This window comes from Microcoleus sp. B4-D4 (assembly GCF_036705185.1).
Lineage (GTDB): Bacteria > Cyanobacteriota > Cyanobacteriia > Cyanobacteriales > Microcoleaceae > Microcoleus.
Map to the genome: position 1 here is coordinate 1 of NZ_JAUBTX010000049.1, position 48,461 is coordinate 48,461.

Here is a 48,461-nt window from a genome sequence, read left to right on the forward strand (position 1 = left end):
TCTTTTTTTACACTATTATTGTATGAAATACTTTACCATAAAAACGAACAAAGTACACAGCCTAGGCAGAGCCTCCGGATCTGCATTACCAGGCAGAGCCTGGTAACGAGAAAACAGTTAACAGTTAACATCATTCCGGTTCAACCGGAATTGATGTCAGTAAGATTGCGTGTCCGTCAGGATCTTTGACGAGGCAACTTTGGCGGGAAAAACTGGAATTATTTCCAAATTGCACGATCTGCGGCGAGATTAACTCAACTTTATTTTGTCGCAACTTTTCCAATAGTCGATCTAGATCGTTAACAATTAGTTGGACTTGCATATGAGCAATATCGCAACTTTTCCAATTCCTCGGTATGGGGCGGCCTTTTGGAGTAACTAAATAGTCTAACAGTTCAATTCCTAAACCGCCTTGAATCGGCCGAAGTGCGGTGATTTTGACTTTAGCTTCTGGCAAATTATCGAGGCGAACTTGGGTTTCGCCTTGGTTGAGGCTGCCTCCCTTAATTTGCATTCCCAGTAAGTCGCGGTAAAAGTGGAGACTTTGTTCTGTGTTGCTAATCGCGATCGCGCTGTGATCGATTCCTAAAAAGCAGCGATCGCTCTTTTGATGCCATTTTTCTTGTCCTTTGTCCTCCGGGAACCAAATTAGCTCTAAATTGTGGCCGTCAATGTCTTTAAATTTAAAAGCTCGCACGCCAGCAGCTTCTTGATTTTCCGGCGGTATTGTTTGGGGTGCAGTGGAGATGGGGACAATGGGAAAAGAGCGCAGGTGTGCAAAGGCGCGATCGATGTCACTGACTGCAATTGCCAAATGTTGAAACCACAAGTCATTACTTTGGGAATCTTTGGGAATGGGTTTTCCCTCAACATTCAGATATTCCATCAACTCAATTTGTTCATCTCCAAGCTGCAAAGTAACAATGCGGATTTTTGCCCCCTCAACACCTTCGAGCTCGCTGTAATTTTGCCCTTCAACCGTAATATCCGAAACAAATTCAAAGGAGAGTGCTTTGGTATAAAACTCCTGGGAGCGATCGGCATTTGTGACGGTCAATCCAATGGCTCGAATTTTCTGCACTTGTAGAAGAGAAGGGTTATTCATAAACTAGGGAGTGCTTTATCTAAATTCTCAGCAGCGCCGAAGATTGCAGCCCGATGCGAAAAAAATTGGGGAAATTTTCCTCATACCTCGCCGCTCGACTCCGCTTGTTTTGCCTGAACTTTTAATTATTTGAGACAGCCTAGCATTTTAAACATAACAATAGCAGTACGTCCTTGGAAAGATGCGATCGCCCTGCCGCCTTCCTAGGATTGTAAAAGTTAAAAGCTTGCAGTCCACAGATTGTCTGGTAGAGAGTGAGTTCTAGTATTTAAAAAAAAGGAGAGATTTGTGGGTATTAGCAGACGCGAATTGTTGAAGGTAACTTCTGCTTCGAGTTTAGTTGCAGCAGGAATGGCAGCTTCAGAAGGTTTTTTTAAACCCCTATACGCTCAAGATGAACCGCCCCAAGTATACGCTCGAAGTGAAGCGGCCCGAGCTCAAAGTTTGAGCGGCGAGATGAGTTACAGGACACTGGGAGGCACAGGAGAGCGAGTGTCTGCAATTGGCTTAGGCGGACACCATATCGGACGGCTTCGAGAGGAGCAAGAAAGTATTAAGCTGATTCGCAGTGCGATCGATCGCGGCATCAATTTCATGGACAACTCCTGGGACTATCACAACGGACGCAGCCATCGATGGATGGGGCAAGCGCTCAAGGACGGCTACCGGCAAAAAGTTTTTCTGATGACCAAGATCGACGGCCGCACCAAGGGCGCTGCTATGATGCAAATTGACGACTCGCTGAAGGCATTGCAGACCGATTACATCGACCTGATGCAGCATCACGAAGTTATTCGCATGGAAGACCCGGATCGCATCTTTGCCCCCGGTGGAGCAATGGAGGCTGTGGTGGAAGCGCAGAAAGCTGGCAAGATTCGATACATCGGGTTTACCGGACACAAAGATCCTTTGGTTCACCTGCGAATGCTGGAACTTGCCGCTCAACACAATTTCCGTTTCGACACGGTACAGATGCCGCTCAACGTGATGGACGGCCATTTCAGAAGTTTTGAGAAACAAGTTTTGCCCGTGCTGGTGCAGAACAAAATCGGCGTATTGGGGATGAAATCGATGGGCGACTCCTACGTTCTTAGAAGCAACACTGTTACGCCGATCGAATGTCTGCACTATGCGATGAATCTGCCGACTTCTGTGGTGATTACTGGGATCGATACCATGCAGCTTCTCGATCAAGCATTTGAGGCAGCCCGCACGTTTAAGCCGATGGATGCAGCACAAGTGGCGGCGATGCTCGATCGCACTCGCTCTGCGGCGGCAAAAGGTCAATACGAACTGTATAAAACCAGCAGTCAATTTGACAGTACCGCCATGAATCCATCCTGGCTGGGATAAGCGCTTTTGTATCGATCTGCAGAGGAAGTATCCAGCGCATCTGCATTTTGCTTTGTACCGTGCGAGCTCTTGACGTTCTCGCACGGTACAAAATACTGGCTCTTCGGGGACGCTAGCCCTGTAAAAAAAATGCTTTTTGCATAGAGTGTCAATAAAATTGAGACTCGGCTATATGTCGGGCGAGCAATGCACAGCTTATACCAAATCCGGGTAACATACCCCCTTTACGCTTGAACCGGGAAGATGCTTATAGCGCGAAGAGAAGAGGAAAGAGAAGAGTCAGAAGATAAAGGGGATGGCAAACTCGGATTTGGTATTATTGTGTACACTCAATAGACGAATTCTCAAAAGCCAGTAAGCTAGCCGGCAAAATGCCCGATTCACAATTAATGGAACAAGTCTAATGAATAAATTGCAAGTCAGTAGGAAATCTTTCTTCTTCCGGTTCTGGATCGTAAATGTAGTCGCAGTCAAACTGGAAAGCTTGAGAGTGGCGGCTGATCGAAAATCCGCATTGAGTCACCATTTCTGTAGTAAAACTGGCCATGACTAACTCAATGAGTTTTCTGTAAGAAATGTTGGGCTGTTGAACGTAATATGTGCGTCTGGCAAAAAATATTCTCTCATCTTTCGGTACAATTATGCCATTAATTCTGTGGGCGTGTTGAATCGGCTTGATGTAACTTTCAATAAACTGCGACTGACTTTTTTGCAGTCTGGCTAATCTTTCATGTTGCAACCAGCTCATTTGAAACACAATTTTAATAAACTCAAAACCCAAAATGTAGTTAAAAACATTATTGCGTTCTTCTGTGCTCAAGACAAAGCGGAGCGCGGATTCTAAATATTGATCGGTTTCTCGGCGCGCTTGTTGAGCTGAGTGGATGTAAAATTGTTTGATGTAGCTTCTCAAATCAGATTCGTTCAATTCTTTTTTGACTTGGAATCTGATTAAATACTCTTTGACTCGGTGGAGAGTATCGACATCTTCAAACATTTTTGAGACTAAGCCGTCGGCTGTATAGTCATCTAAAAATTCTGCTTGCAAGTCTGGAGTAGTGGCGCACAAGATGTAGGAAAGGGACAAAACGTAGCGCCGCTGGTTCCAAGGTAAACTTTCGGCCCAAGCTTTAACTTCTACAGGGAGTTTTTCCAGCACGGTATTTGTGTGGGGGCGTTGAAAAAGGTCGGCATTTTTATCATTTTGTTGAATCATTGCCTGAAACCTTCTGTTAGTAAATTGAGCAGGTAATGTTTCGCAGGCAAATAGTAGGGTAAGGCAGATGCAGGGAGTTAGAAAATATCATAATTTTTTTGCTCTATGTGATGCTACACGGCTTAAAGAGTGCACCCAGTGATCTGTCTCACATTTTTGCGGACTTAGAATCACGACTATGAACTTAATATATCACATTTTAGGGCGTTTGGTATCACACGAAAAACTTATTCACGTCACTGTCGTAACGGCGGGTTTGATTGATGATTGAAAAGAGTGATTCAGAGCTTTTTGTTGGTAATAACTACTGAGGTCAATCATGAATTCGACTACAAGTATTTTTCCTAAAAATCGGTGTCAATACTTAAGTTTTGGCAAGTTTCTCGTCCAACCAGCGCGACGGTGGCTGGATGGCATTGCAGTGGGCGATCGGCAAGTAGCTCGGTGGTTGTGCCAACTTATACCCTCACAGTGTCCTTTTGAGAGAGATATCAAGCTATGGGGACACCATCTTTTCCACATACCCCCGATGTGCAAACTCAATCCGGTATATGAAGAATTAGTGGGGTTGCGTTTTCGCTCTCTCTCGTTTTTGGCTGACGTATGCGGGGAAGATGTAACGCGGTACTGCTGATTGAGGGTTGTTATACCTCGATCGCCCGTCGAGATCGATTGTTTACTGGGTGCATCGCTCTGCTAGTTGCGAGATTCCAAATTTAAGTCATTATATTTGATAATATGAGTGAATGCCTCTAGATAGGAGCGGGCATTCATTGTGGCAGATAAGTAAAAAATCAGACAAATTTTTAATTATGCCACAGTAGTTCTAGGGTGCGTCACACGCTCAAAAAATCTTGAAATGCGATCGGCTGTTTCGAGGGTGCCGCGCACCTGATACACAGGGTGGAAAACAAAAATTATTGTGTAGCATTAATTTTGACAAATACTAAAATATCAAACGGTAGCATCAAAAAAAATAAGTAAAGAAATAATTTAACAAGCTATTTTGCTCAAGCAAGTGAATATGTTTAACGCAACTGAACTGCTGATTAATACTTTTGTAAATCGGCTAATTGAAGGCTACCGCCACACCTACGGCGGGTTTAAATCTGACTATGGCGAGATTATTGGTTGGGTAGCCGATATGGCTTTACAAAATATTGCGAATAGCGATGCTCTTTACCACAATGTAGAACACACTATTTTAGTGACATTGGTAGGACAAGAAATTTTGCGAGGCAAGCACATCCGTGAGGGTGGTGTTTGCTGCGAATATTGGCTGCATTTCCACATTGCTTTGCTGTGCCACGATATCGGATACGTCAAGGGCGTTTGCCAGCAAGATAGAACAGATATGGGACTTTATGCGACGGGCATAGGCGACTTTAAATTAACACTACCTCGGGGGGCGACGGATGCGAGTTTGACCCCTTATCATGTCGATCGCGCAAAAATGTTTATTGAAGAGCGTTTTGGAGGTCACAGACTGATTGATGCCGAGGAAGTTAAGCGGAATATTGAGTTAACTCGTTTCCCGGTTCCAGCAGGGGAAGATCATCAAAATACTGCGAATTATCCGGGTTTGCTGCGGGCGGCGGATTTAATCGGTCAGTTGAGCGATCCGCGATATTTGCAAAAGGTTGCTGCGCTGTTTTACGAGTTTGAGGAGACTGGTCAAAATCAGGTGTTGGGATATCGCAATCCGGGGGATTTGCGGGACGGGTATCCTAAGTTTTATTGGAATGTGGTGTATAGGTATGTCAAAGATGCGATCGGCTATTTGGAACTGACGCAGCAGGGGAAACAAATTGTCGCTAATCTTAATGCAAATGTGTTTCGGGTGGAGCATTCTGAAGTGGAAGTTGAGGAAGTGGCTGTAGTTCGTTGATTCCCGATAGTTGCGAGAAAGCAATCTCAATAAAAATGTATAATTCGCGATCGAATTCAGCAATCCTGTTGATATTGCAGCGCCAAATTTGCGATGAGTTCGACCATTGCGCGAACCCTCGGCATTTCCGCGAGAATTTCCGCGAGAATTTCGCTCCATTACCACTGTCCGTTAGGATTGAGTTCGATCAAATAAACCGTGTCGTCCTCGTCGCAAATGATGTCGAACGCACCAAAATTTAAACCAAATTCGTCAAGCATTTGATGGAGTTTGTTGAAAAAGTCGATCGGCATTTAAATCGAATATAGAGGCGGGATCTTCGGCCCACCCCACAAAAATCTCAAAAAAGAAGATATCCAAAATTTGCGGAAGGGATAAAAAAAGGGGGAAAAGTCCGTAAAGCGCAGCTATCGGCCAGGAAATTGCACAACTACCATCAAACTTTGAGGACTGAAGTCCTCAATACAAACCTATAGACGACTCCACCATCTGTCTTTAGACAGATTTTATTCAACCAGTAAATTCCGTATGATGCAGTAAAAGTTAGTCAGATGAGAAGGCTATCTCCGACTCTAGCTCCGAATAACTGACCAATCTTACTAAATCAAAAAATATTTCTCATGACACCAGTCACTCCCACTCAAACTTCCTCTCAATACGAAACTACCAAACCCGAAGAAAAAATTGAGTCTCTGGTAGCAGAAGTTCAACCAGAAAGCGAACTCGATTTAGAATTCCTCTACACCAGAGACATTGAATTTCGCCAAGAAACAATTTATTTCATTGTAGTCGATCGCTTTCATGACGGCGATCCAGAAAATAACGAAGGCCCAAATCCCGAACTGTACGATCCCGAAGGTAAAGACTGGGGAAAATATTGGGGCGGCGATTTGCAGGGAATTATCGACAAACTCGATTACTTAAAAGACATGGGTGTTACCGCACTGTGGTTGACTCCTTTATTTGAGCAAGTAGAAGCATTATTTATCGAACAAGCGGCGATTCACGGCTACTGGATTAAAGATTTTAAACGCCTTAATCCCCGGTTTATTGGTAAAGATGAAAATCCATCTCTCAACCAAACTCAAGAAAATCAGGATACCCTATTTGATAAGTTAATTGCTGAATTGCACAAGCGCAAAATGAAGTTTATACTGGATATTGTCTGCAACCACAGCAACCCAGATTTTAGCGGAAAAAAAGGCGAACTTTACGACGATGGTGTAAAAATAGCTGATTTTAATAATGATAAAAATAACTGGTATCACCACTACGGCGAAGTCAAAAATTGGGAAGATGAATGGCAAGTACAAAACTGCGAACTTTCCGGTTTAGCTACTTTTAATGAAAACAATCCCGAATACCGCAACTATATCAAATCAGCAATCAAACAATGGATAGATCGGGGTGTTGATGCTCTGCGAGTCGATACTGTTAAGCATATGCCCATCTGGTTTTGGCAGGAATTTAACGCTGATATTACAACGCACAGACCGGATGTTTTCATCTTTGGCGAGTGGATTTATAGCGATCCGAGAAACGATTTATCTATCGAATTTGCTAACGAGTCGGGAATGAGTATTTTAGATTTCGGTTTGTGCGTGGCAATTCGGGAGGCGCTGGCCCAGGGTGCTGAAAGTGGATTTCATTTAATCCAAGATGTGCTCGATTTAGATAGCCGCTACTACGGGGCTACTGAGTTGATTACTTTTATTGACAACCACGATATGCCCCGGTTTCAATCGCTGAATCCCGATCCAGAAATGCTGAAGTTGGCTGTTAATTTAATTATGACAACTCGCGGGATTCCCTGCATTTATTACGGTACAGAACAGTACCTGCACGACGATACAAATGGTGGCAACGATCCTTACAACCGCCCGATGATGGACAAGTGGGATACTGATTCGCCGATTTACCGAGACATGAGGTTGCTGTCAGGATTGCGGCGGTTGAATCCTGCTATTTCGATGGGCAGTCAGTGGCAAAAATATTTAACTCCTGATGTCTATTGTTACGTGCGGCGCTATCGGGATTCATTAGTATTTGTAGCGATGAATCGAGGTGATTCTGTCACCCTCGAATCTGTTGATACTGAATTGCCTGATGGAGAACATACGGATGTTTTGTCGCGCCGCAAGTTTGAAGTGAAAGATGGGATGTTGCAGGATTTAGAGTTGGGTGCGCGGGAAGTAATTATTTTCAGTCATGTGGGAGAGCGGATAAAGGCAAAAACCATTGTGCGGGCGCAGCTTAACAGCGTTGAAACTCAGCCTGGGGAAAAGGTGGCGGTGATAGGAGATTGTCCTGAATTGGGGAATTGGGATATTAGCAAAGCTTACCCGCTGGAATACATTAATACTAATACTTGGTTTGGGGAGATTCCGTTTGATGAAAGTGCGGGGAAGTTGATTACTTACAAGTATATTTTGCTGCGGGAAGGAGAGTCGCCGCTGCGAGAAAATCTGGTTTGTCGCCGCTGGGTTTTGGCTAGCGAGGGCACTGTGAAATGGCGGGACAAGTGGGTTAGCGGACGGGAATCTTAACTGTTGACTGTTGACTGTTGACAGTCAACAATCATGTTTGAGTGTAACCGGAATTGATATGACTCAATAGAAATCACTTTAACCGACGTTGTGTAGGGTGCACCGAAGAGCACCTTACAGTTTGATTAGAACGATCGCAATTTCTCGACTAAAACATCGACATAATGTTCGCTGTTGTGGTGGTTGACAGCCATTTCGTAGCCGCGCTGCGCTTGAGCTTCTGCTTCTTGAGGATTTTTTAGCAACTGGACGATCGCTTCTTGCAAACCCTTAGCATCCTTCGGATTGACTGCCTTCACAATGCCTGGTAGCGCTAGATAATCCACCAGTCCATGAGTGCGGGTAATGACTACTGGTCGCCGACAGGCCATAGCCTCAAGCATAGACGTAAGTCCAGCGCAAAACTGATTGTCTACAAGACTTACTGCAACTACGTCTGCATCGCGGTAGAGTTGCACCAAATCCGGCCATTCGTAAAATCGGTTGGACATATTTTCCGGCATAGTTTCCGGGAAGGCCTTCGCCACTGCCACTGCATCTTTTGAGAAACTACTAATTTTTACGTCAACGTCTAAATTCTTGGTTGCCTCGGCGAGAATTTTGTAGTCCCGCTTTTCTAATCCGGTACTGACAATAGTCTGACGGCGCTTTTGCGGTGAGGTAGAACCGGGTGTAAAAAACTTTATATCCGTCTGTTCCGGGAGCATACAGACGCGAGTTTCAGGTAGTCCCACGTACTCACACAGAAAATTATACTGAAGACGGGCATTAGTTATGCACAGGTCAATCCGGTTGGCTAAGCCAAACAACTTCAATGCCACACGCCCGCGAGGCCGATCGATATTGTGGAAATATACAACAATTTTGGGGCGATCTGGTTTAGCGCCGCACAGCACCGCCACTGGAATGCCAATGTCCTCGCCCGTACAATATATGACGTCGCCGCTGCTGACTTGCTCCGACAATTTGCGCGCGGCTGCCCAATGTTCGGGTTTAGAAGAAATTTTCGATCGCAGTTTGTCGAGGGAGGATATCGCTTCGCCGTCGGGAGCGTGGACTGTGGCATTTAAGCGGTCTCTCAGAGCCCGCAGGACGTGTCTGGGGCATTTTCCGAGTTGGGCATCGCGGTCAATGCCATCGAGGTCTATTTTGCGACCTAACGCTAAATGGTATTTCAAAATATTCTCCTTATAATGCTGGTGCTGGCACGAATTAACTTAACCTCAGAAGATTCTATCCTAGGAGATTGCGAGGAGAATCCTGTCTGGGGCTGGTACAGCAACTGCCCGATCGACCTCGCAAACGGGGTTGCAAGGACACCCGCGATCAAATCCTGTACGAGTCAAAAACAGTGACAAGCGAATTTCAAAGGTGGTACCCGCCACGTACTCGATCCGTGGAATCAATCCGTCGAATCAATCGGGAGCATCTAAAATCTCAAATCCTCAAGCTCCCGAATTTATCCGTGGAATCAATCCAAAATCTAAAATCTAAAATCTCAAATCGAATGACAGAGGTCGATCGATCGATTCAAATGAACTAAGATTTTATCCTGAAAGTTAGCTAAAACATTTATTTTAAACCTCATGTATATTTCTCCAGAACAAGACCAAAAAATTCGCTACACCATGCGCCAGTGCGGTCAGGAAGCTTACAAGCTGGCGGCGCAACCTTTTGAAGTTTGCCAGAAAGGCCCGGACGACTACGTGACGAGTATCGATCGCTACTTAGACGGACAATTATCGGCAGCATTTAACGCTTTGTTTCCTGAAGACGGCACGATCGCAGAGGAAAACATCGCCTCCAGAGCAGCTTACTCGGCCAATTACCAGCGGCTGTGGTGTATCGATCCGATCGACGGGACGGAGGGATTTATTCAGGGAAAACAGCACTACGCCGTGATGGTGGGACTGCTGGTTGAGGCCGAACCAGTGGCCGGTTGGATCTATGCCCCGGCTTTTGACAAAATGTATTTTGGGGGCAAAGATTGGGGATTGTTCCAAAGTGTCGGAGTCGAAGCGCCGCAGCCGATCGCCCCGTGCAAGCCGGAGGCTCCGACACCAGAAAACTGTAAAATTATTCTCGGAGACAAAGACCAAAAAAACTACGGCGGGGCGATCGCCCAAAGCATCCCCGGTGCCGAATTTTACTCGCTCGGCAGTTTTGGCTTAAAAGTGATGGAAGTCATACAAGGTCGAGCCGGTTTGTACCTGTATTTCAACGGCAGAGTTAAAGTGTGGGATACCGCCGGCCCCCTGGCTTTAGCAAAAGCCGCCGGATTGGTTTGTTGCGACTTGCAAGGTCAACCGCTGAGGTGGACTAAAGACGCGATCGATCCGGAGTCCCTGGCTCACACACAGTCGATCGCGATCGGCTGGCCCGACTACATAGAATCTCTGTTGGGCAAAGTTCAAAAGGCACTGACACTTTTGTAAACCTGTTTAAAATTAAAGAATCTGCCAATTTTAAGTGAAGCGGGCCTCTGTACCCTTATCATCAATTAGATAAGCTGCCAGAAGCAAGTTTCACTGTGTCTGAGATGTCGGTCTCGTTCACTTTGTGCCAATCTTATCGTAGCAGCAACAAATTGTTGGTTTTCTCTAACAGCGATCGTTCCCTAGCTGTTCGCTGTGGCTCAATCATATTTCCCACCTCCCGCGAGTTTGCATGAAGACAGAAGCTTTCAGTGAGCTGTTCCCCCTATTTAAGGGTGCTAACCCAGAAACCTTGGGAGGGCTGCTATCCAATGCCGTCAAACATGAGTATCCCCCAGGCCGAGCTGTAGTCATGGAGGATTCTTGGGGCAACGCTATTTACTTTGTCGTGTCCGGCTGGGTAAAAGTCCGGCGACTCTCAAACGATCGAGCTGTATCGATGGCTATTTTAGGACGGGGTGCTTTCTTCGGCGAAATGGCGATTCTTGACGAATCTCCGCGATCGAATGACGTACTTGCTCTATCGCCCGTGCGGCTGATCAGCGTCACGGCCCAGCGATTTATCCAAACCCTGTTTAAAGATCCGCAACTGCACCACCGGATGCTGCAATTGATGGTGCGGCGGCTCCGCCAAACCAATCTGCGCTCTCAACTCCGCAACCGCCAACCAGCGGTTAAACTAGCAAATACTATAGTCGAGCTGGCAGAAAACTACGGTCAAAAAACTGCTGAAGGCAAAGATATCTTTAACATCCCCTATCAAGACTTAGCTGATGTGACAGATATCACCTTAGATGAAACCAGCAAAATTATGGAAAAACTCGATAGTAAAGGCTGGCTCAAAGTCGATCCAGAGCGCCAAACTATCCATTTGATCAACCTCAAGCACTTGATTAATTTGGCAAGTCAATGACTGATGTTACTTCTTTGGATATCTCCTCCGCTGCCGGCAACTCGATCGCGCAGCGAACAGCACCGACAATTCAATATTGGGTGGCGATGCCCAATCCCGAATCCCACCTGTTTGAAGTGACTTTGCGCGTGCAAGGTTGGTCGCAGCCGGTGCTGGATTTAAAAATGCCTGTCTGGACTCCCGGTTCTTACTTGATTCGAGAGTACGCCCGCCACCTGCAAGATTTTCGAGCGCGATCCTCTTCGGAATCTTCGCTAACGGGCGATTCCCTGCGGGATAGCTCTGCTTCACGAAATTTACCTTGGCGCAAGCAAAGCAAAAATCATTGGCAAATCGAGACAAATTCAGTTTCAGATGTCACGGTTTGCTACCGGATTTTTGCCAACGAACTGACAGTGCGAACCAATCATTTAGACTCGACTCACGGTTATTTCAATCCAGCAGCTTTGTGCTTTTTCTTGCCCGGTTTTGAGCGCAACTCCTACATCGTGACCGCTGTACCGCCGCAGCCCCAATGGCGCACAGTGACTACTTTGCCTCCTGTTTCCGGGCAGGATATGACTTTTGCTGCTGCCGATTTTGATACCCTGGCCGACAGTCCTTTTGAGATTGGCTGTCACGAAGCTTACGATTTTGAAGTGATGGGAAAAACCCACCAGCTAGTGGTTTGGGGGAAAGGCAATTTAGAATTGGATCGGGCGATTAAAGATATTAAAAAAGTCATTGAAGTTGAGGCCGAAATGTTTGGCGGTTTGCCTTACGAACGGTATGTGTTTTTGCTGCATTTGTCCGGCTCCGGTTTTGGTGGCTTGGAACACAAGGAAAGCTGCACTCTCAACTATCCGCGTTTTGGTTTTCGGGCTAAGGAAAAGTACGAACGCTTTATTCAATTGGTGGCTCACGAGTTTTTTCACCTCTGGAATGTCAAGCGAATTAGACCGAAAGCTCTCGAAGTATTTGACTATGAACAAGAAAATTATACTCCTTCTTTATGGTTTTCTGAAGGCACGACCAGTTATTACGATTTGGTGATTCCTTTTCGTTCTGGTCTCTACAATGTGAAAGGTTTTTTCCAAAATTTATCGAAGGAAATTACTCGCTTGGAGACGACTCCGGGGCGGAAGGTGCAGCCGGCAAGCGAATCGAGCTGGGATGCTTGGATTAAACTTTATCGCAGAGATGCTAATAGCGACAATTCGCAGATTTCCTATTATTTGAAAGGGGAACTTGTTTCGTTTTTGCTTGATTTGTTGATTCGAGCCAAACACGGTAACGCCCGATCGCTCGATGATGTGATGCGTTTGATGTGGCAGCAGTTTGGTAAGGGTGGTTCTGCTGAAAATGAAGATTTTGACCTGAAGCCGCCAACAGAGGCCGAGCCGGGGCAGATAACATCAAACGGACAGTTAAATTATGATGCGCGACCGACAGAAATCGGCTTTACTCCCGAACAGTTGCAAAGGGCGATCGAGTCCGTCGCCGATCTGGATTTGAACGACTTTTTTGCGCGGTATGTAGACGGCACAGAAGAACTGCCTTACAACAAATATCTCGAACCTTTCGGGCTGCAAATTTCGGTAGATGAAACCAACCAAATTCCTCGCACCGGTTGGACGCTGGGATCGGAAAACGGGCGGGAAATGATTAAATTTGTCGAAGCAGAATCTCCGGCGCAGTTGGCCGGAATTGACGCTGGGGACGAGTTGCTGGCGATCGCGGGTTTTCGGGTAGCAAACGCAGAACAAGCGGGCGAAAGGCTAAAAGATTACCAGCCTGGTGACACCTTAGAGGTGACAGTGTTTCACCAAGACGAACTGCGGACTTGTTCTGTTACTCTCGCCCGGCCGCGCCCCGGTCGTTACTCGATCGTACCGGTGGAAAAGCCCACTGCTATTCAGAAACAAAACTTTACTGGATGGCTGGGAGTTCCTCTATCAAAATTGTGACATCATAGTTAGTAGTCAGTTGTTATTTGGCAGTTGGCAGTTAGCAGTTGGCAGTTGGCAGTTGGGCGTTGCCATTAGCTAATAACAAATAACAAATAACAAATAAAAACTAACAAATAACAACTAACAACTAACAACTAATAACAAATTACCAATTTAAATTATGCAAACCCCACAACCTCCATCAATTACGCCCCGCCAAATGAACCTGCTGAGAATAGTTGCTTCAATGGCCTGGGCTGACGGCGAACTCGCCACAGCAGAAGTTAATTTAATGCTCGATCGCTTTTGCAGTTTGTTTGCCCCAGATACCGACGGACAACAAATGCAACAAGAACTGCGGGATTACATCATGCAAAATATTCCCCTTGACGAGTTGATTTGCCAACTAGAAACTCAAGATGAAAGGGAATTAGTCTTGCAACTCGGCTATGAAGTGATTTCCTCTAGTTCTCGCACTCCCGACGAACCAAAAATTAACGCAGAAGAAGCCGCAGCTTATCAAAAATTACTGCAGTTGCTGAATCTTCCAGAGGATGCGGTGAAGCGTATTGAAGCTGAAGCATCAGCGGCAGATAATTCCGAGGGAATTGTAGAGAAGATGGCTCAGAAATTAGAAGATTTCATCAAAGGCTAGATCGACGAAACCATCGGCGGTTGAAACCGCGCCAGCAGTCAAAATTGCGTGCACTTGCCTGCAGGTTCGCAAAAATAATGGAATTTCAACCGTCCAGTCTTTTTCAACCCGCTATCGCAGGATTTTGTTTGTATAAACCTGGTTTAAATAGGTAGTCTTTTAATCTTTTTATCTCGGTAATTTGTCTCTGTTTTTTGTATTCAGCATGGTGAACTCTAGAATTAGAAACCAATATACTGACAGGAATCAAAAATTATGCTGCCAGCTTTAAGGATTTCTGACTATGACTTGCAAGAACTCATCCATCAAGGAACTAACACGGTTATTTATCGGGCGGTGTCGCTGAAAAACCGACAGCCTGCCATCCTCAAAGTTTTAAATACAGAATATCCTACCCTAGAACAAATAACTCGCTTAAAACACGAATATCAGATCGCCGTAAATCTCGATTGCCAGTATACCGTCAAAGTCGATCGCCTAGAAACTCACCCGAATTGCTTGGTATTAGTCTTAGAAGATTTTGGCGGCATCTCCCTCGAACAGTGGATAGCAAGGGCCCAGAATGCAGCCAGCAGCACAAATGTTACCGCAGCAGCAACCGCACTTTACCAATTGCCGATCGCCCAATTCTTAAACATCGCCATCCAATTAGCAAAAGCTTTAGTATTCCTGCATCAAAATCACATTATTCATAAAGACATCAAGCCAGCTAATATTATTATAAACTCCGCAACAATGCAAGTAAAAATTGCAGATTTTAGCATTGCTTCGCGGTTAAACAAAGAAACGCCAAACTTAACAAATCCCGATCGCCTAGAAGGAACCGTCGCCTATATGTCGCCGGAACAAACCGGGCGGATGAATCGCGCTGTAGACTACCGCAGCGACTTCTACTCTCTAGGTGTCACCTTTTACGAATTGCTGACAGGAAAATTGCCATTTGACAGCAAAGATCCGCTGGAATTAGTCCACTGTCACATTGCCAAACAACCAATTCCCCTTCAACAATTAAATCCGCAAATTCCCCCAGTTTTGACCCAAATTGCGGAAAAACTGATGGCAAAAAATGCCGAAGACAGGTATCAAACAGCAACCGGATTGTTAGCAGATTTAGAACGCTGCCAAAATCAAGTCGAGGATTCAGGGAAAATTTCTAATTTTATTCCCGGACAACTAGATGCCATGAGTCAGTTGTTAATTCCGCAAAAACTTTACGGGCGAGAAAAACAAATAGCACAATTATTGCAAGCCTTCGATCGCGCCAGCAAAGGCAGCGGTGAAATTGTCTTGGTAGGTGGCTATTCCGGGATTGGCAAATCAGCATTAGTCCACGAAATTCTGCGTAATTTAACCAGGCAGCGCGGATACTTGGTTTCGGGCAAATTTGACCAATTCAAGCGCAATGTTCCCTATGCTTGTTTCAATCAAGCCCTGCGGAATTTGGTGCAGCAGATTTTGACTGAAAGCCAAGCTCAAATTGAGTTGTGGCGAGAAAAATTGCTGCGAGTTTTGGATGCGAATGCTCGAATTGCGATCGAAGCCATCCCCGAATTAAAGTTAATTTTAGGCCCGCAACCAGACGTAGCAGAACTCGGGGCGATCGAATCTCAAAACCGCTTCAACCGAGTGATGCAGCAGTTACTTCAAGCAATTGCCACCGCCGAACATCCCTTAGTAATGTTTCTCGACGACTGCCAGTGGATAGATGCTGCAACAGTCAATTTATATCAACAAAATGGCCTCGCAAAAATTCCTTACTTGCTAGTAATTGTGGCTTATCGGGATAACGAAGTCGGTTCGACGCATCCATTTATGCTAGCAAATGAGGCAATTCGAGCCGCTGGCATTCCGATAACAGCTATTACTTTAGAACCGCTAACAATTGACAGCGCCATTCAACTAATTGCTGAAACTTTGAGATGTGCTGCTGAAACAGCGAGTCCGCTGGCGAATTTTCTCGTGCAAAAAACTGACGGAAATCCATTTTTTCTCAAACAATTGGTGAAATATTTGCATCAAAAAGGCTGGTTGAGATTTGACCAGCAGGCTGCCCAGTGGCAGTGGGACATTAAATATATTGAAGGGCAGGATATCTCGGAAAACGTTGTTGATTTGATGGTGAATAAAATTAAAACTTTGTCAACTGCAACCCAGCGAATTTTGCAATTAGCGGCTTGTACAGACAATCAGTTTAGTTTGGATGTGCTGTCGGTGGCTAGCGGACAATCTTGGACTCAAACAGCGCAGGATTTGTGGGAAGCGTTGCAGGTGGGCTTGATTTTACCTGTAGGTAATAGCTATCGGATTCCGCAAGTATTTGAGCCGGAAGAGTTGGAAAAGTTGGGGATAGCGGCTGGAGATGTGTGCTACAAATTTATGCACGATCGCGTTCAACAAGCTGCTTATGCTATGATTCCTGACGCACAGAAAGAACCTGTTCATTTGGCGATCGGGCGTTTGTTGTTGCACAGAAGTACCGCAGCCCAACGGCAAGAACGAATTTTTGATATTGTCAATCATTTGAATTTTGCTGGCGGGTTGATTTGCGAGTTGAGCGAAAAGTATGAATTAGCTGAGTTAAATTGGCAGGCTGGCAAAACTGCGAAAGCTGCTTCTGCGTTTGAAACGGCGCTGAGTTTTTTCCAGTCGGGCTGCAACTGTTTGCCGGCACAAAGCTGGGAAGATAATTATGCGTTAACTTGGGCGCTGTATTTTGAATTGGGCGAAGCTGAATATTTGAATGGGAAAAATGACGAAGCTTTGGCAATTCTAGACTTTATTTTGCCTCATACTCAGACATTGTTAGAACGGTGTCGGATTAATGAGTTGAAAATGACTTGTCTGCGGATGAAAAATGATTTGCCTGCGGCTTATCAGTTAGGTATCGAAACGCTACAATTGTTGGGAATTGAGTTTGAAGCTGACCCGGATGATGGGTATTTGCTGCGGGAGTTGGCAAAGACAAAGGAGATGATTGGGGGTTCGATCGCCAATTTAGCCGATTTACCAACACTCACCGATCCCCTGCAACTCGCCGCCCACCGGATTTTGAAAGAACTTTACCCCATTGCTTACTTTACCAGTCCCAACGCTCAATTTTTGTGCGCGATCGAGTTGGTGCAGGCGACAATCGAACACGGAAATTGCCGGATTTCCGCCTTTGGCTACATTGTGTATGCCTTTACTTTGATTGTTAAATATGGCGAAATTGAGGCTGGTTTGGCAGCAGGAGAACTGGGTTTAACTCTCTACGAACGCTGGGATGCTAAAGAGTTAAGTGCTTATATTTTCTTGCTGTGGGGGGCTTGTTTGCACTACATCAAACATATTGATGAGTCCAAGGTTTTTGTCCTCAAAGCTTTTAATAGCGGTTTAGAGACAGGTGCTTATCAGTGGTCGGGATATGCTGCGATTAATTGTCTTTGGTTCAGCTTTTACGGCAATGAATCGCTGCAAAAAACCACCGCAGTTATTGAGGAATTTTTACCGATTTTGCAAAAAATTGACCGCAATATGCTAGCATTTTTTATGCTCAATAAATCGGCAATTGCTCGGCTTACTCGTGCTGCCGAGAGTGTAGAAAACCCCCTAACTTTCATCGACGAAGAGTCGCTATTAGAATTTGCTGAAGCCTCGGCAGATTTGATGACTTCTTTTATGGTTTATCTCTACAGACTAACCGTGGCGAATTGGTTTGGCGAGGTCGATCGAGCATTAGAATATGCCAATATGGGTGTTAAATTTTTGGCAGGTGCTGCGGGCGTTTTTCTGAGTCCGGTTTTTTGCTTCCACCGGGCTATAGCCCTTGCTGCTGCTTGTACAAATGCCAGCGAGGGCGATCGCCAACTATACCTAGAACAGCTTAACATTTGCCTGGAAGAACTTCTAGAGTTTGCGAAAAACTGCCCTGCAAATTACCAGCACAAATATTTAGCCATCCGGGCGGAAGCGGGGCGGTTGTCGGGACAAAAGTATGAGGCGGCAGAATGCTACGATAGTGCGATCGCCCTCGCAATAGAAAACGGCTTCATTCAAGATGCCGCACTCGTTAATGAATTAGCTGCCCGATTTTATTTATCCCAAAATCGGCTGATTTTCGTCAAAAATTATCTCAGCAATGCCAGAGTTTGCTACATCCAGTGGGGCGCAACAGCGAAAGTCCGCCAACTCGAACAATACTATGGGAATTTATTTCCTGAAACTGTCGAGTCGCGGATCGGTGCAACTGTAACTACGAGTACATCTAGTCATGCTAATCTCTTGGATTTAGCAACGGTAATCAAATCCTCTGGGGCAATTTATAGTGAAATTGTTTTAGAAAAGTTGTTAAAAAAACTGCTGCAAATCATCTTAGAAAATGCTGGCGCACAGAAAGGCTGTATTATTTTAGAAAGAGACGGGCAACTGTTTGTTGAAGTCTCGGATACTAACCTGCATGACTCAGCAACCTTTCAGGAGTCAATGCTGCTTGAAAACAGTTCAGATGTTCCTATTTCTCTAGTCAAGTATGTTGGGATAACTCAGCAACCACTGGTATTGAGCGATGCAAGTCAAGAAACAATTTACCAAGCGGATAGTTACATTCAAAATTGCCAACCAAAATCGATTTTATGCGCGCCTATTTTGTATCAAACCAAGTTGATTGGCGTTGTGTATTTAGAGAATAATCTGGCAACAGGAGCATTTACGCGCGATCGCCTGGAACTGTTGCAGTTATTAACGTCACAAGCGGCGATCGCCATTGAAAACGCCCGCATCTACGCCAGGGAACAACACAAATCCCGCGAGTTGGCTGAATCTCTCGAAAGCCTGCAACAGTCCCAAGTCGAACTTATCCAAAAAGAACAGGAGTACCGCAGCATATTTGAGGCAGTAGTAGACGGACTTTCGCTGATAGATTTGCAGACTGGTAAAGTCATTGCAGCTAACCCCGCACTCAGTCAAATATTTGGCTATTCTGAGCAAGAGTTTTTGCAGTTAAATCCGCCAGATTATATTCTTCCAGAGTATGTGAATTCATTCGTCGAATTCCAACAAACTGTCAGCCGAGGCGAAGAATTTACCTGTCAAGCTATCATACGGAGAAAAGACGGTACGCTGTGCGATATTGAGCTAAAAGGAAACTTTTTAGAATACGGTGGCAAACCCCACGGCTTGGCGATTAATCGGGATATTAGCGATCGCAAGCGCGCCGAAAAAGCTCTGCAAACATCGGAAGATCAATTGAGACAAAAAGCTGAAGATTTAGAAGCAACACTCGTTCAATTGCAACAAGCTCAAGCACAATTAATTCAAACAGAAAAAATCTCGCAACTCGGACAACTCGTGGCTGGAGTGGCGCACGAAGTGAACAATCCCGTCAGCTTTATTTCTGGCAATTTGCATCATGCCAAAGAATATGTTAGCGATTTAATAAATTTACTCCAAATTTATCAAGACAACTTTCCCGAGCCAGGGCCACAAGTTTTAGATGAAATAGAAGCGATTGAATTAGAATATTTAGTAGAAGATTTGCCGAAGATGATTGACTCGATGAGATTGGGAACGGATCGTATTGGCGATATCATGCAATCTTTGCGAAATTATTCGCGTAGCGATGGGATTGAGAAAAAACCGGCCAATCTTCATGAAGGAATTGATACCACATTAATGATTTTAGCACATCGGTTGAAAGCATCTGGCGATCGCCCTGCCATTAAAATCATCAAAAATTACGGGGAATTGCCTCAAATAGAATGCTATCCGGGGCAACTAAATCAGGTATTTATGAATTTGCTAGCCAACGCGATCGATGCTCTGGAAGAATCTAATGTTGGTAAAACCTACAAAGAGATTGAGAGCAACCCGAATACGATTACAATTTCGACCTCTGTTGCCAACTTGAGCGAAAAACAGATCAATTCTACCGTCAACATTCGGATAGCTGACAATGGAATTGGAATGCCAGAAAATATCAAAGAAAAATTGTTTACGCCATTCTTTACAACGAAAGCAGAAGGCAAAGGAACCGGATTTGGACTACCAATTTCTCACGATATAGTCACCCAAAAACACGGCGGAACGTTAGAATGTTGTTCACTACCGGGAATGGGAACAGAATTTGCGATCGCCCTTCCGGTGCACAGCATTCCTATCAAGGAGAATTAGCGACTTAGGAAAAGCCAAGTGCTCCCGGTGTGCGATACGAATTTATGGCAGCGAGTAGGACGATCGCCCTTAAAATTCTCGTAATGTAGGAATTAAATACTGTGTCAATGTAAAGGCATCTACTCCTAATTCTGTCCGTTCTTTGGCTGCCATGATTGCGGCTTGAGCGTGCCACCAAACTGCTGTTGCTGCCACTGCTTGAGCTGGGGATTTGCGGGCGATCCTCTTCGAGGGCTTCGCTAACGCACCTGCTAACAGTCCCCCTAACAAGCCCGTGAGAACGTCGCCGCTGCCCCCTCTAGCTAAGGCTGGGGTGCTTTCGGGATTGAGGTAGGTGATGGTACGTGAAGCGTAGCTATCCCGCAGGGAATCGCCCTCATCCTTCCAACTTATGCAAACCTTGGCTCCTTTGAACAACACGACTGCACCGCAAAGCTTAGCTGCTGCTTGACTTGCGGCAATTCGATCGTCCCCTGCGGAGGCTGCTAGATCGGGAAATAAACGCTTGAATTCGCCCGGGTGAGGCGTGATAATTGTCAGTGCTGAGCGTTCCGACAAAATCGGGATTGTGCCGAGTTGAGCGAGGATATTTAAACCGTCGGCATCTAAAACCAGAGGTCGATCGCTATCCAGTAGAGATTCTACAGCGATCGCGGCTTCCAATGTCAGACCGGGCCCAGCGGCGATCGCATCGTAACTGCTCAAATCTATTGCTACCGGCAACTCGCTAATTGCACCGCTTGAAGTTTCAGGACATCCGATAACTAAAGCCTCTGGCAAATGACTGCTCAACATCGGTTTAATCGACTCAGGAACAGCAATTGACAGCATTCCGACACCGCTTGCTCTTGCTCCCAACGCTGACAAAATTGCGGCTCCGGTGTAGCGGCGGGAACCTGCAATAATTAGCAAGTGACCGTTGGTGTATTTGTACGAAATTGGCGATCGGGGCAAGGGCAAATGCTCGATCGCCAATGTTTTGGCAATGCGTTGGATTGCTGGCGAATCACCCAATATTGCTGCAATATCTTCGACGGGAATATCAAAATCAATTAATTCACAACTGCCGATATATTCTAACGCTTGGTCTTGCAGAAAAGCCATTTTCCACAATCCCAAACACAATGTATGTTTTGCCCTGATTGCAGTCCCCAAAACTGCTCCGGTATCTGTATGAATTCCCGATGGAATATCTATACTAAAAATGGGTATGTTTAAATTATTTATTTGCTCAATAGCTGCGGCTGTGAAATTAGTAATTTCTCGTTCCAATCCAAACCCAAATAAACCATCAATTAGTAAATCGCAGTTGTTCAGCGATTCAACTTTGTCAACAAAGGGAATTTTTAAATAACGGGCATAATCAGCATGACTTTTTGTGAGTTCTTTAAGCTTAGAAAACGGGCAGTAAATAACTACGGGAAATCCTTGAAAGTGCAATTCGCGAGCCACAACCAAAGCATCGCCGCCGTTATGTCCTGGCCCAACTAATACGCCTATCGCTGGGAAGGCCGAATTAACAATCTTTTTCCCTTCTTCCCTTTTCCTGCTATCCGTTAAATCCCGTACATTGCTTGTTACCGAACTTTCCTCTTCCTTCAAGAGCGCCTGAATGCGTTTAGCAATCAATCCGGCGACTTTTTCCATTAAAGCTGCTACTGGCATTCCAGCAGCAAATATTCTGGCTTCTATTTGCCGCATTTGGTCGGCGGTGACAACAAATTTTTGAATAGTCATAAGTAGAGGGAAGAGGGAAGAAGGAAGAAGGAAGAAGGAAGAAGAAAGTTCGGCAACGAGCAATGTACGGGATTTAACGGATGTAACGGATGTAACGGATGTAAGTTTGTCGGAAGAAGGAAGAAGGAAGAGGGAAGAGGGAAGAAGGAAGAGGGAAGAAGGAAGAGATACGCAGTAAGCCTTTGAGCGATCGGTATTTTACGTTTAATTAGGTGGCTTTACTTATTAGTGCTAAAATTTCAGCTAACAGCAGCAGTACCATTTTGTAGTATACTTGTGGTATAATCGATTAGCTCGATCGCACAAAGTAACAGTAAAATAGCAAATTCTCTCCGAATCATGAACAAGATTGTTGTAGGCCTCTCCGGCGGGGTCGATAGTTCCGCAGCAGCCGCAATTTTACACCATCAGGGCTATGAAGTGGTGGGTTTAACGCTGTGGCTGATGAAAGGCAAAGGTCAGTGCTGCTCTGAGGGAATGGTCGATGCCGCTAAACTTTGCGAAGATTTGGGCGTTCCTCACCACATTGTGGACAGCCGCGAGGTCTTTCAAGCAAGTATTGTCGATTATTTGGTGGACGGTTACAGTGCAGGAGTGACGCCTTTGCCTTGTTCGCAGTGCAATAAAACTGTGAAGTTTGGGCCGATGCTCAAGTATGCTCGCGAAGAATTAGGAATTGAAAAGATTGCGACGGGACACTACGCTCGCATTACCTATGATACTGCTACGGGTCGCTATCAGTTGCTACGGGCGATCGACCCTGGCAAAGACCAGTCTTATTTCTTGTACGATTTAACACAAGATTTACTTGCCGGTACGGAGTTTCCCTTGGGGGAAATTACCAAGACAGAAACTCGCAGAATCGCGGCGGAATTTGGCTTGAGCACTGCCGACAAGCCGGAAAGTCAAGATTTGTGCTTGGTGGAAAGCAACGGTTCGATGCGGGCTTTTCTGGACAAGTACATCGCGCCGCATAGGGGTGACATTGTTGACAAGGCGGGCCGGGTACTCGGACAGCACGACGGCGTGCACCACTACACCATCGGCCAGCGGAAAGGCCTCGGCATTGCTGCGGCCCAAGCGCTGTACGTGATTGAACTCGATGCTGCTGGCAATCGGGTAATTGTGGGCGATCGCCAGTTGGCAGTAGAATCTGAATGCAATGTCCAGAAAGTAAATTGGGTTTCTGTAGCCGCACCGACTGCTCCGATTCGGGCTTCTGTACAGATTCGCTATCGATCGCAACCCGTCCCCGCTACAATTATTCCTGTAGAAACCTCCCAAGCCGACGAAAAAGCCTGCGGTACAAGAGTCAAAATAATTTTTGACGAACCGCAGTTGAGCATTACCCCCGGACAAGCCGCTGTTTGGTATGACGGAGACGTGCTGTTGGGCGGCGGCATCATCGAAAGAAATCAACTTCCCAAATAAGACAGCGGTTGAAACCGCCTCTGTACTTGGCTTACACCCGCGACTCGACTGAGCTTAGCCGAACGTTAGGCCAGCGGGTGGAAGAAGACTGGGAAATTGAAATTATCAGTCAACAGTCAACAGTCAACAGTTAACAGTCAACAGTTAACAGTTAACAGTTAACAGTCAACAGTCAACAGTCATGTATGAGTGCAACCGGAATTGATATTATTTCTTTTCCAAGCGCAACATATTTCCCCTAGTATTGGTGCGGTAAACCCAGGTTTTGCCGCCGTCAGAAACTACAACCCGCCAACCTTCCACAATCATTTGACCGCAAATTTCATCAGCCTTCGCCAGCCCCAAACAAGTATTCGGCCAACTTTGCAGTTTCGATTCAGTTACTTTCAACTTGTCAGCAGCAATTCCAGTTTGGCGCGACAAATCTTGGCGAACTGCTGCTGCTACAGTTGCCGGCAATTGGTTCGGAGGATTTGGGCGCGCGTTTTCTGCCAAATTGTCGGGAGAGGAAATTAAACTATTTAGTGCTAATCGGGAAGAGCTAATTTTTTGAGAAACCGCCGTTGACTGCTCTGGGCTTTCCCACCGGGGGAGGGAATCTTTGAGAGCGGCCGCGTTAGCCTCCGCGCTATGTACGAGCGGCGGATAAATTTCCCAAACCATAATTCCTGTCAGGACGACAGCCAATATCAAAGGATTCGGTTGCTTGTGCGTTCGGTTTTGATTTTTTTGAGAGTTATTTTTGGAGATTCGTTTGATCATGGGTCTTCTGCCTCACTTTACACGATGCGCGATCGAGAGCGATCGCTCAAAAGCAAATACAGTCCCGGACGCACCGGTAGTCAGAAATCGGGTTTTTTGGGTCTAGATGCGTCCATAACTGAAATGTTTATTTAGATACTGCTGTTGCTGCCGTTTATTGCTTTGTGCAGAACCAACTTGAGGGCCGGTGCGGCACAAGTATTTTATCCTCGCTGCCGATACTGATGTTTCAAGAAAATTGCACTACCGAGTTATTAATTAATTTTTACTTTTAATCTGCGGGTATCTAGAAAAATTTAGCCCTAAGTAAATATTCTGAAAAGAATCTGATGGTGGTCGAGAATCTCAGTACAAATAACTATCGATTGTCCCAAAACTACTAAAGGTGTTTTAGACTGTGGGAGACGAGCTGAGCCAGCGCTCTCAAACCGATGCAGCACAATCTGTTTCCGCAGAACGGGCAGGCATTACAACTTCAGCCAATTATTTTCATTGTAGCATTTTATTCTTAAAGTGCGATCGAAGCGTCGTTTTTAGATTGTAGATTTTATATTTTATATTTGAGATTGTAGATTTTATATTTTATATTTTAGATGAATTACCGGAGGTTTAAGCAAACAGTGCTAGACGCATCAATGCCACATAAACCGCGTTTTGATCGGGATTCAAGGTCTGGATGCAATATTTTTACCCGTCAAACGCGGTTTATCACCAAAGAGTGCGAAAGTGTTACAAAAGTCTAAGATTTTGAACTTTCCACAGTCCTGCGGCAGCCTGTATCCGTTGTTGGGCGGAGTCAAAAATACTTTAGTAGCGATCGCTACTTTTTTAGTAAGATATTGTTGAAATAAATCGATTATGAACAAAAAATCCCTCGCAATCCCTTTAATGAATCGGCTGAGCTATCCTCAAAAATTTACCTTAATATCTAAGGGACTTTTTCGTGACAATGGAAATTCAGACACAAGATTACCATACCTGCTACGATCCAGCAACGGCAACCGTGAGTTTTGTTGGCTCTCTCAGGCTGAGCAGGCTTGGGGAGTACGCGCCGATAGCACAGTTGCTCGGCGAGGTGCCAGACTCCGAACCGGCGAAAATTACCCTAAATTTGCAGCAGTTAGAATTTTTGAACAGTTCGGGCATAAATATGCTGTCGAAGTTTATAATCGAGCAGCGCAAAAAAGCTCTAGTGCAAATGGCAGCACAAGGCTCTCAACCCATAGCTTGGGAGGGTAAATCGTTGAAGAATTTGCCACGCCTGATGCCTGGTTTGCAGTTGGAATTAGTATAGACACATGGTTACTTTTATGATGCAGGCTGTTGAGCAATTTTCTGTTAGTAGAGGTGCAAATTCTCGGGTTATGCTGGAAGAACAACCATCTAGAGAACAGCTACTTTTAGAGATAGAAAGATTGCGCCAGCAAGTGGCAGACTTGAAGGAGGAAAAAGCAGATCTGAAAATCTTGCTGGAAACTACTGCTCAACATTCTGATACGGTTGAAACCCAGTTGCGCGATCGGGCATTGGAGGCGGTGCGGGAAGGCGAAATTAAGCTGGCTCAATTTCTGGAAGCGATTCCAATAGGCGTAGCCGTGCTCGATTCTGAAGGCAAACCTTACTACGTCAATCACGCCGGACAGCAGTTACTCGGTAAAGGAGTTTTGCCCTTAAATGCAGTTGATAAATTGTCAGATATTTATCAAATTTATATCGCGGGAACTGATACTATTTACCCTTTCGATAATTTGCCGATCGTTCGAGCTTTTAGGGGTGAAAGTTCGACTGCTGACGATATGGAAGTTCATCAACCAGACCGTAAAATTCCTATTGAAGGTTGGGGAACACCAATTTTTGACGAGGCTGGTAAAGTTGCTTTTGCGATCGCAATTTTTCAAGATATCACGAAACGCAAACAAGCTGAAACCGACCGTCACGAATTGATTAAAAAACTATTTGAAGTCAATCAAAATTTAGAAACATCTCTGGATGTTGAATCAGACTCAACCGATGCCTACGGGCGATTTGTGCCGCATCAATTTTTAAATTTATTGGGATATGAAAGTATTCTTGATGTTAATTTAGGCGACCAAGTGCAGGAGGAAATGTCGGTGTTATTTGGCGATATCCGCAACTTCACGACGCTTTCGGAAACTATGACACCGCAAGAAAATTTCAATTTTATCAATGCTTACCTCTCGCGGATGGAGCCGGCTATTACTAGCAATAATGGCTTTATAGATAAATACATCGGCGATGCAATTATGGCTTTATTTAGTGACTGTGCTGATGATGCTGTGAAAGCTGGTATTGCGATGCTACACACCCTGACTGATTACAACCAACACCGTCAAAGTGTCGGCTACATCCCAATTCAAATTGGCATTGGTATCAATTCGGGTTCTTTGATGCTGGGGACAGTCGGCGGCGCAAGCCGAATGGACACCACTGTGATTAGCGATGCTGTTAATTTGGCATCTCGGATTGAAGGATTGACTAAAGATTACGGCGTACCTCTGTTAATTTCTCAGCAGACTTTGGAACGGTTGCGAAATCCTGCTGATTATGCTATTCGGATTGTGGATAAAGTACAGGTTAAAGGAAAATCTCAATATGTTATAGTCTATGAGGTCTTTGATGCAGATCCTGCGGAAATTCTGGGGGCAAAGCTAGCAAATTTGCCTGTATATACTGAAGCGATGTTATTGTGCGATCGCAAGGAGTTCCGAGAAGCGGGAAAATTGTTTGAAGAGTGTTTGCGGACAAATCCGAGCGATCGGGTAGCTCGCATTTACCTCAAACGCTGTCGGGATTGGCGATCGCTCCTCAAGGGACTTTAGTTGTTGGTTATTGGTTGTTGGTTATTGGTTATTGGTTGTTGGTTGTTGGTTGTTGGTTATTGGTTGTTGGTTGTTGGTTAGTTGTTAGTTGTTATTGGTTAGTTGTTATTGGTTAGTTGTTATTGGTTATTTTAGCTGCTCGCAAAGTCGAAGGCTAGTCATTAGTCGTTGATTAACTTGTTCTCCGGCTCTGCGAAATAAACCCATATAGAACCCATTTGACATCTTTGAGTTTTTGGGTGGGGTGACGAGAAATATAGAGAGAAACTGGTTTCTGAGATTTATGCAAGGGGCGAGAAACCGGGTATTCTTGGATTTTTTGGTTGGGTGACCAGAAATATAGAGATCAACCCGGTTTCTGAGATTTACGCAGAATAGATATCAAATGGGTTCTATACAGAGGCTCTGCCTCGTTTGGAAAAAATTCAAAAATACGGTTCGTAGTGTGGACTTTAGTCCGCACGCGCGATCCAATCTTAACTTCTTTCCAGGCTATTCCTGGGAACGAGTAGTAAAACATCTACCAAGAAACCGGATTTCTAGTCTAAAAGTGCGTAAGTCCTGATAATATATTGAGTAATTTGGAGTATCAAGAAAATACGATGGCAATTAACAAGCGACAGCCGAGAATATCTATAAAACCTTCAGTGATTAAAGTTATAGCTCTGTTCTGTCTGTGCTGCTTGTTAACTGCAAGCTGTTCCCAGAGGGCCTCTCGATCGCCCAATTCGCCCCAAAACGATCGCGTTACGATCGGCACAACCTTGAAATTGCGGACGATCGACCCTGCAGACGCTTACGAAATTATATCAGGACAACTGCTACGCAACTTGGGCGACACTCTCTACACCTACAAGTCGGGAACTACTGAGTTAATCCCCAGCTTGGCCACCGCAATGCCAAAAATTAGCAACGACGGATTGACATATACAATTCCCCTGCGTCAAGGCGTGACTTTTCACGACGAAACACCGTTTAACGCCGCAGCAATGGAATTTTCGTTGCAGCGGTTTATCAAAAATGGTGGCCGTCCATCTTTCTTGCTGGGCGATGCAGTAGAATCGGTGAAAGCGACGGGCGAATACGAAATAACTTTTCAACTCAAAAAGCCTTTTGCTGCTTTTCCTTCCATGCTGACATTTGCCGGCCTTTGTCCCATTTCTCCGACAGCTTACGAGATTGGAGACGGTAAATTTAAACCCGATACGTTTGTGGGAACTGGACGCTACAAACTGGCGAAGTACGGCAGCGATTCTCTGAAGTTTGACGCATTTGATAAGTATTGGGGAGAAAAACCTGTCAATCAAGGAATTGATTTGTTGCTACTTTCTAGTTCGTCAAATTTGTTCAATACTTTTCGCACAGGTGCGATCGATGTGGCTTATTTGTCTCTGGATGCAGACCAAGTTCGCAGCTTAGACGAGGGGTCAAAAAAAGGGAAATGGCAGGAAATCGCGGGGGAAAGCAGTACAGTTAGTTATATGACGCTGAATACTAAGTCTAAACCGTTGGACAAGTTAGAAGTGAGACAGGCGATCGCCTCCGTGATGGATCGCCCCCTGATTAACGATCGCGTACTTCGGGGACAAGCCCAGCCACTGTACAGTCTGATTCCCACAACCTTCGACGTTAACAAGCCCGTGTTTAAAGAACTTTACGGCGACGCGAACACAGCCAAAGCCAAGGAATTGTTAACAAAAGCGGGATATTCGGCCGCCAATCCTTTTATTCTGCAAATTTGGTATCCTTCTGCTTCCACAAAGCGATCGTTAGTTGCGAGTACGATCGAGGCGCTAGCCAAGCTAAAAATGGACGGGATAATGCAGGTAGAAGTTAACAGCGTTGAATCTCCGACTTTGTTTCAAAATATAGAGAAGGGGATTTATCCTGCGGTTTTGGTGGATTGGTACGCCGATTTTTTTGACGCTGACAATTACATTCAGCCGTTTTTGGATTGTGACACGGGTTCGGTGGCCACCGGGTGCGAAAAGGGTGCGAGTCAGGGTCAGGGTTCGTTTTATTATAGCGATCGAGTAAATCAACTTATCGACAAGCAACGCAAAGAATTAAACCCCCAAACCCGGAAAGCTTTGTTTGGCGAAATTCAGGACATACTAGGTAGAGATGTACCTTTCATCCCTCTTTGGCAGGATAAGGACTATACTTTTGCTCAGAACAACATCAGCGGCGTCCGTTTAGAACCGACGCAATCCTTTCCCTTTTGGTTCCTGAAAAAGCAATAATTGTTTACAATGATTTTGAGGAATTGAAACGTCAATAATTTTATCATGTTGTGTGCATAATAGGGTGATGATTGTCACAGTTTATCGAAGAGACCGATCACCCAACCCTCTAGAAATATGTGGGATATTATTAAAAGAGAGATATCGCCGAGGGTGAGTATATGAAATTTGGAATTTTAACAACAACAGCGCTACTGATTGCAATGGGTTTTGCTTCTGGAGTCAAAGCAGAAAACGTATTGCAAGTCAAGCAACTATTAGAAACTAAAGAATGTACCAAGTGTGACTTGACAGGAGCGCAGCTTGCTGGTATGGATCTCAGCGGAGCCGACTTGAGCGGAGCGAATTTGAGCGGAGCTAATTTGAACGGTGCTAATCTCAATGAAGCAAAACTGAACGAAGCCAATCTGCAACAAGCTAAATTGCAAGGTGCGAGTTTAATTGCCGCTAGAATGCACGGAGTAAATTTGCAGGGCGCTGATTTAACCAAGGCTAATCTGAGTCTGGCGGGTTTAGTAATTGCCAGCTTGAAAAATACCAACCTCACCAACGCTAATTTAGTGGGCGCTAATTTAGAAGGTGCCGATTTGGCTGGCGCCAATATGAGAAATGCTCGCCAGTCTATAGCGAATTTAGCTAATGTCAGCCTCAGAGGCGGCAGTTTGTCGGGAATCGACGTACAGGGAGTTAACTTGCGGGATGCAAATTTGACCGGTGCTAATTTGACTGGTGCAAATTTGAACGGTTCGGACTTGACTGGTGCTAATTTAATGAATGCAAATATGGCAAATGTAGATTTGAAAAATGCTGCTTTACCGTAGGAATATCGCCAATTGCTAAATCAGATGCTCGTTTTTAACAAGCTTAATATCATCCTGTAGGGGCCATTTCCGAAATGGCCCCTACAGTTATAATTGTAGGATTTATCTCGTTTCCTGTCGCCGCGTGGGTAATTGTTCGGTGCGCGGCGCTTTTCCCTGACATCGTTTCCGGTTGCATAGGAATAATAAAATCGAGTCAACAGTCAACAGTCAACAGTCAACAGTCAACAGTCAACAGTCAACAGTCAACAATCAACAGTCAACAGTCAACAGTCCGTAGGGGCGGTGGATGGTGCGTGCGGGCCCTCTTAACAGTCAACAGTCACCTGACGGTGCAACCGCAATTGATATGACATCTGCGATTGCTTCATATTTTGATGTCGGATCAATCTTCTTCGTCAGCATCTTGGGCGAAACGGATAATGTCATCATCGCCGAGGTACTCGCCATTTTGGATTTCAATCATCACCAGAGGAATCACGCCTGGGTTTTCCACGCGGTGAGCAGTATTCATGGGAACGTAGGTTGACTGTTTCTGCATGAGAATCGTCTCTTTGTCATCGCAGATCACTTTAGCGGTACCGGAGACGACAACCCAGTGCTCGCTGCGGTGATAGTGCATTTGCGTCCTGATGTGGTGTCCCGGCTTGACTTCGATGCGATTGATCTTGTAACGATCGCCCGCGTCTATGACTGTAACTTTACCCCAAAACCGGGTTTGCGTGCGATCGTCCGTTTTTTCGATTGTGTCCGCTGTTTCCACCATGCTGTCGATCTCGCTAACGGTGTATGTAAAAATATCTATAGTTGAAAGTATATCAGAATGTAAGTGCGATCGATTTAAACATTACTGAATTAGCCGCCAGTCGCGAGCATCCACAAATTGCGATAAATGCCCCACATTTGTTGTAGCAATTACCACCTCATTGCCTTCACTTGCCTCCAATATTGCTTGAGCCGCCAAAATCACATCCCCGTCAAGTGCATTGGGTTCTGCGGTTGGTCTTCCTCTGCTTCTCGCGTCAGCCCACAACTGAGCCGCTAAAAGCATTACCTCCGAAGTCAAAGGACGGTATGTAAGGACATTCTTGAATAGGTCAAGTTTTCTGATACCTCTCTCTTTTCCCGCTCGAATCAATTCTCGCCGCACCTCATAGTCAGCAATTTCAGGCAGGATTACCATTTCGCCATTTTGTAGTAAAGAGTCTAGCCAAAGTTGGCATTCCAAATAAGGAGGTTTGGCTTGAGGGTTTGTTACCATTCCTAATGGGCCAGAATCCAAAATAATTATTCTGCTCATTGAAACAAGGGTCGATCAGACATCCGATCTTCATTTATCACTTGTTCTAGACATTCCGCAATTTCTTTTTGCTCTTGTTCGTCATCCTCTTCTCGCCACGATCGCAATAATTCAATTGCACCTTGATTTCTTTGTATCCGCTCCTCCAGCGACAGTTGAGTAATGTCAATTTTCTCCGATGTCTGGGGAGGCTCGGACAAGACTGGCTTTACTGTCACAGTTTCCAGAAATAACCTCATCATTTTAAGCAAATTCGGCCAATATTCTCTCGGAGTTTGCTGAATGACGCGGAGAAACTCTACCATTTCATTACCAATGCGAATTTCTGGCGCTGAAGTTGGTATCTCAGGGTTTTCAGTGATTAAAGCTCGTTCAGACATACTTTTTTTCTCCTCAATCGGATTTATATGAATCAGCAGGTCGATCGATATCCTGGATGGGAATTAGAGATTGGCGATCGAACTCGCCTCTACTTATATTGTAAACAAAAGACGGGGGGAGCATCTCAGTTGTGCAAAAATTCACAACTGAGATGCTCCCAAAGGCGAGGATAATTCATCCAGATTCTGGGATTTTTTTGAACCGCTGACATCTGCGGTTCAAAACAACCATTTCACTGAATTTCGAGGAAACTACTTGCTCAACACACCTTCAGGAATCCCCAAAATATCCTCAATGCGCGGCATATCTTCCACAGCAATCACTCGCCCTTCATCCTCAAAACCAGCAATTTGATCGAAATTCAAATATCGATACAAATCACCAGCAAAAGGATTGATTTTCTTCGCCACAATCTCCATGTATTCTGCGACTGTAGGAATGCGACCCAACAGCGAACAAACAGCAGCTAATTCCGCAGAACCGAGATAAACTTGTGCGTCTTTCCCCATCCGGTTGTTGAAATTGCGAGTCGAAGTTGAAAAAACCGTTGTGGCATCTTTTACCCGCGCTTGATTGCCCATACAAAGACTGCATCCCGGCATTTCCGTCCGCGCTCCAGCCGCTCCAAAAATGCTGTAATAACCTTCTTCTTTTAGTTGTTGTTCGTCCATCCGAGTTGGCGGACAAATCCACAGGCGAGTTTTTACTTCCCCTGCACCTTCCAACACCTTCGCAGTGGCGCGGTAGTGGCCGATATTTGTCATGCAAGAACCGACAAATACTTCGTCAACCCGATCGCCCGCAACCTCACTCAACAACTTAACATTATCCGGGTCATTCGGTGCAGCCACAATGGGTTCAGTAATCTCGTTGAGATCGATCTCGATGATTTCAACATACTCCGCATCAGCATCAGCTTCTAGCAGCACCGGATTAGCCAGCCATTCCTCCATCTTCGCCACCCGGCGCATCATCGTCCGCGCATCTTCATAGCCCCGCGCTACCATGTTTTTCAGCAGCGCGACGTTGGAGCGAATGTACTCAGAAACAGTCTCCACGCTCAATTTAATCGTGCATCCGGCGCAAGAACGCTCGGCCGAGGCATCAGTCAATTCAAACGCCTGCTCGACCTTCAAATCGGGCAAACCTTCAATTTCCATGATCCGCCCCGAAAAGACGTTTTTCTTATTCTGTTTTGAGACTGTCAGCAAACCTTTTTGAATCGCCACGTAGGGAATTGCATTCACCACATCCCGCAGGGTTACTCCCGGCTGCAATTCACCCTTGAAGCGCACTAAAACAGATTCCGGCATATCCAAAGGCATCACGCCCAAGGCGGCAGCAAATGCCACCAATCCCGAACCCGCAGGAAAGGAAATTCCTAAAGGAAAACGTGTGTGAGAATCGCCGCCGGTTCCTACTGTATCTGGCAATAACATCCGGTTGAGCCAAGAGTGAATAATGCCGTCTCCGGGACGCAAAGCTATACCCGCCCGCTGTGCCATGAAATCGGGCAATTCGTGGTGAGTTTTGACATCAACAGGTTTTGGATAGGCCGCGGTGTGGCAGAAACTTTGAATTACCAAATCGGCGCTAAATCCCAAACAAGCAAGTTCTTTTAATTCGTCGCGAGTCATGGGCCCGGTGGTGTCTTGGGAACCGACTGTGGTCATTAATGGTTCGCAAGATGTACCGGGACGCACGCCTGTTAAACCGCAGGCTTTCCCTACCATTTTTTGGGCTAAGGTGAAGCCTTTACCTGTGTCGGCAGGAATTGTTGGACGGGTGAAAATCGGGCTAATTCCTAGTCCTAAAGCTTCGCGGGTTTTGTCGGTTAATGTGCGTCCAATTAATAGGGGAATGCGGCCGCCGGCGCGAACTTCGTCTGTGATTGTGTCGGGTTTGAGGGTGAAGGTGGAGATGATTTCTCCGGCTTCGTTGGTGATTTCTCCTTTGTAGGGATGGATGGTAATTACCATTCCGGTTTCCATTTTGCTGACATCACATTCGATCGGCAATGCGCCGGAATCTTCAGCAGTATTGAAGAAAATCGGGGCGATCGCACTTCCCAAAATATATCCGCCGCTGCGCTTGTTTGGCACAAACGGAATATCATTGCCAATGTGCCACAGCACTGAGTTAATCGCTGATTTGCGCGAGGAACCGGTGCCGACAACATCGCCGACGTAGGCTACGGGATGGCCTTTTTGCTTCAATTGGGCGATCGTTTCCAGAGCTTGGGGCATCTTACTTTCCAGCATCGCTAAAGCGTGCAAGGGAATGTCCGGCCGCGTGGTAGCTTGAGGTGCCGGAGACAAGTCGTCGGTATTCGTTTCTCCGGGTACTTTGAAGACTGTCACGGTAATGGCTTCGGCTAGTTGGGGCCGGCCGGTAAACCACTCGGCATCCGCCCAAGAATCTATGACTTGCTTGGCGTAGGGATTGGTATCCGACAGGGCGAGAATGTCGTGGAAGGCGTCAAATACTAACAGCGTTTTGCTCAAGGCGCGGGCTGCGGTGGCGGGGATGGCTGTTTCGGCAGTAGGATGGAGTAAATCGATTAAAGATTGGACGTTGTAACCTCCCATCATTGTCCCCAGCAGGTAAACTGCCCATTTGGGAGCAATTAGGGGGCTGTGGATTTCGCCTTTGGCAATGCCGGTCAGAAAACCTGCTTTGACGTAGGCGGCGCTGTCTACGCCTGGGGGTACGCGATCGCGCAATAATTCTACTAAGGCTTCTTCTTCCCCAGGCGGCGGATTTTTGAGCAATTCGCAGAGTTCTGAGGTTTGCTGGGCGTCTAGCGGCAGCGGTGGAATTCCCAGTGCGGCCCGTTCGGCAGCGTTATGGCGGTAAGATTCAAGCATTTGTGTTCTCTCTCAAAATTGTGTTGGGTAGTTGTTTGCAGGTGACATTACTTTTTAGATTAGGCGCTGGCGCTACATATTTGGCAAAGCACCCGCTCTTATAAAAACTTAACGCAACTTTAAAAACAGTAGATTTTCATACTAAAGACAAAATCTGTCTGTATCTGCTGGAGCGCTGCTTAAACTCCAGCCAAGAAGTTTTCCGGCGTTGAGTTGCATTGTTCTGGTTAAAATTAGTATGGCGGAGGTAATGTCGATCGCCCGCGAGCATCTCAAATCGTTAACTACCAGAAAGAATTCGTTTAAAGCCTCTCCCTTTTAGCTAGAAATTAAAAGAAGGTTATTCATTACGACCATCCTCTTCCTTCCAGGTAGAGGTCGCCCTCAACCCTTCTCTAGGCGAGGGGGGAGGTTGTCAACTGTCCACTGTCAACTGTTCACTGAATACAAGCTTAAATTTATCCGCAGAAATGGATCGATTAAAAAATGGAAAGTTTTATCCCTGAAAACTGTGAAGATTGTCAGGGCTCGGCTGCCAAGGCAGACTTTTACCAAGAGCTGCAAGCAACTCAAGAATTATTGCTGACGATCGCCAATTCAATTCCGATGCCTACGATCGTCACCAGTCTGGCTGATGGCACAATTATTTATAGCAACGATTTATGCCATCAGGCTTTCGGGTTCAAAGCATTTGAGATCGACGGCCAAAAAGCCGAAACACTCTACAACAACCCCAAAAAACGCCAGGAATTGCTCGATGTCCTCGCCCGCAACGGACAAGTCAGCGAGATAGAAGTCCGCCTCAAAAAAGCTGACGGCACTCTGTTTTGGGCAAGTGTATCGATGCGGTATTTGACATTGCTGTCGGAAAAATCCGTGCTGTCGGTGTTCTGTGACATTAGCGATCGCAAGCGAGCAGCAGCCAACGAGCAGGAATTGCTCGCCTCCATCCACTTGCGGGCCCGCCAGCAAGCAGCCGTCGCTTACTTGGGGCAGCAGGCGCTGGCGGAAACAGATTTGTCCGCACTGATGGACAAAGCTGCGGTTTTAATTGCTCAAACGCTGGATGTTGATTATTGTCAGTTGTTGGAACTGTTGCCCTCGGGCCATGCTTTTCAGTTGCGAGCGGGGGTTGGCTGGCAGCCGGGCCTCGTCGGCAGGGCTACTGTTACCGCTTCTGCCCGATCGCAAGCTGGTTACACGTTGCTAGTTGGCAAAGCCACGATTGTCGAAGATTTGCGGGTGGAAACGCGCTTTAGCGAGTTGCCGCTGCTGCACAACCACCGGGCTGTGAGCGGCGTCACTGTCATCGTTCCCGGCAATCGGGAACTGGAGAGGAACTGGGGAGAAGCAGAACCAGCGAACACCTCCTCCTCGCAACCCTGGGGCGTTTTGGGAGTTCACACCAGCCAAGGGCGGGTTTTCAGTCAAGATGACGTTTATTTTGTAGAAGCGATCGCCAACGTGTTAGCTGCGGCGATCGATCGCATTCGATCGCAAGAGCGCTTGCAAATGATGGAACGGGCGATCGAAAGCAGCAGCAACGGCATTGTAATTACCGATGCGACGCTTGCAGACAATCCGATTATTTATGTCAATCCCAGTTTTGAGCGGATAACGGGTTATTGCAGAGATGAATTAATTGGTAAAAATTGCCGATTTTTGCAGCGCCAAGGCACGAGTCAGGAGGCTGTAGAAGAGCTGCGAATCGCTATTGAAGAAGGCAGGAATTCTCAAGTTATATTGCAGAACTTTCGGAAAGATGGCTCGCCTTTTTGGAACGAAGTTTCTATTGCTCCGGTTTACAACTCGCGCCGGCACTTAACTCACTTTATTGGAGTTCAAACCGACATTACCGACCGCCAGCAATCGGAAGAAGAATTATTTTTAAAGTCTCAAGCTTTAGCAACTTTTAGCGCTAATCTCAAACACTTGCACCGGATTACAACTTATCATTATCAAAATTTTGAAGAACTGGTTGAAGATTATCTAACAGCAGGCTGTTTGATGTTTGGACTTTCTATTGGCATCATGGCTGAAGTTCAGGAGGAAACTTTTATTGTGCGGGCAGCGAAAGCAGAGTTAGGATACTTCGTTCCAGGCTTAGAATTGAACCTCAGCGATACTTACTGCGCTCCGGTGATTAAACTTAAAAAAACAGTTTCGTATTCTCATATAGGAGCCGATATGGAGATGCGCGAACATCCAGCTTATCAAAAATGCCAGTCGGAATCTTACATCGGAACGCCGATATTTGTTAACAACAAAACTTACGGTACATTGAGTTTTAGTTCGCGAGAAATCAAGAAAAAGAAATTTGAGTACCAGGAAATAGAAATCATAGAATTGATGGCTCAAAGCATCGGTAAAATTCTGGCGGTTCACCAAATGGAAATCGAACGCCAGCAAGCCGAAAAAGAGCGCTGCGAGTTAATATTATCTCTGCAAGAAAGTGAAGAACGCTACCGCCGTTTAGTAGAACTGTCTCCCGAAGCGATCGTCGTTCACAGTCAAGAGAAAATCGCCTACATCAATGCTGCCGGTGCTAAACTCCTCGGTGCGAGTTCTCCGGCAGAGTTAATCGGCTTTCCGATATTGCATTTTGTCCATTCAAACTATGTGGAAACAGCGCAAAAGCGCATGAGGCAAGTCGAGCAAGAAAATAAGCCGATCGAGCTTGCCGAGCAAAAACTGATGCGGCTAGACGGAGAAATCATCGACGTTGAAGTGGCCGGCATCCCCGCCCTTTATCAAGGCGCAGCCGCCGCCCAGATTATTATCAGAGATGTCACCGAGCGCAAGCGAGTAGAACGGCAACTGCTGCACGGTGCTTTTCACGACGCGCTGACGGGTTTGCCAAACCGCGTTTTGTTCCTCGACAGGCTGGGACAAGCCATCCGCCGATCAAATCAATCCTCCGATTACAAATTTGGTTTACTTTTCCTAGATTTAGACCGCTTCAAAGTAGTTAATGATTCTTTAGGACACGTTTTAGGAGACAAACTGCTAGTCGCCCTCGCAGACAGGCTGCTAACCTGCGTGCGGGCTTCTGATACCGTCGCCCGGTTGGGGGGAGACGAATTCACCATCCTGCTAGACCACATTCAGAGCCTCACCGATGCCACCCAAGCAGCTAACAGAATACAAACAGAACTGACTTTACCGTTTCATATCGAAGGGCACGAAGTATTTACCACCGCTAGCATTGGCATTGTTTTCAGTCAAGGCGAAGTCGCAGCAGCCGACACAAGAGGCAAATCGAATCTGTACGCTCACCCGGAAGAATTTCTGCGCGATGCTGACATTGCTATGTACCGCGCTAAAGCTTTGGGCAAGGCCCGCCACGAAGTGTTTAATTTGGCGATGCACGACCAAACTATGTCGCTGTTGCAGTTAGAAAATGACTTGCGTATGGCTATTTTGGGCAAGCAGGAATTAGGTGCGAACAAGGATGAATGTTCCCACTTTATTCTGCACTACCAACCGATTATTTCGATCGCCAGCGGTGCGATCGAGGGTTTTGAGGCTTTGGTGCGCTGGCAGCACCCGGTTCGGGGTCTAGTGCCACCTTCTAGTTTTATTCCTGTAGCTGAGGAAACCGGTTTGATCGTGCCTCTGGGAGCTTGGGTGCTGCGGGAAGCTTGCCGACAATTGCGCCTTTGGCAAGAAATGTTAATGAAGGAAGAAGGAAGAAGGAAGAAGGAAGAAGGAAGAAAGAATAAGGAAGAGGGAAGAAAGAATAAGGAAGAGGGAAGTTCGGCAACGAGCAATGTACGGGATGTAACGGATGTAACGGATGTAAGTCCGTCGGAAGAGGGAAGTTCGGCAACGAGCAATGTACGGGATGTAACGGATGTAACGGATGTAAGTCCGTCGGAAGAAGGAAGAGGGAAGAACGAAGAAGGAAGAAAGAATAAGGAAGAAGGAAGAGGGAAAATTAATGCCCAATTCCCAATGCCCGATGCCCGATTCCCGATGCCCGATGCCCGATGCCCAATGCCCAATTACCAATTACCAATTATTGACCCTTCGCAATTAACAATGAGCGTCAATCTTTCTCCGAAACAGTTAGGTTTGCCGAATTTAATCGAACAGATAGATGAAATTTTGGCAGAAACAGGCTGCGCTCCGAGCTGTTTAAAATTGGAGATTACTGAAAGTGCGATCGTAGAAAATGTGGCTAAAGCCAATATTGTGCTGGCCCAATTAAAAGGTAGAAATATTCGATTGTCGATCGACGATTTCGGTACTGGCTATTCGTCTTTGAGTTACTTGCACCGTTTTCCGCTGGATACGCTGAAGATCGATCGCTCTTTTGTGAGTCGCTTGGGGGCCATCGAAAATGGTGGCGGCGGGGGTCAGCCTTTGCAGATTGTGCGGGCGATCGTAACTTTGGCTCACAATTTGGGATTAAATGCGATCGCCGAAGGTGTGGAGACAGCCCAACAGTTAGCACAGCTTCGGGAATTAGGCTGCGAATTAGCTCAGGGATATTGGTTTTCTAAACCTTTGGACAGTGTAACGATGACTGAAATACTGATAAATTTCGGTTCGATTGTTGAGACTTGAGTCATATGATGTGCGATCGATTGACTGATATCAATTCCCGTTGCACTCAGACATGATGTTGACTGTTGGCTGTTGACGGTTGACGGTTGACGGTTGACGGTTGACGGTTGACGGTTGACGGTTGACGGTTGACGGTTGACGGTTGACTCGATTTTATTATTCCTATGCAACCGGAAACGATATGACTTGTAAAAATCATTCATGAATTGCCCTCTAATTTATCACCTGACGATGCAGCCGGAAACGATATGATTTAAGATTGGATCGCCGAAGGTGCGGACTCAAGTCCACACGCGCGATCGAACTGTTTAATTAGCTTTCAACGGAATCTCGATCGCAAATTCAGCACCTTGTCCGGGCGAAGAAGTGCATTTCAGCGAACCTTTGTGTCTGTCGGTAACAATTTGATAGCTAATTGACAAGCCCATCCCAGTGCCTTTTCCCACAGGTTTAGTGGTAAAAAATGGGTTAAAAAGCCGAGTACCTACAGTCTCTGGTATTCCCGGCCCGTTGTCAGCAATCCGAATTAGCACTCGATCGCCCTCCAGCATTTCCGTTTTAATGGAAATCATACTAGGATTTTGCCGCATTTCGTCAGCAGAACGCCGCAGATCCCTTTCTTCCAAAGCATCTAAAGCATTGCTCAGAACATTCATAAATACTTGATTTAACTGTCCGGCATAACATTCTACTAACGGCAAATTACCGTATTCTTTAATTACCTCAATTTCTGGATGATTATGTTTGGCTTTGAGCCGGTGCTGCAAAATCATCAGGGTGCTATCTATGCCGTCGTGGATGTTAACTGCTTTCATTTCTGCTTCGTCCATCCGGGAAAATGTACGCAGAGACGCTACAATTTGCTGAATTCTGTCTGCACCGACTTTCATCGAAGAAAGCAGTTTTGGCAAGTCTTCCATCAGAAAATCGAGTTCAATAGCTTCTACTTCTTCTTGAATTTCCGGGACAGGATCGGGATAGTGGTTTTGGTAAAGTTCGATCAAATGCAGCAAGTCTTGAGTATAGTCGTTGGCGTGGGTGAGATTGCCAAAAATAAAGTTAACCGGATTGTTAATTTCGTGGGCGACTCCTGCGACAAGCTGACCGAGAGATGACATTTTTTCGCTTTGAATTAACTGCGATTGAGCGCTGGTTAATTGCTGCAAGGTTTGCTCTAATTCGCGAGCTTTATTACAGGTTTGGGTGTAAAGATCGGCTTGGTTGATGGCGATCGCTAATTGAACTGTAACCGCTTGCAATAATTCTACTTCGCCCTCGCTCCACGGTCGCACAGCAGCGGAGTGGGCGCAGGTAACAACGCTCACTACTCCCGAAAGTGCCTGCATCGGAATTGCCAACACTGATTGGTAGCCCAGAGAGTTAAGAGACTCGATCAAAATAGGGTCTGCGAGCGCTCCGACATCATCTATTTGCAGCGTTTCTAGACGCAACATCTGTTCTCCTATAGTGCCGAAGTCAGAAGCTTTATAGCAACCTATTAAATCGGAAAGTTCTATTCTGCGAGATTCTTGAATAATTTCCCAAAAACTCTCTTCTTGTTCGCTGCGATACCAGCAAAAATAGCACCTATCGATCTTCAGGAAAGCGCGAATTTCCTCAACTGCGACTGTAACAATGCTGTCGAAGTCGAGGGAATTGCGGATTTGAGCGGTGAGAATGTTGAGCAATTTTTCTCTATCTGCTTGCTGCTTGAGTTGGGCAGCAGATTGCTTCAAGGCAATTTCTGCTAGCTTGCGATCGGTAATGTCTTCGGTGACAGCTAATAGATATTGCGGTTGGCCGTCAGCATCAAGTATTGATGTTTTCTTAGTATGAAATATCCGCAATTCTCCTTGAGCGGTTTCAATCTCTTCTTCGCTGATTTCTACAGTTTGCCCGTTGTGGAGAACTTCTCGATCTTTGGTAGTGAAAAAGTTAGCTTGTTCTGTGGGAAAAAGGTCGAAATCATTTTTGCCCGTAACTTCTGCTGCGCTGAAACCGATCAAGTCTTCGGCGACGGGGTTCCACAGTACAAACCGCAGTTCTTTGGCTTCCTTGGCAACCACTGCTACGGGTATGGTGTTGAGCACTGATTCCATAAAGTTTTGAGTCTGTTGCAGTTCTGCTTCTGCCTGTTTTCGATCGCTAATATCTCGCACGTTGGCAATGATGTTAACATTGCCGTTAAGATTGATTTTGGACAGGGCGACTTCTACAGAAAATGTTGAACCGTCGTTGGGACGCTTTGCTTTCCATTCCACGCGGGGGGTTTCTCCTGCTAATACTCTTGTCCAAAGTTCTGCCATTTGTGCGCTCGGAGTGTCGCTGCTTGAATAGTCGTTTTTAATTGATAATTTTGTTGCTTGTTCCTGGCTGACTCCGTACATTTCTAACATTCGATTGTTTACATCGAGAATGTTACCTTCTAAATCGTGAATGAAGATAGCGTCGTAGACATTGTTAAATATGGTTCGCAGGTTTTGCTCGGAAACTTGCAGGGCTGCTTCTGCCTGTTTGCGATCGCCGATTTCTTGTTCTAACTGAGTGACTGCTTGAGACAGTTCGGCGGTGCGATCGTTCACTCTGTCTTCTAACTCGGCTGCTGCTTGTCGCAGGGCTGCTTCGGCGGCTTTGCGATCGGTAATGTCGATGACAGTACCAAACAACTTTATAACCTTGCCATTGGCATCGGTTTCAGCTTGACCCAAAGCATTGATGTACCGTAATGTGCCATCGGGACGATAAAACCGGTGATCGAAATCGTAGGGAATGCCGAATTCAAGGCTCTGCTGTACTTGCGTTTCCCACAATTCCAGATCTTCTGGATGACACCAAGAGAGTTGCTGCTCTACGCTGGGCGCAGCCGCAGCCGGTTCGAGTCCGAAGATGCGGAAGAGTTCTTCCGACCAAGTGACGCTTTCCGTGGCTGGCTTGAATTCCCAATTGCCGACGTGGGCGAGTCGCTGGGCTTCTTTGAGTTGTCGCTGGCTTTCGCGGATGGCGGTTTCGGCTTTTTTGCGATCGGTAATGTCCAACAATACGCCACAAAATACGATTTCGCCGTTCTCGCTGCGGGTGGGCATCGACTCGCCCTGCCACCAGCGAATTTCGCCGTTTGGCTTGACTAACCGCCCTTCGTAGTGCCAGGGAGAGAAGTTTTCAACGGCTTCGTTGACGGAAGCGATGTAGCTTTCCATGTCTTCGGGGTGGACGCGGGAAATGAAGGAGTTGAAGTCTTGCATCATTTCTGCTGCCGTGATGCCGGCGATATCTTTGATGCGATCGCTCATGTAGTCAACTCTGCACACTCCCTCACTGCTGCAAAATTGGAACAGAGCTCCGGGGATGGTGGCCGCGATCGTCCGAAACTTGGTTTCGCTGGCGCTGAGGGCGCTAAAAGTCTGGCGCAGTTCGGCGGTGCGGGCTTCAACTCTGCGTTCTAGTTCGGCGTTGGCGTGTTGCAATGCTGCTTCGGCGCGCTTGCGATCGGTAATGTCGGTGGCTGTACCGGTGGTGCCGAGGAAGTTTCCGGTTTCGTCGTAGAGGGCAATGGCGTTGAACATCAAATGTTTGATGCTGCCGTCTTTGGCGATTTGGGTGGTTTCGTACTGGAAAATTGATTCTCCGGCCACCAGGCGGGCGAAAACAGCTAAATCTTTCTGGGCTTGTTCTGGTGTCACAAAATCGGAGAATGGCCTACCGATCATTTCTGCTGGTTCGTAACCGTAGATATACTTAACTGCTGGGTTGACGAAGGTGTAGCGTCCAGTCGCATCGACAGACCAAATCATGTCTTGAGAGGTTTCTACCAGGCTGCGGTATTTGGTTTCGCTGGCTTTGACAGCTTCTTCTGCTGCTTTGCGTTCCGTCATGTCGCGGGAGACACCGACTGTCATTGTGATTTTGCCGTCTTCATTACGGATGGGTGTTTTGACGGTGCTCCAAAGCCGCACTTCTCCGTCGTAGCGCCTCACCGGTTCTTCGGCAATTTGCAGGGTTTGTCCGGTTTCAAATACGAAGGCGTCATCTTTGATGTACTGGAGGGTATTGTCGGGATCGGCGAAAGGTGCGTCTACGATTCCTTGAAGTTCCTCTTCAGTCATGCCGTAATAGTCGCGGAAGGCTTGATTTGCCCAGACGATGTTTGATTGAGGGCCTTTGACTAATACCATATCGGCGATCGAGTCGAGAATTTGGTGATATTTTTGCTCGCTTTCGCGGAGTTTCTGCTGCGCCGATTCGATTTCTGCGATTTGTTTCTGGGTTTGCAAGTGCAGTTCGGCCTGAGAAATTGCAACTGCTAAATGGTCGCCTACTTGTCTGGCAAATTCGATTTCGTCTTCTTGCCACTCGCGGGGTTGGCCACACTGGTGAATGCACAGCAATCCCCACAAATGTTGCCCTTGCAGTAGGGGTACGACTAAGTTTGCTCTGATTTGAAATCGCTTGAGAATTTTGAGGTGACAGGGGCTCAACCGGGCTTTGTAGATGTCGGTGACTGCTTGAACGTATCCTTTGGCGTAGTTGGCTGCAAATTGTTCGCCGAAGCAGTGGTCGTGAACTTTTACGCCCAGTGAGGGGCTGTATTGGGGCAGCACGTCTTCGGATACTACTTCGCCGTCGTTCCAGTCGGATTCGGGAAGGAAGCGGTAGATGACGACTCGATCGGCATTTAGGAGTTGCCGGAGTTCGGTGGCTGTGATTTTGAATATTGTTTCTAACTCTAGGGATTCGCGAATTTTGCCAATCACTCCCATCAGGGCTTGCATCTTTTTGAACCAGGTTTGAGACTGGGTTTCTCTTTCTAGGTGAGCTAGCTTTTCGCGCAGGTTGGTTACTTCTTGATACAGGTATTCATTAAACATAATGCTCTTTTTTTAGTTATTTTGCGGTTTGGTATCGAGGTAGATGGCATCCCCACAGCGCTCTGCAAGTTGAATCTGGTATAGAAGAAGGAAGAAGGAAGAAGGAAGAAGGAAGAAGGAAGTCGCAATAAAAGCAAGGGTTTCAGCAATTAAGAACGTCTTAACCATCGGGTGCGGTTGTTATAAATCACAAGAGCAAAGGGCAAAGGGCAAATTCTCCTGCTTCTGGTAGCAGTTAGCAGCGAATGACGCTGCATTGCCGTATTTTTTGTAGATTGGGAGGTCGATCGAGCATCTTAACTTCCGTATATTTACTTATAAAGCTGGCGATCGGTGACTTCCTACGGCATAAATTGCCAATAATTGAGAATTTTACTCACAAAACTTATACATAAACCCGGTTTTTTAACCCGAGCGAATCAGGGAAGAGCCGAAAGTGGCAGCGAGAAACGGGGTTTCATCGCCCTACGGGGCCCAAAGTCCTGACTAATTTTGACATTTTTTCCGATCGCCTTCGGTGGCAATTGTCACTCTTTTATTATGACCGCAAACTCGATCGATGGTTTCTTCGGCTTTGCGATCGAATATCCTGTTTGGAGCGCCTCTATTAAAATTTGTTTAAATTTAGCCGATCGGCTTTTCTCTAGTTTTCGCTAATACTCTATTCATCTGCTTTAAGTGTGATTTTATACACTTTTGGGAGCATTGGGAGCTGTTAGATGATTTGCCACGCACTTAAATTATTTTATGTTATCGATTTTATTTGTTAAACTTATTAAAATATATAGCTTTTCGAGTTCTCATAGGAGGTACTAAGCCTTTGCTCATATAGATTGTGTATGGCAATTGAGCGGGAGAGGGGGAGAAGGGGAGAGGGGGAGAGAATTTGACAATTTTTGATTGTCATCAAAATCTACAATTTAAATGCACAACAGCTTATCCGGCATAGGGCATATCTCACTACCATTAAGAACCACTATATGAGACAAGATTGCATACATCTGCGATCGATAGCGAGACTGCAGATGCAAGACTGATGCAGCGCAGAAGACTGCAGATGATTGCAATAGAATAGATAAATATCGTGTCCGGTCGATTATCATAATAAAAACGGTTAGTAGTGCGGAATTAAGTCCGCAATACGAATCGGTATCAACTTAATTATTGCTTGCAGGAGGAGTTTTTAGGATTTAGTTTCCTCAATACTTTGTCAAACTTATTTTTATGAATCTATAAGATCAATTTCGGTTGTACCGTCAGGTGATATCAATTCCGGTAGCATCGGAATGATTCAGATATATATTCTCGGACTCTGTGTACTCTGTGTACTAATAAGGTTAAATCATTCCGATGCAAGCGGAAACGATATGATTGTTGAATGTTGACTGTTGACTGTTGACTGTTGACTCGATTTTATTATTCCGATGCAACCGAGAACGATATAAAAGCTGCCTTTAAAAATTAGTTTAATGGCGATCGGGCGCAGCTTTTGTACTCTACGTTACATAAAAATAAGGTGCGCGCCGCGCACCCTAGGTTAAATTTAAAACAGTGATGTTTAGTTTCGATCGGTTAGTTAAAATCTTCTAGTTGGTCTACGCGCAGCCAAATATTCGGGGTGGGGACTTTGCCGAATTTGACGAAGGCGTAGTCGCCGCGAATATCCATTACTTCGCCTTTTGTTTCAAATAGATAGGAGGAAAAGCGCGGATCGCTGGCTTTGGCTTCTAGGCTGTTTTCCAATTTTTCGCGAATTGCGCGGACTGTGCTACCTTTTTTGATTGCCATAACTTGCTCTGTTTAGTTGATCGAAGTATTTAAATTTTAATGCCGATTTGGCTTTAATACCAGTTGATTGAGTTGAGTCGGCGGTTGAAACCGCAACTACAGGAACGAAGTCTGCCTTCGCAGACTGAAGAGTCGGAAGCTGAGATTTGGTATATTGATCGAATCTGATACAAAATCTGTTGCCGAAATTATTATTTCTGGCACGAAGGGCAAAAATGAGTCGATCGCCCTGCTAATTTTATCTTTTCAATGGTTGTAGAGCAAGTGCGGCAGGGTTGACCCGATCTATTGTACACCCAAGCGACACCGCCGTAGTTGCCGTTTACACCTTGGACGTTGAGAAAATTGCTGAAAGTGGTGCCGCCGGAGGCGATCGCCTGCTGTAAAACTTGAATAATAGCTGTATGGATGCGCTCAATTTGCGGCGCTGTCAAATCGGCGCACAGAGTTGTCGGCATCACTCCCGACAAGAACAAAGTTTCATCTGCGTAAATATTGCCCAAACCCGCTACCAGTGACTGGTCTAGCAATGCTGTTTTAATTGGTCGCGCCCGTCGGTGCAGCTTGCGAGCGAAATATTCTGTGGTAAATTCCTTTGAAAACGGTTCGGGGCCTAGGAGTTTCAGGCCGGTAACTGTGCTTTCCACTTCTGTTTCTGCGGGCACGTACCACATTTGCCCGAAGGTGCGCTGGTCTACAAACCGCAGTTCTCGGTTTCCTTCAAAAAATAGCCGGACTCGCGCGTGTTTTGGCAGGGGTTCGGATTCGTTCACCCACAGCAATTGTCCGGTCATCCGCAGGTGAACCCCCAACCAGCCAGCTTTTGAAGGCAGAAGGGAGAAGGAAGAAGATTTAAGAGAAGAACTGAAAGTTTGAGGTGAGAATTCTCCCACTCTCCCACTCTCCCACTCTCCCCCTCTCCCCCTCTCCCCCTCTCCCCCTCTCAATTGAGATAGTTCTGCCAGGAGGTATTTGCCGCGCCGATACCAAGATGCGATCGACTTTCCTTTGAGTTTTGTCAAAAAATCGGTCGCAGAGATTGAGCGGGCGATCGAGCTATTTAACAGCACGTCCCCGCCCAAAATTTCTCGATCGAGGGTAAGTTGGTTCAAACCCCGGCAAATAGTTTCAACTTCTGGCAGTTCTGGCACAATTAGCGTTGTTCTGTTCCTTGATTTGGCGAACCTTCGACGCTGCCGGGAACTTCTGCACCAGGCTTGCTGCCGGTGGTAGTTTTTGGCTGCTGGGGGGTTGCTCCGCTGCCTGTTTTGCGGGTTTTCGGGTCTACGGTGGTTTGCTTGCCGCCGGAAGCTGCTGGAGTCGATGTTTTGGCTTTTGCTTTGGGGGCTGCCACTTCCACTACTTCGCTTTGGGCGAAGTTGTTGGTGTTGACGCCTGCATAATTTACGGTGTTAAAGCGAACGATAACAGGGTATTTAATGCCGCTTTGGTCTACCGTAGCAACGGTGCCCACTTCTTGATACCAGAAGGATTCTTTGCGAAGAATCCGGACTGTCGAACCGCGTTGAACCATGAGCTTTGTTTCCTTTGCGATGAATAAACGGATAAAGCCATTTTTTTTACTCTAGTCGATCGCGCGCCGCATTTAAAGTCTGTAACGAAATTCTTGCCTGGGGCTCTGTTTTTTCGTTGCTACTTTGTAAAGAAAAGTAAATTTTTTTGTGGGCGATCGCTAGAGTTAAAAAATTAATAAACAGATATTATCCGTCAAAAAAAAGCAGGGCGATCGGATCTATAAAAAAGTTTACAAATCGGTTAACGGGACGGGTACACAAATATCTGGCGCTAGTTGTTGGGGCCGCCAGGGCTTGAAAACCTCTATCTCACGGCTCAAGTTGTCTAAAGATGACTGAAGAATCTGCCATTGTGTTTTTTTGGGCGGGGGAGACTGCTGTATTTTTTGGGCGGCTGTGTTTTTTGGGCGGGCGAGACACCAACCCCACAAGAAGAGTTTTTTGTGGAACAGGCATTTTGCTTGTTATTAAGAATGGTGCAAAATGTGAGATTAATTAACCTTGTATTTAATTATCTCGCCGCGCTAAACTACTGCAAAGTATGGGAATTATTTAAAATGCCGTTAGTAGATTTAGCTAATACTAAAGTTCGGGTAATTGGATGCAGTGCGGTGATGGCTGTGGGGCAGCTTATTTCTAATGCGATCGCCAATCCGGCAACTCTCGCAGCGGGTTTAACGGGTAGTACGATCGCACTTGGGGGAGTTTCTATCTTAGCTGCGATCGCTAGTAGTATGGCTGAGACTATGGCCGCTGATGTACTGGCCAATCGGATGACAGAAAAATTGGGGAAAAATCCGAAGATTCTGGACAATCATGATTTGAGTAAGGCGGCGGGTGAGGCGATCGGCTATATTTTGCTAGAGGTGGCGAAGTCGGATGAATTAATTGCGATCGCCGAAACCAAAAATTTGCCTTATCCAAAACAGGCTTTAGATAAATTAGCCGAAAAGACTCCCGAATACTGGCTGGATATTAACACGAATACAGCCGATTTGTCAAGGGGTTTGCAGATTTCGGAAGAGCAGCTAACCAAGATTTTTTCTGCGGATGTCGAAAAGGTATCCGCTCAATAAATCGGGGTAACAGCAAAAAAAGAAGGTTCACAATCTAGGCACAGCATGGTAGAATATGAC

Annotated in this window: 30 protein-coding genes; 16 read left to right on the top strand and 14 right to left on the bottom strand. The window is 46.0% G+C overall.

Annotated features, from left to right (window positions below; all coding sequences use genetic code 11):
* Window positions 1-130 precede the first annotated feature (130 nt).
* Window positions 131-1,105 carry a VOC family protein gene (locus tag QUB13_RS25240; RefSeq protein WP_333386401.1) on the bottom strand — a complete coding sequence of 325 codons (975 nt, stop codon included), beginning with the start codon at window positions 1,103-1,105 and terminating at the stop codon, window positions 131-133.
* A gap of 288 nt (window positions 1,106-1,393) precedes the next feature.
* Between QUB13_RS25240 and QUB13_RS25245 the strand changes: the two genes are divergently transcribed.
* Window positions 1,394-2,458: an aldo/keto reductase gene (locus QUB13_RS25245; RefSeq protein WP_333386404.1), complete on the top strand. Its 1,065-nt coding sequence runs from the start codon at window positions 1,394-1,396 to the stop codon at window positions 2,456-2,458.
* Between the two features lie 400 nt (window positions 2,459-2,858).
* On the opposite strand, the gene QUB13_RS25250 is transcribed toward QUB13_RS25245, so the two are convergent.
* Window positions 2,859-3,674, bottom strand: a complete 816-nt coding sequence (locus QUB13_RS25250; RefSeq protein WP_194010787.1) for a cobyrinic acid a,c-diamide synthase — start codon at window positions 3,672-3,674, stop codon at window positions 2,859-2,861.
* A gap of 319 nt (window positions 3,675-3,993) precedes the next feature.
* On the opposite strand from QUB13_RS25250, the gene QUB13_RS25255 reads away from it, so the two are divergent.
* On the top strand, window positions 3,994-4,308 hold the full coding sequence (locus tag QUB13_RS25255; protein ID WP_333088871.1) for a Mo-dependent nitrogenase C-terminal domain-containing protein: 315 nt from the start codon (window positions 3,994-3,996) through the stop codon (window positions 4,306-4,308).
* A gap of 390 nt (window positions 4,309-4,698) precedes the next feature.
* Window positions 4,699-5,562: an Npun_R2479 family HD domain-containing metalloprotein gene (locus QUB13_RS25260; protein WP_333088870.1), complete on the top strand. Its 864-nt coding sequence runs from the start codon at window positions 4,699-4,701 to the stop codon at window positions 5,560-5,562.
* A gap of 158 nt (window positions 5,563-5,720) precedes the next feature.
* Here QUB13_RS25260 and QUB13_RS25265 read toward each other — a convergent pair whose 3' ends face one another.
* The gene (locus QUB13_RS25265; RefSeq protein WP_333386408.1) at window positions 5,721-5,855 is read right to left on the bottom strand and encodes a hypothetical protein; all 135 of its coding nucleotides are present in this window, start codon (window positions 5,853-5,855) and stop codon (window positions 5,721-5,723) included.
* Window positions 5,856-6,182: 327 nt separating this feature from the next.
* On the opposite strand from QUB13_RS25265, the gene QUB13_RS25270 reads away from it, so the two are divergent.
* On the top strand, window positions 6,183-8,108 hold the full coding sequence (locus QUB13_RS25270) for an alpha-amylase family glycosyl hydrolase (RefSeq protein WP_333088868.1): 1,926 nt from the start codon (window positions 6,183-6,185) through the stop codon (window positions 8,106-8,108).
* Between the two features lie 125 nt (window positions 8,109-8,233).
* On the opposite strand, the gene QUB13_RS25275 is transcribed toward QUB13_RS25270, so the two are convergent.
* Window positions 8,234-9,286: a glycosyltransferase family 4 protein gene (locus QUB13_RS25275; RefSeq protein WP_333386411.1), complete on the bottom strand. Its 1,053-nt coding sequence runs from the start codon at window positions 9,284-9,286 to the stop codon at window positions 8,234-8,236.
* Window positions 9,287-9,694: 408 nt separating this feature from the next.
* Here QUB13_RS25275 and QUB13_RS25280 point away from each other — a divergent pair, with 408 nt between their 5' ends.
* The 5 genes from QUB13_RS25280 to QUB13_RS25300 all read left to right on the top strand — a co-directional run bounded on the left by QUB13_RS25280 (window position 9,695) and on the right by QUB13_RS25300 (window position 20,186).
* Window positions 9,695-10,543: a 3'(2'),5'-bisphosphate nucleotidase CysQ family protein gene (locus QUB13_RS25280; protein ID WP_333386415.1), complete on the top strand. Its 849-nt coding sequence runs from the start codon at window positions 9,695-9,697 to the stop codon at window positions 10,541-10,543.
* A 232-nt stretch (window positions 10,544-10,775) separates the two neighbouring features.
* Entirely contained in the window at window positions 10,776-11,456 is a 681-nt protein-coding gene (locus tag QUB13_RS25285) for a Crp/Fnr family transcriptional regulator (RefSeq protein ID WP_194065996.1), read from the top strand.
* Entirely contained in the window at window positions 11,453-13,402 is a 1,950-nt protein-coding gene (locus tag QUB13_RS25290; RefSeq protein ID WP_333386418.1) for a M61 family metallopeptidase, read from the top strand. The genes QUB13_RS25285 and QUB13_RS25290 overlap by 4 nt, the downstream gene beginning before the upstream one ends.
* Window positions 13,403-13,565: 163 nt before the next feature.
* Window positions 13,566-14,039: a tellurite resistance TerB family protein gene (locus tag QUB13_RS25295; RefSeq protein ID WP_333386421.1), complete on the top strand. Its 474-nt coding sequence runs from the start codon at window positions 13,566-13,568 to the stop codon at window positions 14,037-14,039.
* Between the two features lie 255 nt (window positions 14,040-14,294).
* Complete coding sequence (locus QUB13_RS25300) at window positions 14,295-20,186, top strand: AAA family ATPase (protein WP_333386424.1); 5,892 nt, start codon at window positions 14,295-14,297, stop codon at window positions 20,184-20,186.
* A gap of 69 nt (window positions 20,187-20,255) precedes the next feature.
* Here the strand turns inward: QUB13_RS25300 and QUB13_RS25305 are convergent, their stop codons facing one another.
* Entirely contained in the window at window positions 20,256-21,923 is a 1,668-nt protein-coding gene (locus tag QUB13_RS25305; protein WP_333386427.1) for an NAD(P)H-hydrate dehydratase, read from the bottom strand.
* A 339-nt stretch (window positions 21,924-22,262) separates the two neighbouring features.
* Here QUB13_RS25305 and mnmA point away from each other — a divergent pair, with 339 nt between their 5' ends.
* Window positions 22,263-23,354 (top strand): tRNA 2-thiouridine(34) synthase MnmA, encoded by a 1,092-nt coding sequence (mnmA, locus tag QUB13_RS25310; RefSeq protein ID WP_333386430.1) that lies wholly within the window; start codon window positions 22,263-22,265, stop codon window positions 23,352-23,354.
* 207 nt (window positions 23,355-23,561) lie between these two features.
* Here mnmA and QUB13_RS25315 read toward each other — a convergent pair whose 3' ends face one another.
* Window positions 23,562-24,116, bottom strand: coding sequence for a hypothetical protein (locus QUB13_RS25315; RefSeq protein WP_333386433.1), 555 nt, complete (start codon window positions 24,114-24,116; stop codon window positions 23,562-23,564).
* Between the two features lie 949 nt (window positions 24,117-25,065).
* On the opposite strand from QUB13_RS25315, the gene QUB13_RS25320 reads away from it, so the two are divergent.
* The 4 genes from QUB13_RS25320 (at window position 25,066) to QUB13_RS25335 (ending at window position 30,020) form a co-directional block, all read left to right on the top strand.
* Window positions 25,066-25,410, top strand: coding sequence for a slr1659 superfamily regulator (locus QUB13_RS25320; protein ID WP_333386435.1), 345 nt, complete (start codon window positions 25,066-25,068; stop codon window positions 25,408-25,410).
* 70 nt (window positions 25,411-25,480) lie between these two features.
* Entirely contained in the window at window positions 25,481-26,956 is a 1,476-nt protein-coding gene (locus QUB13_RS25325; RefSeq protein ID WP_333386438.1) for an adenylate/guanylate cyclase domain-containing protein, read from the top strand.
* 602 nt (window positions 26,957-27,558) lie between these two features.
* Window positions 27,559-29,199, top strand: a complete 1,641-nt coding sequence (locus QUB13_RS25330; protein ID WP_333386469.1) for an ABC transporter substrate-binding protein — start codon at window positions 27,559-27,561, stop codon at window positions 29,197-29,199.
* 161 nt (window positions 29,200-29,360) lie between these two features.
* Window positions 29,361-30,020: a pentapeptide repeat-containing protein gene (locus QUB13_RS25335; RefSeq protein WP_333386441.1), complete on the top strand. Its 660-nt coding sequence runs from the start codon at window positions 29,361-29,363 to the stop codon at window positions 30,018-30,020.
* A 385-nt stretch (window positions 30,021-30,405) separates the two neighbouring features.
* Here the strand turns inward: QUB13_RS25335 and QUB13_RS25340 are convergent, their stop codons facing one another.
* The 4 genes from QUB13_RS25340 to acnB form a co-directional block, all read right to left on the bottom strand.
* Window positions 30,406-30,786, bottom strand: a complete 381-nt coding sequence (locus QUB13_RS25340) for a cupin domain-containing protein (RefSeq protein WP_442922204.1) — start codon at window positions 30,784-30,786, stop codon at window positions 30,406-30,408.
* A gap of 81 nt (window positions 30,787-30,867) precedes the next feature.
* Window positions 30,868-31,302, bottom strand: a complete 435-nt coding sequence (locus tag QUB13_RS25345) for a nucleic acid-binding protein (RefSeq protein WP_333386444.1) — start codon at window positions 31,300-31,302, stop codon at window positions 30,868-30,870.
* A 14-nt stretch (window positions 31,303-31,316) separates the two neighbouring features.
* Complete coding sequence (locus tag QUB13_RS25350; RefSeq protein ID WP_333386446.1) at window positions 31,317-31,700, bottom strand: hypothetical protein; 384 nt, start codon at window positions 31,698-31,700, stop codon at window positions 31,317-31,319.
* Window positions 31,701-31,952: 252 nt separating this feature from the next.
* Window positions 31,953-34,568, bottom strand: coding sequence for a bifunctional aconitate hydratase 2/2-methylisocitrate dehydratase (acnB, locus tag QUB13_RS25355; protein WP_333386449.1), 2,616 nt, complete (start codon window positions 34,566-34,568; stop codon window positions 31,953-31,955).
* Window positions 34,569-35,054: 486 nt separating this feature from the next.
* Between acnB and QUB13_RS25360 the strand changes: the two genes are divergently transcribed.
* Window positions 35,055-39,137 (top strand): EAL domain-containing protein, encoded by a 4,083-nt coding sequence (locus QUB13_RS25360; protein WP_333386453.1) that lies wholly within the window; start codon window positions 35,055-35,057, stop codon window positions 39,135-39,137.
* Between the two features lie 308 nt (window positions 39,138-39,445).
* Here the strand turns inward: QUB13_RS25360 and QUB13_RS25365 are convergent, their stop codons facing one another.
* The 4 genes from QUB13_RS25365 to QUB13_RS25380 all read right to left on the bottom strand — a co-directional run bounded on the left by QUB13_RS25365 (window position 39,446) and on the right by QUB13_RS25380 (window position 47,324).
* Window positions 39,446-44,002, bottom strand: a complete 4,557-nt coding sequence (locus QUB13_RS25365) for a PAS domain S-box protein (RefSeq protein WP_333386456.1) — start codon at window positions 44,000-44,002, stop codon at window positions 39,446-39,448.
* A gap of 1,572 nt (window positions 44,003-45,574) precedes the next feature.
* Complete coding sequence (locus QUB13_RS25370; RefSeq protein WP_194011773.1) at window positions 45,575-45,790, bottom strand: NAD(P)H-quinone oxidoreductase subunit O; 216 nt, start codon at window positions 45,788-45,790, stop codon at window positions 45,575-45,577.
* Window positions 45,791-45,981: 191 nt separating this feature from the next.
* Window positions 45,982-46,941 (bottom strand): DNA-formamidopyrimidine glycosylase, encoded by a 960-nt coding sequence (locus QUB13_RS25375; protein ID WP_333386461.1) that lies wholly within the window; start codon window positions 46,939-46,941, stop codon window positions 45,982-45,984.
* A 2-nt stretch (window positions 46,942-46,943) separates the two neighbouring features.
* A complete protein-coding gene (locus QUB13_RS25380) occupies window positions 46,944-47,324 on the bottom strand; it encodes a photosystem I reaction center subunit IV (protein WP_333386463.1) in 381 nt (126 codons plus the stop codon).
* Window positions 47,325-47,882: 558 nt separating this feature from the next.
* Here QUB13_RS25380 and QUB13_RS25385 point away from each other — a divergent pair.
* Entirely contained in the window at window positions 47,883-48,401 is a 519-nt protein-coding gene (locus QUB13_RS25385) for a hypothetical protein (RefSeq protein ID WP_333386466.1), read from the top strand.
* Window positions 48,402-48,461 lie beyond the last annotated feature (60 nt).

Excerpts from the sequence above, each read along its gene's own strand:
- QUB13_RS25240 (WP_333386401.1), bottom strand. The coding sequence starts at position 1,105 with ATGAATAACCCTTCTCTTCTACAAGTGCAGAAAATTCGAGCCATTGGA.
- QUB13_RS25250 (WP_194010787.1), bottom strand. The coding sequence starts at position 3,674 with ATGATTCAACAAAATGATAAAAATGCCGACCTTTTTCAACGCCCCCAC.
- QUB13_RS25255 (WP_333088871.1), top strand. The coding sequence starts at position 3,994 with ATGAATTCGACTACAAGTATTTTTCCTAAAAATCGGTGTCAATACTTA.
- QUB13_RS25260 (WP_333088870.1), top strand. The coding sequence starts at position 4,699 with ATGTTTAACGCAACTGAACTGCTGATTAATACTTTTGTAAATCGGCTA.
- QUB13_RS25265 (WP_333386408.1), bottom strand. The coding sequence starts at position 5,855 with ATGCCGATCGACTTTTTCAACAAACTCCATCAAATGCTTGACGAATTT.
- QUB13_RS25270 (WP_333088868.1), top strand. The coding sequence starts at position 6,183 with ATGACACCAGTCACTCCCACTCAAACTTCCTCTCAATACGAAACTACC.
- QUB13_RS25280 (WP_333386415.1), top strand. The coding sequence starts at position 9,695 with ATGTATATTTCTCCAGAACAAGACCAAAAAATTCGCTACACCATGCGC.
- QUB13_RS25285 (WP_194065996.1), top strand. The coding sequence starts at position 10,776 with ATGAAGACAGAAGCTTTCAGTGAGCTGTTCCCCCTATTTAAGGGTGCT.
- QUB13_RS25290 (WP_333386418.1), top strand. The coding sequence starts at position 11,453 with ATGACTGATGTTACTTCTTTGGATATCTCCTCCGCTGCCGGCAACTCG.
- QUB13_RS25295 (WP_333386421.1), top strand. The coding sequence starts at position 13,566 with ATGCAAACCCCACAACCTCCATCAATTACGCCCCGCCAAATGAACCTG.
- QUB13_RS25300 (WP_333386424.1), top strand. The coding sequence starts at position 14,295 with ATGCTGCCAGCTTTAAGGATTTCTGACTATGACTTGCAAGAACTCATC.
- QUB13_RS25305 (WP_333386427.1), bottom strand. The coding sequence starts at position 21,923 with ATGACTATTCAAAAATTTGTTGTCACCGCCGACCAAATGCGGCAAATA.
- mnmA (WP_333386430.1), top strand. The coding sequence starts at position 22,263 with ATGAACAAGATTGTTGTAGGCCTCTCCGGCGGGGTCGATAGTTCCGCA.
- QUB13_RS25315 (WP_333386433.1), bottom strand. The coding sequence starts at position 24,116 with ATGATCAAACGAATCTCCAAAAATAACTCTCAAAAAAATCAAAACCGA.
- QUB13_RS25320 (WP_333386435.1), top strand. The coding sequence starts at position 25,066 with ATGGAAATTCAGACACAAGATTACCATACCTGCTACGATCCAGCAACG.
- QUB13_RS25325 (WP_333386438.1), top strand. The coding sequence starts at position 25,481 with ATGCTGGAAGAACAACCATCTAGAGAACAGCTACTTTTAGAGATAGAA.
- QUB13_RS25330 (WP_333386469.1), top strand. The coding sequence starts at position 27,559 with ATGGCAATTAACAAGCGACAGCCGAGAATATCTATAAAACCTTCAGTG.
- QUB13_RS25335 (WP_333386441.1), top strand. The coding sequence starts at position 29,361 with ATGAAATTTGGAATTTTAACAACAACAGCGCTACTGATTGCAATGGGT.
- QUB13_RS25340 (WP_442922204.1), bottom strand. The coding sequence starts at position 30,786 with ATGGTGGAAACAGCGGACACAATCGAAAAAACGGACGATCGCACGCAA.
- QUB13_RS25350 (WP_333386446.1), bottom strand. The coding sequence starts at position 31,700 with ATGTCTGAACGAGCTTTAATCACTGAAAACCCTGAGATACCAACTTCA.
- acnB (WP_333386449.1), bottom strand. The coding sequence starts at position 34,568 with ATGCTTGAATCTTACCGCCATAACGCTGCCGAACGGGCCGCACTGGGA.
- QUB13_RS25360 (WP_333386453.1), top strand. The coding sequence starts at position 35,055 with ATGGAAAGTTTTATCCCTGAAAACTGTGAAGATTGTCAGGGCTCGGCT.
- QUB13_RS25365 (WP_333386456.1), bottom strand. The coding sequence starts at position 44,002 with ATGTTTAATGAATACCTGTATCAAGAAGTAACCAACCTGCGCGAAAAG.
- QUB13_RS25370 (WP_194011773.1), bottom strand. The coding sequence starts at position 45,790 with ATGGCAATCAAAAAAGGTAGCACAGTCCGCGCAATTCGCGAAAAATTG.
- QUB13_RS25380 (WP_333386463.1), bottom strand. The coding sequence starts at position 47,324 with ATGGTTCAACGCGGTTCGACAGTCCGGATTCTTCGCAAAGAATCCTTC.
- QUB13_RS25385 (WP_333386466.1), top strand. The coding sequence starts at position 47,883 with ATGCCGTTAGTAGATTTAGCTAATACTAAAGTTCGGGTAATTGGATGC.